Here is a 56,585-nt window from a genome sequence, read left to right on the forward strand (position 1 = left end):
CTTCCAGGCCCAGGCGCCCGGGCTGTCAGGCCTGGAGGGCTTCAGTGCGGTGAAGGGCTCGCTTGAGCAGACCCTCCAGCGCGTCCTGCTCGTCCTGCGTCAGGCCGGTGAACAGGGGTTCCTCGGCCAGGACCTTCAGCAGCCGTTCCCGCAGCCCGGCGCCCTCCGGGGTCAGGACGAGCTGCTTGGCCCGGCGGTCGGTGGGGTGGGGACGGCGCTCTGTCAGTCGCAGGCTCTCCAGCTTGTCGATCACGACGGTGGCGTTGGACGGTTCGCAGCTCATCCGCCCGGCCAGCTCGCGCATGGTCATCGGACCGGTCATCTCGCGCAGGGCCGAGGCCTGCGCGACGGTCAGACCGAGCCCGGCCACCCATTCACGCATGCGCGCGTTGCTCTGCATGTCCAGGTCGTGCACCAGCTTGCCCAGCTCCCACTGCGCTTCCGCCCGCGCCTTCGTCATAGCCATGACTCCAGACTACCTAACTGCTTCAACCCATGATAGATATGACTTGAAGCATTCAAGTCATATGCATTGGAGGGGTCTCATGAACCTCAATCTCACGGGCAAGACCGCCGTCGTCACCGGCGCCGGCCGGGGCATCGGACTGGCCACCGTCCGGACCCTGGTCGCCGAAGGCGTCCGCGTCGTGGGCGCCGCGCGCACCATCACGCCCGAGCTGAAGGAGACCGGCGCCCACACCGTGCCGGCGGACCTGAGCACCGCGGAAGGCGTCGCCGCCCTCATCGACGGCGCGCTGACCGAACTGGGCGGCATCGACCTGCTGGTGAACAACGTGGGCGGCGGGGACGAGGCCGTCCTGGGCTTCCTCGACGCCGGCGACACCCAGTGGACCCGCATGTTCGACATCAACGTGCTCGCCACCGTCCGCGCCACCCGCGCGGCCCTGCCCAGCCTCATCGAGCGCCGCGGGGCGGTCGTCAACCTCTCCTCCACCGTCGCCCGGATGCCCGCGGGCGTCCCGGCCAGCTACAGCGCCGTCAAGGCGGCGGTCTCCGCGCTCGGCAAGTCCCTGGCCGAGGAGTTCGGCCCCCAGGGCGTGCGCGTGAACACCGTCTCCCCCGGCCTGGTCCGCACCACCGTCTACGAGGACCCCGACGGCCCGGTCGCCCAGCTGGCCGCGGCAGCGGGCGTCAGCCTCGCCGACTTCGTCCAGCAGATCGCGAAGTCCCAGAACATCACCACCGGCCGCATGAGCGAGGCCGAGGAGGTCGCGGCCCTGGTCGCGTTCCTGCTGTCCGACGTGGCCGGCAACATCACCGGCGCCGACTACGTCATCGACGGCGGCACCGTCAAGACGGTCTGAACCAGCCGCCGCCCGCCGCGACGACGTGAGCCATGGGTCCGACCTCCGTGTTTACGGGGTGAAGTGCCGGGTTCCGCCGAGCAGCGCGCCGGTCGGCAGCGGCACGCCGGGGGGAACGGGGCCCGGTGCCCCACGGCCTGCTGGACAGCTCGCACCGTTGTCACACCAGTTGTCACTGAAAAGGAGTTCAACCATGAAGATGCTCACCTTCAAGGCCACGACCCACGCGGCGGAGCCTGCCCGTATCGGCGCGCCGGTCAGCGCGGCGGCCATGGAGTCCGTGATCGGCCAGCCGGGGCCGGTCGAGGTCGAGACGGTCGGCGCGGACTGGGAGGCCCCGATCACGGGGCTGCTCAACATCAGGCATCCGAAGGCCGTTGCGGCGGGAATCACCGACCACAAGGAGCCCATCAAGATCTACGCCCACGTCGTAAGGCACCCCCTGCACGGCTTCTTCCTGGTCGACACCGGTGTGTCACGGCGGCTGGTGGAGGACCCCGTGGGCGTGGGGGTTGGGATGATGCTGAGGAAATACGGGGGCATCGAGAAGATGCGCCCTCGGCAGAGCACCGCGGAGATCATCGAAGCGGAGGGAGCCCCCCTTGCCGGGGTCTTCATGACCCACCTCCACCTCGACCACGTCTCCGGCCTCCCGGACGTTCCCAAGGACGTCCCCATCTACACCGGCGCCGACGAGGCGGAGGCGTCGCTCTTCCTGAACCTGTTCGCCCAGGGCACGAACAACCACCTCCTGGCCGGACGCCCGCCGCTTCAGGAACTCCAGTTCACCAAGGACCCGGGCGGACGACTCGAAGGCGTCAACGACGTGTTCGGCGACGGCTCGTTCTTCGCGATCCTCACCCCCGGGCACACCACCGGACACGTCTCCTACCTCGCTCGCACCGCGGCGGGTCCGGTACTCATGACCGGCGACGTCAGCCACACGCGCTGGGGCTGGGACAACGCCGTCGAGCCCGGAACCTACCTGCAGGAGCGCCAGCCCAGCATCAAGAGCCTGCTCGCCCTGAAGGCGCTCAGCGAACGCCACCCGAACATGGTCGTGCGACTGGGTCACCAGGAGTAGCCGGCGCGGCCCAGGCGGCTGTGCACGCGACTTCGGATGCCGTCTCAACGCGACCGCACCGCGAACTCGCACCACACCACCTTCCCCGGCTCCCGCTCCCCCACCCCCCACTTGTCCGCGAGCAGCGTGACCAGCAGCAGGCCCCGGCCGTGTTCCGACTCCGGTGACGTGTCGCCGTAGCGGAGTTCGCCGGGGCCGCTGTCGTGGACCTCGACGCGGAGGACTCCGTCGGGGTGCAGGGTCAGGCGGAGGCGGAAGCCGCGGCCAGGGGGGACGCCGTGGAGGACGGCGTTGGTGGTCAGTTCGCTCACGCAGAGCAGTGCGTCGTCCGCGCGCGTGCCGACCTGCCAGTCGGCCAGGGCCGTGCGCGTGAAGTCGCGTGCCATGCCGACCGATCTGCGGTCCCGGCGGTAGAACGCCTCGCGGGTGTGGGGGGTTTGGGGTTCCGGGTTCATGAGGCGAGTGTCACCGTGAGTGACTACGATGGATCAGTGAGTGAGGTCGTAGTTCCGACTTCTACGACTCCACTACGAGCGGTTCGGGCGCCCAGGGGGAAAGGGACACGCATGCACGTGGCGAGGAAGCCCAAGAAGGTCGGTTCGTGGCACGCGGTCGGGGCGCTCGTCGCCCACTACCGGAAACAGGCGCGGCTCACCCAGGAGCAGTTCGCCGAACTCGCCAACCTGCACGTCGACACGGTGGGCTCCGTCGAGCAGGGGCGGCTTGCGCTGCAGCCGGACCGGGCGGAGCAGTTCGACGAACTGCTGGGCACCGGCGGGGCGTTGGCCGTGCTGGTGGCGAAGATGCCGGTGCGGGAGCGGATCGTGCAGTTCGCGCAGGGACTGGTCGACCATGAGCAGGAGGCGGTGGGAATCCTCTCGTACGAAAGCCTGGTCGTTCCGGGGCTTCTCCAGACCCGTGACTACTGCCGCGCCGTCTTCGGTTACCGGTATCCGGCCCTCGGGAGCGAGACGTCCGAGCAGTGGGTGAACGCGCGTATGGAGCGGCAGTTGGTCTGGCAGCGGGAGCGGCCGCCCGTGGGTCACTTCGTCATCGAGGAGAGCGTCCTGCGGCGGAAGGTCGGAGGTGCGGAGGCGATGCGGGAGCAGATCCGGCAGATCCTGGAGTACACCGAGCCGGTCCACATGAGCTTTCAGATCATGCCTGAGGACCGGACACCGCACGCCGGTCTCGGCGGCCCCATGGTCCTGCTGGAGACACCCGAGCATGAGCGTCTGGCATACCTGGAAGTGCAGCGGGCCAGCTTCCTCGTGGACGATCCCGACGAGGTCAGCGACTATCACCACAAGTATGGAATGCTGCGGTCACAGGCCCTCTCACCTGATGAGAGCGTGCGCCTCCTCGACGGACTGCTAGGAGACCGATGATGAGCACCGCACTTCAGTGGTTCAAGTCCAGCTACAGCAGCAGCGAGGGCGGCAACTGCGTCGAGGTCGCCACGTCCGCGACGGTCCACGTCCGCGACTCCAAGACGCCCGACGGCCCCATACTCACCGTCTCCCCCGCCACCTGGAGCGGGTTCCTCGACCGCCTCGCCCGCGGCTGAGTCCGCATCGCCGCATAAGGGGCCTTGACCTCAAGCGAGGTTGAGTTCTTACCGTCGGTCTCTCCGAGAGCACGTCGGGCGAAGACGGAGGGACCGGCCGTGGAGTACTCGCACAGCGACGCCGAACTGATCCAGCAGCCCATCGGCTACTGGAGCTGGGCCGCGTTCAAGGCCGTCGTCGACCGCACCCGCGCCGTACTCGCCGGGCTCGGTACCACCCAGCCCCAGTGGTGGGTCCTCGCGCAGGTCGCGCGCGCCGACACGGTCAGGATCCGCGCCGAGGTCTCCCACCTGCTGCGGAACTATCTCGACACGGGTCCGGAGAGCATCGAGGCCGAGATCGACGCGACCATCGCCCTGAGGTGGATCGACGAGGACGCCGAGGGCCGCCTGAGCCTCACGACCGACGGCAGGGCGTTCTACGACCGGGCCGCGGCCGTCCAGGACGAGCTGCGGGCGGAACGGCACGCCGGCATCTCCGACGAGGAGTACGTCGTCACCCTCAAGGTGCTGCAACGCTTCATCCGCAACACGGGCGGGCAGGCCTGGCACCACTAGGGCGCCGGCCAGCCGCTCGGTTCCCTTGCGCGGTACGTCGGTCCGGCCGCGGTGGCCGCTCGCCGCCGGGCAGGTCAGAAACCGCCGCCGAAGTCCCCGCTGTCGCCGCCTCCGCCGCCGAAGTCGCCGCCGCCTCCGAAGTCGCCGAAGTCCCCGGGGTCGAAGTCCGCGCCCGAGACGTCGCCGCCCTGGTAGCCGCCGGTGTCGTAGCCGCCGAAGTCGCCGTAGCCGGTGCCGTAGTCGGCCGCGTAGGCCGGGGCGGACATCCAGCCGCCCAGCGCCGTGCCGAGGAGGAGGCCGGGCAGGATGCCGCCGCCGAAGTAGCCGCCCGCCCAGGGGCCGTAGGCCGGGCCCGCGTCCCAGTAGGGGCGGCGGCCGTACTCGGTGTCGACCTCGCGGACCACCGGGTCGCGGCCGTCGGCGAGGCGGGTGGCGTCGGCCGCGCAGACCGGGACCTCGCGGGGCGCGCCGCCGGGCGGGGTCCAGGCGGCGTCCGTGACGGAGGGGCCGTGCCGGGGGTCGAAGAAGCACGGGGGCCGGCGTTCGGGAAGGGGGCGGCCCTCGCGGCGGGCGGCCAGCTGGGCCAGTGAGAACCGGCCGTCCTCCAGGGCCTGGGTGACGGCCCGGACGTCCTCCGGTCTGCGGGCGTCGGACATGGCGGACTTCGCCTGGTCGTAGGCGTTCAGCGCGCGTTCGTAGTCGGCGCGCATCGCGTCGTCGGCGCCCGGCTCGGCCGGGTGGAAGTCGAGGCGGTCCAGCTCCTCGCCGAACGCGGTGATGTCCTCGTCGACGACCACCCGGAGCCGGTCCAGGGCGGCCCGCTGCTCCTCCTCGTGGCGCCGGCGGTTGCGGCGGACCAGGGCGTACGCGCCGGCCCCGCCGGCCACGACCACGGCTCCGAGCGTGATCAGCGCCGTACTGGAGACCCCCGAACCGCCCGTGCTGCCGCCGCCCCAGCTCGCGGGGGCCCTGCCGCCCATGTTGGCCAGGGCGCGGTCGGTGAAGTCGGTCAGCTGGGCCTCGGCGGTCTCGCCCTGGACGCTGGTGACCAGGTTCTGGACGGCCGTCCGGGGCAGGACGGCGGAGTCGGCTCGGGCGTCGAAGCGGTCGCCGAGCCGGACGGCGTACAGGCCGGTGACGCCGGTGGCGGTGCGCAGGTTCGTGAAGAGGTCCTGGGTGGGGTAGCCGGCCGGCAGGACGGCGATGAACAGGGGTTTGTCGGCGTTCTTGATCTGCCGGGCCAGGGTGTCGGCGTCGGCCGTGGAGAGCTGGTCGGCGGCGGCCGGGTCGACGTACACCGGGCTCTTGCGCAGGGCGTCGGCGATCGCCGAGACGCCGGTGGCCGCGGTGGCCTGCGGGGCGCCCAGGGTCAGGGCGACCAGCGCCAGCACGGCGAGCAGCAGCCCCGGGAGGCTTCGGGTCCGTCGCACGGCCTTCATGCTTCGAAATTACCCGAAGCCCCCAGGGCGAACATTTCCTACGCTGCCCGGTACGCCTCCGTCAGCTTCTCCACCGCGGCCGCGTACCTGCCGGTCAGCAGCAGATGGTCCGCGTCGGCGAAGGGCTTCGAGACGGCCGCCGTGACCGACTGGCCGACCTTCGCCTGGACCAGCAGCCGCGCCCGGGTGACCAGGTCACGGCCGGTGGAGTCGGCGCCCCTGCGTTCGGCGGCCCGGGCCGCGGCCCCGAGCGCCTTCAGGGTGGCCGTACCGCCCTGCGGGGCCCTGGTCAGGGTCGTCAGACCCCAGCCGTAGGGGTACTGCGGGTCGTACGACGCGTCGCCCACGTTGATGGGCAGCTGCGCCTCGGACTTCGGCCAGGTGACCGGGAGCCGGCCGGTGAAGGCCTTCCGGCCGTAGAGCACGTCGGCCACGCCGTCGCCCTCGGTGCCCGGGAGCCAGGAGGCGACCAGGGCGTCGATCTCGCCGAGCCGGTCGCCGATCAGCTGCGGCCGTCCGGAGACGATCAGCACCGCGCACTTCATGGCCGCGCACACCTTGTCCACGGCGGCCTGGTCGGCGGCGGACAGCGCCAGGTCGTTGCCGTTGCCGACGTCCCCGACACCCTCGGCGTAGGGGGTCTCGCCGACGACGACCACGCCCACGTCGTACCCGCCGGTCGGCGCGGAGGCGTCCTTGGAGTAGGTGACGTCTCCCCCGGCGTTCTTCATTCCCTGGAGGATGGTGGTGCCGGTGGTGTGGGTGCCGGACTGGCCCTGCCAGGTGATGGTCCAGCCACCGGTCTGGTTGCCGAGGTCGTCGGCGTTGGACCCGGCGACGTACACCTTCTGCGACTTCTTCAGGGGCAGCACTCCGGAGGAGTTCTTCAGCAGCACCTGGGACTCGGCGGCGGCCTGACGGGCCACGGCCCGGTGCGCGGTGGACCCGATCCGTGAGGCGTTGCTCGTGTCGGCGTAGGGGTGCTCGAAGAGGCCCAGCTCGAACTTCTGGGTGAGGATGCGGGAGACCGCGTCGTCGATCCGCCGCTCGCCGACCTTGCCCGCCTTCACCTGGTCGATCAGGGTGGCGGTGAAGTCCTGGTAGCTGTAGGGGACCATCATCATGTCGACGCCCGCGTTGACCGACGTGCTGACGTGGGACGCGTAGTCGCCGGGCAGCTGGTCGATGGCGTTCCAGTCGCTGATCACGAAGCCCTTGAAGCCCATCCGGTCCTTCAGCACTCCGTTGATCATGTCGGCGCGGGCGTGCATCTTCACCGGGCCCTGGCCGTCGCCGACGATGTCGAGCGAGGAGTAGGACGGCATGACCGTGCCGATGCCCCGGTCCACGGCGGTCTGGTACGGCGCCAGGTGGATCGCCTCCAGCTGCTGCCGGGTGACCGTGGTGACGCCCTGGTCGATGGTGTACGACCCGGTCGTGGACGAGCCGTAGGCGGTGCCGCCGTCGCCGACGAAGTGCTTGGCGGTGGCGAGGACCTTGTCGTTGTCCTTGAGGTCACGTCCGTCCGCGCGTCCCTGGAGGCCCTGGATGACCGTCTCCATGGACTTCACCAGGGCCGGGTCCTCGCCGAAGGACTCGTAGGAGCGGCCCCAGCGCTCGTCGCGGGTGACGCAGAGGCAGGGGGCGAAGTCCCAGGGGACGCCGGTGGCGCGGACCTCGGAGGCCGTCACCGCGCCCGCCTGCTCGGCCAGCCGGGGGTCGCGGGTGGCGCCGATGCCGATGTTGTGCGGCATGATCGTGGCGCCGGCCAGGTTGTTGTGGCCGTGCACCGCGTCGACGCCGTAGATCAGCGGGATCTGGAACCGGGTGGCCTGCGCCCGGAGCTGGAAGGAGTCGATCATCCGCGCCCAGGCCGCGGCCGTGTTGGGCGTGGGGGTCGAGCCGCCGCCGGAGAGCAGCGAGCCGAGGTCGTAGGCGGTGACGTCACCGCCGGTGCCGACCGCGCCGCGCTCGGCCTGGGTCATCTGTCCGGCCTTCTCCTCCAGTGACATCCGGGAGAGGAGGTCGGCGACCCGCTTCCGCACGGGCAGCTTGCTGTTCAGGTACGGCAGTCCGTGGGCGTCGATGACGACCTGCGGGGTCTCGGCGGGGGCCTTGGCGCCGGTGACCGTGAGCTTCAGCGGGACGGTCTCCGCGGATTCGGCCGAACGGTCCTTCAGCGTCGGCACCTCGATGGTCCGCGCGGTCCCGGAGGCGGTGCCGGCCGGGAAGGTGAGGGTGCCGGAGAGCGCCTGGTAGTCCTTGCCCGCCTCGGCGGTGCCGCCCGTCGTCGCGTACGAGACCGTCACCGGCTCGTCGAGCGGCGCCGAGCCGGTCGTGGCGACGGTGACCTTCACCGACGCCGTGCCGCCCTCGCGCACCGGGTAGACGGCCGCGTCCGTGGTGACGGAGGCCCGCAGGGACTGGTCGGCCTTGCCGTACAGCTCCACGTCGTCCATGGCGAACCGGCCCTGGACCCCTACGGGGAGGGTGACCGCGTACCCCCACATCTGGGTCAGGCCGAGCACGTGGTCGATACCGCCGACGGGCTGGTAGTCGGTGCGGTAGACGAAGTCCGTGAAGGGGATCTCGATCTGCTTCCAGCCGGTGAAGTCGTCGGTGAAGGAGGTCGTCCAGAGCTCCGAGGCCTCGCCGTCGGCGCCGCCGTCCTTGATCTCGAAGGCGGTCTTCTTGCCGTTGTCCTGGCCGTCCCACCAGAAGCGGATGCCCTTGTGGGCGGACCAGTCGTGGGCGGGTTCGGTGGCGGCGAAGTCGTGGGTGAAGCCGCCGTAGCCGCTGATGTCGTAGGTCCCGGCGAGGACCTTGGCGCCTTCGGGGGCGTCCGCGCGGTCGGCGAACCGGAGCTGCGGCGGGTCGTCGCTGTCGCCGCCCCAGGTGAAGATGCCGTCGGCGGGCTGGGCGGCGAAGGGGACCTCACCTTCGAAGCGGTCCACGGGAGTGGGGCTCGGATCGTCCGCGGCGCGGGCCGCGGAGAGGGGCATCAGGGCTGCGAGCAGGGCGGTGGAGACGAGCAGGGCGGCTCTTGGCATGGACCTTCCCTCGACTCTCTGGTTCACTCGGGGCTCTCACAGTTCACTCATGGCTTAGATCACGACGTGAGTTAACTAACGGCTCGCACACCCGTCAAGACGTCCCGTCAGGAAGGGCGATGTGTCGATGAGAAGAACCCCCCACACCCTGCGTCTGGTGCTCGCCGGACTGCTCACCGCGGCCGGTTTCAGCGCGGTCGTACCACCGGCGCACGCGGCCGGTGAACAGGTCACCGCGTACCTCACCACCACCGACGACTCCGCCGGACGCCATGTAACGCGCGGCCTCCAGGCGCAGACGCCGTTCGCCTTCTCCGCCGGGACCGGTGGCGGCGGCGACAACATCACCGTCGACGAGAACACCCGCTACCAGACCTTCACCGGCGGCGGCGCGTCCTTCACGGACACCGCGGCCTGGCTGATGAACAGCAGCGGGGCGCTGTCCCAGGCCACCCGGGACGCGACCATGCGGAAGCTGTTCTCGCCGGCCGACGGCATCGGACTGTCGTTCCTGCGCAATCCGATGGGCGCCTCGGACCTGGCCCGGTACGGGTACACGTACGACGATGTACCCGCCGGGCAGACCGACCCGAACCTGAACGGCTTCTCCATCTCGCACGACCTCGCGGACGTCGTCCCGCTCACCAGGCAGGCGCTCCAGCTCAATCCCTCCCTGACTGTCATGGCCTCGCCGTGGACGGCGCCGGCCTGGATGAAGGACAGCGGCTCGCTCAACGGCGGCTGGCTGAAGGCGGAGGACTACGGCGCCTACGCCTCGTACTTCGTGAAGTACCTCCAGGCGTACCAGGCGCAGGGCGTCGACGTCTCCTACGTGACCCCCCAGAACGAGCCGACCTGCTGCTCCGGCTACCCGTCGATGAGCTGGAACGCCTCGGGCCTGCAGTACTTCCTCAAGAGCGAGCTGCTGCCCAGGCTCCAGGCCGCCGGGCTGTCCACCAAGGTCCTCGCCCACGACTGGAACTGGGACGTCTACGACTCCTACGCGGCCGCGTCCGTCGACGACGCCACGATCCGCAACAGCCCGAACTTCGGCGGGATCGCCTGGCACGGCTACGGCGGTGACGTCACCAAGCAGACCACCGTGCACAACCAGTACCCCACGCTGGACGCCTTCGGCACCGAGCACTCGGGCGGCACCTGGATCGCCAACCAGCAGCGCGAGGACATGAACAACATCATCGACTACACCCGCAACTGGGCAAAGTCGGTGACCAAGTGGTCGCTCGCGGTGGACCAGAACATGGGCCCGCACAACGGCGGCTGCGGCACCTGCACCGGCCTGATCACCGTGCACAACGGCGACGGCGCGAGCGGCACGGTCGACTACACCGTCGAGTACTACACGATGGGCCACCTCACCAAGTTCGTCCGGCCGGGCGCCCAGCGGATCGCCTCCACGGCGTCCGCCTCGGTGCCGAACGTGGCCTGGCGCAACCCGGACGGCTCGAAGGCCCTGATCGCCTACAACGACTCCGCAAGCGCCAGGACGATGACCATCGACTGGGGCTCGCAGCACGCCACCTACTCGCTCCCCGGCAAGACCTCGGCGACCTTCACCTGGTCCGGCACCCAGTCGGGCGGCTCCGGCCAGAGCGAGGCCTTCGTCGGGCTGGCGGGCAAGTGCCTGGACGTGGCGGGCGGTTCGAGCACCAACGGCACGGCCGTCCAGCTCTACGACTGCAACGGCTCCACCGCCCAGCAGTGGACCGTCCAGTCCGACGGCACGGTCCGCGCCCTCGGCAAGTGCCTTGACGTGACCTCGGGTTCGACGGCGGACGGGGCGAAGGTGCAGTTGTACGACTGCAATGGAACCGGTGCGCAACAGTGGTCGTACAACTCCTCCACCGGTGATGTCGTGAATACGGCGGCGAACAAGTGCCTCGACGTCACGGGCAACTCCTCGGCGAACGGGACCCGGGCGCAGATCTGGTCCTGCACGGGGGCCGCCAACCAGAAGTGGCATCTGCAGTAGGGCGGTAGGAGTGCCATGAGGCGTACGACGGGGGCGGCGGCCGTGCTGGGCACGGTCGCCGGTGCGTTGCTGCTGAGCGGGTGTGTGGCCGAGGACCTTCCGCTGGCCGCGGTGCGGGTCGGGCAGGACGGGAAGCCGCACGCACTGATCCGGCCGTGCGGTGACGACCGGATCGAGGGCCTGGGACTCACCGGCACCCGGGCCCGGGACGGCTCCGGGCGGGACCTGTCCGGCTGGTCGGTCGGCGACACACTGCGGACCGGTGACGCGAGCTTCCCGCTCTTCGACCCGCCGGCCGACTGGCACGCGCAGCACACCGGGACCCAGCACACGGTGACCGCGTACACCTATCGACTCGGCTTCATGAAGGGCGAGTTCAACTACGAGTACAGCGTCACGCTGACGTTCCGCACGGCCGATCTGGCGAAGCTGAAGCCCGGCCAGGTCTGGGCCGACGGCCGGGCGATGAGCCTCGGCGAGTTCGAGAAGCTCGCCGAGGACTCCTGCTGAACCTTGCTGGACCCCTCTGGACCCCTCTGGACCCTTCTGGATCAGGGGGTCTACTCCGCCGGTTCCACGCCCGCGCGGAGCAGACCGTAGGTGTACGCGTCCTCCAGGGCCTGCCAGGAGGCGGCGATGACGTTCTCGCCGACGCCGACCGTGGACCACTCGGTGCTGCCGTCGGTCGTGGAGATCAGCACCCGGGTGGTGGACTCGGTGCCGTGCTTGCCCTCCAGGATGCGGACCTTGTAGTCGGCCAGGTCGAACTTGGCGAGCTGCGGGTAGATCTTCTCCAGGGCGACGCGCAGGGCGCGGTCCAGGGCGTTGACCGGGCCGTTGCCCTCCGCCGTGGCGACGATGCGCTCGCTCTTGGCCCAGAGCTTGACCGTGGCCTCGTTGGCGTGGGTGCCGTCGGGGCGGTCCTCGACGATGGCCCGCCAGGACTCGACGCGGAAGTAGGTGCGCGGCCTGCCCTCGACCTCGGCCCGCAGCAGCAGCTCGAAGGAGGCGTCGGCGGCCTCGTAGGTGTAGCCCTTGAGCTCGCGCTCCTTGACCCGCTCGACGACCCGGCCGACCAGCTCGCGGTCGCCGCCGAGGTCGATGCCGAGTTCCTTGCCCTTGAGCTCGACGGAGGCGCGCCCTGCCATGTCGGAGACCAGCATCCGCATGGTGTTGCCGACCTGCTCGGGGTCGATGTGCTGGTACAGGTCCGGGTCGACCTTGATCGCGGAGGCGTGCAGGCCGGCCTTGTGGGCGAAGGCGGAGACCCCGACGTAGGGCTGGTGGGTGGAGGGCGTGAGGTTGACGACCTCGGCGATGGCGTGGGAGATGCGGGTCATCTCGCGGAGCCGGCCGTCCGGGAGCACCTTCTTGCCGTACTTCAGCTCCAGGGCGGCGACCACCGGGAACAGGTTGGCGTTGCCGACCCGCTCGCCGTAGCCGTTCGCGGTGCACTGGACGTGGGTGGCGCCCGCGTCCACGGCGGCCAGCGTGTTGGCGACCGCGCAGCCGGTGTCGTCCTGGGCGTGGATGCCGAGCCGGGCGCCGGTGTCGGCGAGCACGGTCGAGACGACGGCCTGGACCTGGGCGGGCAGCATGCCGCCGTTGGTGTCGCAGAGGATGACGACATCGGCGCCGGCCTCGGAGGCGGCGCGGACGACGGCCTTGGCGTACTCGGGATCGGCGCGGTATCCGTCGAAGAAGTGCTCGCAGTCGACGAAGACCCGGCGGCCCTGGCCCTTCAGGAAGGAGACCGTGTCCCGGACCATCTCCAGGTTCTCGTCGAGGGTGGTGCGCAGGGCCAGCTCGACATGCCGGTCGTGGGACTTGGCGACCAGCGTGATCACCGGGGCGCCGGACTCCAGCAGCGCCCTGACCTGGGGGTCCTCCGCCGCCTTGGCGTTGGCCCGGCGGGTGGCGCCGAAGGCGACCAGCTGGGCGTGCTTGAAGTCGATCTCCTGCTGGGCGCGGGCGAAGAACTCGGTGTCCCGGGGGTTGGCGCCCGGCCAGCCGCCCTCGATGAAGCCCACGCCGAAGTCGTCCAGGTGCCGGGCGATGGCCAGCTTGTCCGCGACGGTGAGGTTGATGCCCTCGCGCTGCGCGCCGTCGCGCAGCGTGGTGTCGAAGACGTGGAACGAGTCGTCCAGCTCGTTGGTTTCCGTCTCGGTCATGGTCTCAAGGCTCCTGATGTCGAATCTCGGTCGTACCGGAATGACCGGCTCCACCGTCCCTCCATGGTCCCTCGCGCCTGTCCTCCGGCTGAAGGTGGGCCGGAAAACGAAAAAACCCCTCGCGGGTGCGAGAGGTCTGCGCGCGGGTCGAGGACGACGATGGCCACCCGTACCTGGTCGTACGTGGTGGTCACTGCGGACCGGCGCGCCTGCTGCCAATAATCGTGGCGAACGAGAGCACGGAGGCAGTCTGGCACAGCCCCGCCCCCGGCTCACTCACCGTCTCAGGATGCGGTCGTCACACTGGGTGCCTCGCGGGACGCCACCCGTGCCAGATCCAGGTCCTTCGTCTCCCGCATGGTGACGTAGACCACAAGCGATACGGCGGCGCAGCCCGCCACGTACCAGGAGAAGCCGGACTCGATCCCGGCGTTCTTGAACCACAGGGCGATGTATTCGGCCGTGCCGCCGAACAGGGCGTTGGCGAGGGCGTAGGGCAGGGCCACGCCCAGGGCGCGGACGCCGGTCGGGAAGAGCTCGGCCTTCACGCAGGCGTTGATCGAGGTGTACCCGGTGACGACGACGAGGGCGAGCAGGGAGAGGCCGAGGGCGGGCCAGTATCCGTTCACGCGTTTGAGGAGGGTCAGGACCGGCACGGTGAGGACGGTGGAGCCGACGGCGAAGGTGATCAGGAGGGGGCGGCGGCCGATGCGGTCGGAGAGGGCGCCGGCGAGCGGCTGCAGGCAGGCGAAGACGGTGAGCGCGGTGAAGGAGACCAGGGTCGCGGTCTCCTTGGACAGGCCCGCGGAGTTGGAGAGGTACTTCGTCAGGTAGGTGGTGTACGTGTAGTAGGCCACCGTGCCGCCCATGGTCAGCGCGATGACCAGGAACGCCTCCCGCCGGTGCTGCCACAGCGCGCGCAGGGTGCCGCGCTCCGCCGCGTGCGAGGTGTCCTGCGCGTAGACCTCGGTCTCCAGCATGTTCCGGCGCAGGTAGAAGACGACGGCGGCGCCGAGCGCGCCGACGGCGAAGGGGATCCGCCAGCCGTAGTCGTGCAGCGCGGTGTCGGAGAGGGTGTGCTGGAGGATGATCAGCAGGCCGAGCCCGGCGAGCTGGCCCGCCGTCATCGACACGTACTGGAAGCTGGAGGCGAAGCCGCGCCGCCGGGGGTCGGAGGCCTCCGTCAGATAGGTGGCGCTGGCCGCGTACTCGCCGCCCACCGAGAGTCCCTGCAGCAGGCGGGCGACGAGCAGCACGAAGGCTCCGCCGTATCCGGCGACGTCGTAGGTCGGGGCGACCGCGATGAGGAGCGCGGACACCGACATCAGCGTGACGGTGAGGGTCAGCGCGGCCTTGCGGCCCTTCCGGTCGCCGACCCGGCCGAGCAGCCAGCCGCCCACCGGGCGCATGAAGAACCCGACGGCGAAGATGCCGGCCGTGTTCATCAGCTGCGCGGTGGGATTCCCGCTCGGGAAGAACGCCCCGGCGAAGTAGGTGGCGAAGCTCGCGTACACGAACCAGTCGAACCACTCGACCATGTTGCCTGCCGAGCCGACCCAGATCTGCTTCCAGTGTTGTCGTCCCATGGGCCGTTCCTGCCCGGCGGGCGAACGCGCGATTCCTTTACCGCAAATGCCTGACGAAGACGTCCTGTTCGTTGTTGTCGTCGCCGCGCGGGTCGAGGGTGCCGTCGTACGACGTGAAGGCGATCCGGCGGGCCGAGACTCCCCCGGGCGCCACGTGTCCCTCGGTGGCGACCAGGGCGCGGGTGCCGTGCCTCAAGTCCCGCACGTACATCGTGGGTGCGGAACACGTCCGGGCGGGTCGTTCAGCGCCCGGCGTTCCGTACGAAGATGTCGGCGACGCCGTTGGTGTCGCCGCGGACGAGGTTGGTGGCCGTCGAGACATAGGCGGCCACCCGGCCGTCGGCGTCGAGCGCGACGCTGTACGAGGTGCCGTCGGACTGGCCGGCGCCGAGGCTGACGCGGCTGATCGCGCCGGTCCTCAGGTCCTTGACGAAGATGTCGGCGACGCCGTTCGTGTCACCGGGGACGAGGTTGGTGGCGGTGGAGGTGAACGCCACCTTGCGGCCGTCGGCGCTCAGCCTCGCGTCCCAGCTGGGGCCGTCGGCCTCGGTGCCGTCGGCCGCGGTGCTGACGCGGACCGTGGCCTGCCGGGTGCGGTCGTAGACGAAGATGTCGGACTGCTTGTTGGTGTCACCCGGGACCAGGTTGTAGAGGCCGGACCCGAAGGCGACCAGGCGGCCGTTCCCGCTGATCGAGGAGTCGTCGGCGTAGTTCTTGTAGGCGTAACCCGTCGGGCGGCTGATCTGCTCGGTGGTCTGTGTGCGCCGGTCACGGACGTAGACCGTCCTGGTCTTGGAGGTGTCCACCTGGGTGGGGTCCAGGTTGAGCGGGGTGTCGAAGGTGACGTAGCGGCCGTCGGCGCTGAGGGAGGGGAAGAGGGCGTCGGCTTCGCCGTGCACCCCCGAGGTCGTGTACTGCACCAGTTCGTCGCGGCCCGTGCGGCGGTCGTGGACGATCACGTCGGCGCGGCCGTTGGTGTCGCCGGGCACGACGTCCGGGGCGTCGCTCACATAGGCGACGACCCGGCCGTCCGCGCTGATCGCGGGCATCTGGTTCGGCGCCCAGTCCGTGGGGTGGCCGGTGCTGATGCGTTCCGTGCGGTGGGTGCGGCGGTCGTAGAGGTAGATGTCGTCGACACCGTTGTCGTCGCCCTTCTTGAGCGCGGCCGAGGTCACGAAGACGACGTAGCGGCCGTCGCCGCTGAGGGCCGGGCTGCTCGCCGGGCCCTTGGCGATCCGCTCGGTGCGGCCGGTGCGCAGGTCGCGCACGAAGACGTCGGTGACGGTGTCGTGGTCGCCGCGGACCAGGTTGCCGGCGGCCGAGGCGAAGGCCACGTAGCGGCCGTCGGCGCTCAGCGCGGGGGTGGCGGAGGCGGCGTCGGCCTGCCTGCCGCCCGGACCCACGCTGACGCGGGTGGTGGAGGGATGCGGTGCCGCGACGGCGGCCGGGACCGCGGTCCCCGTGAGTGCGAGCAGCACGGCGCCGCCCAGCGCGGCGCCGCCTAAGTGCGTGCGTACGGCAGTGGACATGTCGACCCCCGTGGTCGTGTGGTCCCCCGGGTCCCCGGCCCCGTGCCGAGGGCTCTGTACCGAGGGCTCACCAGGATGCAAGCGCACCGCACAAGCGGGGTCAATCGCACTTATTGCGTACAACCCGGTCGGAAGGTCACGTGTCCGCGAGAAGATCGGATTCCAGGAACTCCCGTACGTGGCCGAGAACCTGTGCCCGGCCGGTGCCGCGCAGTCCGATCGCCACATGGATGGAGAAGCCGTCGAGGAGGGCGCGGAGGCGGGCGGCGAAGCGGTCGGGGTCGACCGGGCGGAACTCGCCCGTGGAGACGCCCTCCGCGAGGAGCGCCACCAGGTCGCGGTGCCAGGCTCCCTCGATGGCGGCCTGCCGGTCGCGGGCGGCCTCGTCGGCGTTCTGCGAGCGGTTCCAGACCTCCAGCCAGAGGGTCCAGTGCGGGTCGCGGTGGCCCTCGGGGACGTACAGGTCGACGTACGCGTCGAGCCGTTCGCGGGCGGTGCCGGGCCGGGTGAGGAGCCGGCCGCGTTCGGCGCCCAGCCGGCCCTCGCTCCATTCCAGCGTCTGGAGCAGCAGTTCGTCCTTGGAGTGGAAGTAGTAGAGGAGGTGGCCGCTGCTCATGCCGACCTCGCGGCCGAGGGCGGCCATGGTGAGCTTCTCCAGGCCGCGTCCGGCGATCATCGTCATGGCGGCGGCGAGCACGTCCTCGCGGGGCGGGGCGTTCCGGCGCGCACCGGCCATGGTCGGGCTCCTAGATCCTCGGCTGCTGCTGGGTGATGCAGTGGATGCCGCCACCGCCGGAGAAGATCGTACGGGCGTCCACCAGGGTCACCGTCCGCTCGGGGAAGAGGCGGCGGAAGATGCCCGCGGCGATCTCGTCGCGCGGGTCGTCGAAGCCGCAGAGCACGACTCCGCCGTTGCAGAGGTAGTGGTTGATGTAGGAGTAGTCGGCCCAGTGGCCGTCCGCCTCCAGGACGGTGGGGGCCGGGACCTCGACCACCTCCAGCGTGCGGCCGCGCGCGTCGGTCTGGGACCGCAGCAGGCCGATGACCTCCTGGGTCACCTCGTGGTCCGGGTGCGCGGGGTCCGGCTGGGAGTGCGCGACCACGACTCCCGGGCGGGCGAAGGCGGCGACGATGTCCACGTGTCCGAGGGTGCCGAAGCCGTGCGGGGGGTAGTCGCCGGTGAGGCCGCGGGGCAGCCAGATCGCCTTGCGGGTGCCGAGCATCCCGTGGATCTCCGCCTCGACCTCCTCCTTCGACCAGCCCGGGTTGCGCTCGGGGCCCAGCTGCACGGTCTCGGTCAGCAGCACGGTCCCCTCGCCGTCGACATGAATCGCGCCGCCCTCGTTGACCAGCTCCGAGGCGTACGTCCTCGCGCCCGCGAGGTCGGAGACGTACGCGGCGATCTTCGCGTCGTGCTCCCAGCGGGCCCAGTGCTGGGCACCCCAGCCGTTGAACGTCCAGTCCACGGCGGCGAGTTCACGCCCGTTCGTCAGGAAGGTGGGGCCGATGTCCCGCATCCAGGCGTCGTCGAGGTCCCGTTCGACGGTGTCGACGCCGGGGCCGAGCAGCGTCTGCGCGTACGCCGACTGGCCGGGGCCGCAGACGACCGTCACCGGTTCGAAGCGCAGGACGGTGCGGGCGACCGAGGCCCAGGCCATCCGGGAGGCGAGGAGGTCGTCCGGGTCGTCGAAGGTGGGGTTGGGGCCCGGCCAGGCCATCCAGGTCCGCTCGTGCGGGGTCCACTCGGCGGGCATCCGGAACCCGTCGGAGGCTGCCTTGTTCATGGGGGTCCTCACAGAAGGTGACGTTTACAGACGTTTACAGACGCTTACAGGAAGTACAGACGGCTTAGGGAGACGGAGTCGGCGGGCTGCGAGCGGATCGGCTCGCCGTCGAGGGTGACCAGGCCGGTGCGCTGGTCGACGTCGACTGCTCCGGTACGGGAGTTGAGCCGCAGGTCGGCGGGGCCGATGGAGCGGGTGTTGCGGACGGCGACCCGGCGGCGCCGGGTGGGCATCGTGTCGTGGCCCTGGTCGAGGGCCGCCTGGGCGACGAAGGCCACCGAGATCTCGGCGGGGGTCGCGCCGTGGGCCCCGAACTGCGGCCCCAGGACGAGGGGTTCGCAGGTGTCGGTGGCCGCGTTCGGGTCGCCGGTCACCCCGTACGCGGGGAAGCCGGACTTGAGGACGAGCTGCGGCTTGGCGCCGAAGTACTCGGGGCTCCACAGCACGATGTCCGCGAGCTTGCCGACCTCGATGGAGCCGACCTCGTGCGCGAGCCCGTGGGCGATCGCGGGGTTGATGGTCAGCTTGGCGATGTAGCGCAGCACGCGGTCGTTGTCGTGCCCGTCGTCGGGGACGCCCAGCTCGGCCTTCATCTTCCCGGCCATGGCGAAGGTACGGCGGACGGTCTCCCCGGCCCGGCCCATGCCCTGCGCGTCGGACGAGGTGATGCCGATCGCGCCCAGGTCGTGCAGCACGTCCTCGGCGCCCATGGTCCCGGCGCGGATGCGGTCGCGGGCCATGGCGGCGTCGCCGGGCAGGTCCGTCTTCAGGTCGTGGACGGAGACGATCATCCCGTAGTGCTCGGCGACCGCGTCCCGGCCGAAGGGCAGGGTGGGGTTGGTGGAGGAGCCGATGACGTTCGGGACGCCGGCCATCTTCAGCACGTTGGGCACATGGCCGCCGCCGCAGCCCTCGATGTGGAAGGCGTGGATGGTGCGGCCTTCCAGCACCCTGAGGGTGTCCTCCACCGAGAGGCACTCGTTCAGCCCGTCGCTGTGCAGGGCGACCTGGACGTCGTGCTCCTCGGCGACCCGCAGGGCCGTGTCCAGGGCGCGGGTGTGGGCGCCCATGTCCTCGTGCACCTTGAAGCCGGAGGCGCCCCCCTCGGCGAGCGCCTCGACCAGCGGGGCCGCGTGCGAGGACGAACCCCGCCCGAGGAAGCCGATGTTGACCGGCCAGGCGTCGAAGGCGCCGAACGCGTGCTTCAGTGCCCAGGGCGAGTTGACGCCGACGCCCCACACCGGCCCGAACTCCTGCCCGATGATCGTGGTCACACCGGAGGCCAGCGAGGCCTCCATGATCCGCGGCGACAGCAGATGGACATGGGTGTCGACGGCCCCGGCGGTGGCGATCAGCCCCTCCCCGGACACGATGGACGTCCCGGTGCCGACCACGACGTCCACCCCGTCGAGGGTGTCGGGGTTCCCGGCCCGTCCGATCGCGTGGATCCGCCCCTCGCGGATGCCGATGGACACCTTCCGGATCCCCAGCACGGCGTCGATCACGACGACGTTGCTGATCACGACGTCACAGGTCTCCCGGACGGCGGCGGCCTTGAGGTGCAGCCCGTCCCGCGCCGTCTTGCCGAATCCGGCCAGGAACTCGTCGCCGTAGCGCTGGGAGTCGTCCTCGACGCGGATCACGAGCCCCGAGTCGCCGAGCCGGATCCGGTCGCCGGCCCGGGGGCCGTGGGTGGCCGCGTACTCGTGCGGGGTGAGGCGGCGGGCCTCGGCGGGGTGGCCTCCGGGACGGCTCATCGCTCGGTCTCCTGCTCTCGAATGCCCAGGTATCCGCAGGCGGCCGCCCGGCGCAGGGCCTCCGCGCGGGCGCCGGGCGCGTCCAGCGGTCCGTCGACGAGCCCGGCGAAGCCGATGGCGACCCGGGCGCCGCCGATCGGCACCAGGCCGACCTCCAGCGACTCCCCCGGCCCGAACCGCACGGACGACCCGGCGGGCACGGCGAGCCGCAGACCGTAGGCCGCGGCGCGGTCGAAGTCGAGGCGCGGGTTGGCCTCGAAGAAGTGGAAGTGCGAGGTGACGGAGACGGGGACGGACGCGGTGTTGGTGACGGTCAGCCGTACGACCGCCGCCGGATCGGCGTGCTCGGGCCCCGGCAGCAGCGCGCCCGGACCCTCCTCGCCCAGTCCCCCGCCCCCGATCGGGTCGGTGACGACCGCGAGCCTCGACCCGTCGTCGAAGACGGCCTCGACATGCACCTCGGTGACGATGTCGGCGACGCCGGGCAGCACGTCGGCCGGGCCGAGGACGGAGCGGGCCGCCTCGATCGCCTCGGCGAGCCGCCTGCCGTCCCGGGCGGCCTCGCAGACGGTGTCCGCGATCAGCGCGGTGGCCTCCGGCACGTTGAGCCTCAGGCCCCGGGCACGGCGGGCACGGGCCAGCTCGGCGGCTCCGAAGAGCAGCAGCCGGTCACGTTCCGTGGGGGTCAGCCGCATCTCGTTCCCTTCGTTTGGAACGCCACTCTAATCAAAGACTTCCGCGAGGGAAAGCCTTGACGACCGCCACGTCATGACTCACATTGAATGCCGTTCTAAACGCAGTGTGATCCGAGGGAGCCAGCCATGCCGATAGAACAGCGCGGAGTCGACACCATCCCGGACGGGATGGGGGTACCTCCCGCGCTCGAACGCAGTTGAGAGCGTGGGGGAGCACCAGCGGCCCCAAGGACCTGGTCTCGATCCTGCTCGGCTCCAACCTCTGCCTCGGCGTGATCATCTTCGGCTGGCTGCCGCCGTCCTTCGGGCTCGGCTGGTGGTCGTCGGTGAGCGCGATCGTGGCGGGCACGCTGGTCGGCACGGTGTTCACGGCGCCGCTCGCGCTGGTCTCCCTGCGCACCGCGACCAACCTCTCCACCTCCTCCGGCGCCCAGTTCGGGGTGCGCGGACGGCTGGTCGGCTCGGTGGTGGGCCTGCTCCTCGCCCTCGGCTACACCGCGCTCACCGTCTGGATCGGCGGCGACGTGATGGTGGGCGTGCTGGGCCGGCTCTTCGGTCTCCCGGCGGACGGCGGGTCGTACGCCGTCGTCTACACGGTGCTCGCGGCGGCGACGGTGGCGGGCGCGGTCTACGGCTACCGGGTGCTGCTCGCCCTGTCCAAGGTCCTCGCCGTCGGCATGACGGCCCTGCTGCTCCTCGGCGTCCTCGCCTACGCCCCGCACTTCACCACCGCCGCGCTCCCGGAGACCGGCGGCTACCTCCTGGGCGGCTTCTGGCCGACGTGGTGCTGCCCGCACGCCACTGCCAACCGCTGCCCGATCTTGCGGATCCGGCGGCGCAACCCGGCCCGCTCATCCGCCAGGCAGCGCATCGACAGCTGGTACTGATCCTCCGAAGCCCGAGTCATCGCCCCCGCCCACCGAGACGAGGACACCGCCGTCAGCTGCCTCTTCCGCTCGGCGCGGCCGGTCTCCTTCGCCGGAACGTTCCCCATCCGCACCCGTGCGGCCAGATCCGCTCGCTGATGGCGGCCCAGGTTCTCGCCAACCAGCGTCAGGACCTGCACATCCGTCACCGTCAGATCCTTCAGCCGGTCCCGGATCCTCGCTCCGGACGGAGCAGCCACCATGAACGGGGCGGCCAGCACGCGCAGCTCACGCTTCCTCCCTCGCCTGCGCGCCACCAGCCCCCCCAGCCGTATCGAACGGACCCGCCACCACCGATCATGCGTTCCGCGCACGAGTGGCACCCTGACAAGCGGACCCGTTCACCCCATCGAGCGACACCCCGGCCGACGACCGAATCAGTATTTGCCGAACCACGCAGGGGAGGTGATACACGTCGAAGGCGGAGCCGGAGACCGGTCAGCCGAGCTGGTGCATCCAGCCGTGCTTGTCCTCGGCCGTGCCGCGCTGGATGTCGAGCAGCGCCTCGCGGAGCCGGAGGGTGACCGGGCCGGGCTCGCCGCCCGACTGCCGCCACTCGGCGTTCGTGCGCTTGACCGTGCCGACCGGGGTGATGACGGCGGCGGTGCCGCAGGCGAAGACCTCGGTGAGGGTGCCGTTCTCGGAGTCGCGCTGCCACTGCTCGATGGAGACCCGGGCCTCCTCGGACTCGTAGCCGAGGTCGCGGGCGACGGTCAGGAGGGAGTCACGGGTGACGCCCTCCAGGATCGAGCCGGTGAGGGTGGGGGTGACGATCACCGGCTTTTCATTGGATGCAGCGCCGTACACGAAGTACAGGTTCATGCCGCCGAGTTCCTCGACCCACTTGTGCTCGACCGCGTCGAGGTAGCAGACCTGGTCGCAGCCCTGGGCCGCCGCCTCGGCCTGGGCGAGCAGGGAGGCCGCGTAGTTGCCGCCGGTCTTGGCGTCGCCCATGCCGCCGGGGACGGCGCGGACGCGGTCCTCGGAGGCCCAGATGGAGACCGGCTTCACGCCACCGGGGAAGTAGGCGCCGGCCGGGGAGGCGATGACCAGGAAGAGGTACTCGTTGGCCGGCTTGACGCCCAGGCCGACCTCGGTGGCGATCATGAAGGGGCGCAGGTAGAGGGACTCCTCGCCACCGTGCGCCGGGACCCAGTCCTTGTCCTGCTGGACCAGGGCGTCACAGGCCTCGATGAAGGTCTCCACCGGCAGCTCGGGCATGGCGAGCCGACGGGCGGAACGCTGGAAGCGCTTGGCGTTCTGGTCGGGGCGGAAGGTGGCCACCGTGCCGTCGGGGCGGCGGTAGGCCTTCAGGCCCTCGAAGATCTCCTGGGCGTAGTGCAGGACGTTGGTGGCCGGGTCGAGGGGGATCGGCGCGTACGGAACGAGCTGGCCGTCGTGCCAGCCGCGGCCCTCGGTCCACTTGATCGTCACCATGTGGTCGGTGAAGTGGCGGCCGAATCCGGGGCTGGCCAGGATCGCCTCGCGCTCGGCGGTGGCGGTCGGGTGCGCGGACGGCTTGAGCTCGATCGTGGGCGTCGTCATGAGTGGTAGTCCTTCACCGGTTGTAGTGACTGGCCGCGCTCACACCCTTGTCTCGTAGGACGTCCGAGCATTCCCTCACACCGCGGCTTCGCGTTCGATTATCGCGCGGAGGCCTGGCCGGAAGGAATCGGGGTGAAAGCGGACCGGGGTAGATGGTGGCACCCGGCGGCAGGCATGGGGAAGCCGCCGGGCGCGTGTGCGACCCGGCGGCTTCGAAGTCGTGCTTCGAGTGGCTCGGGTCAGCCGGCTACTCGTACGGCGAGCGCGTCGCCGATCTCCGAGGTGGAGCGGGCGGGCTTGCCCTGGCGCTCGGTGAGGTCGGCGGTGACGGCCTCCTCGACGCGGGCGGCCTCGGCCTCGTAGCCGAGGTGGCGCAGCAGCAGGGCGACGGACAGGACCGTGGCGGTGGGGTCGGCCTTGCCCTGGCCGGCGATGTCGGGCGCGGAACCGTGGACCGGCTCGAACATGGACGGGAACTCACCGCTCGGGTTGATGTTCCCGCTCGCCGCGACGCCGATGCCGCCGGAGACGGCCGCGGCGAGGTCGGTGATGATGTCGCCGAAGAGGTTGTCGGTGACGATGACGTCGAACCGGCCGGGGTCGGTGACCAGGTAGATGGTCGCCGCGTCGACGTGGATGTAGTCCGTGGTGACCTCGGGGAACTCCGCGGCGACCTTGTTGAAGATGTTCGTCCACAGGTGCCCGGCGAAGGTCAGCACGTTGTTCTTGTGGACCAGCGTGAGCTTCTTGCGCGGACGGGCCTGGGCGCGGGCGAAGGCGTCCCGGACGACCCGCTCGACACCGAACGCCGTGTTGACGGAGACCTCGGTGGCGACCTCGTGCTCGGTGCCCTTGCGGATGGTGCCGCCGTTGCCGGTGTACGGGCCCTCGGTGCCCTCGCGGACCACGACGAAGTCGATCTGCGGCTCGCCGGCCAGCGGGGTGGCGACACCCGGCAGGAGCTTCGACGGGCGCAGGTTGACGTGGTGGTCGAAGGCGAAGCGGAGCTTGAGCAGGAAGCCGCGCTCCAGGACGCCGGAGGGGACGCTCGGGTCGCCGATCGCGCCCAGCAGGATGACGTCGTGCTTCTTCAGCGCGTCGAGGTCGGCGTCGGTGAGGGTCTCACCGGTGGCGTGGTAGCGCTGGGCGCCGAAGTCGTACTCCTGGGTCTCCAGCTTCACGTCCTCGGGGAGGACGGCGGAGAGGACCTTGAGGCCTTCGGCCACGACTTCCTGCCCGATGCCGTCACCGGGGATCACTGCGAGATCGATGCTGCGAGACATGTCGGCACCCTACTCCTCGTCCCATGGGATGACACACGCTGTCCGTCATACGGACATGGCGCGTCGTTCCGTCGCCCGGCGTTCACCCGTACGTGTGACCGGTGTTGGCCTGCGCTGGGCATCGTCCCCGGTATGGACATCCCCGACTTCGGCATTCCGCCGCGGCTCGCCGCCCGGATGAGCATGGCCGAGCAGTACGAGTACCTGCGCACGCGGCTGGTGAGCCGCCGCACGCTGGTGTCGGCGGGTGCGATGGCGGGCACCCTGGCGGGCACCTTGGCGGGCGGCAGTCTGCTGGCCGGCTGCGCGCGGACGGCGAAGTCGGCGAGCCCGGCTCCGGCGACCTCGACGGTCCGCGGCGCGGCGGTCGTGCCGTTCGGCCGCCATCTCGCCTTCGGCTCCGACCCACGGACGCGGATGCGGGTCTCCTGGCAGGTGCCGTTCGCGGTGCGGAAGCCGTTCGTGCGGATCGGGTCGCGGCCGGACGCCCTGGGCCAGAAGGTCGCGGCGGAGATCCGGCATCTGCACACGCCCGGGGTTCAGGGGGTGCGCCCGGTGGTCGAGCAGTACTACGTGCACGCGGCCCTGGACGACCTCACGCCCGGCACCACGTACTACTACGGCGTCGGCCACGAGGGCTGGGACCCGGCCGCCCCGGCCCACCGCTCGGCCATCGCCTCCTTCCGCACCGCGCCCGCGCGTCCGGAGCGGTTCGTGTTCACGGCCTTCGGCGACCAGGGCGTCAGCCAGGCCGGCCGGGCCAGTGACAGCGCGCTGCTGAAGCAGAAGCCGGCCTTCCACCTGCACGCCGGCGACATCTGCTACGCGGACGGCAACGGCGCCGGGAAGACCTCGGACGGCTACGACGCCCGGGAGTGGGACCGCTTCCTGAAGCAGAACGACCCGGTGGCCCGCTCGGTGCCGTGGATGGTGACGACCGGCAACCACGACATGGAGGCCTGGTACTCCCCCGACGGCTACGGCGGCCAGTACGCCCGCTTCGCCCTCCCGGACAACGGCTTCGACCCGCACGGCTCACCGGGCGTGTACGCGTTCACCTACGGCAACGTCGGCTTCGTGGCGCTGGACGCGAACGACGTGTCGTACGAGATCCCCGCCAACCTCGGCTACAGCGGCGGCCGGCAGACGAAGTGGCTGGAGAAGAAGCTGAAGGAGCTGCGGGCGGCGAAGGGCGTGGACTTCGTGGTCGTCTTCTTCCACCACTGCGCGTACTCGACGTCCTCGCACGCCTCCGACGGCGGGATCCGGGCGGCCTGGCTGCCGCTGTTCACCCGGTACCAGGTGGACCTGGTCATCAACGGGCACAACCACGTCTACGAACGCACGGACGCGGTGAAGGGCGGCGGGGTCGGCCGCGCGGTCCCGGTCGGCGGCTCGACCGACCCGACCCGGGACGGCATCGTCTACGTCACGGCGGGCGGCGGCGGGCGCGGCCTGTACGGGTTCCCCTCGGGGGTCAAGGACAGCTACGAGGGGCACGTCACCCGGCACGGCGCGGTGGACAGCTCCCACTGGACCAAGGGGCAGCACAGCGTGGCGGAGACGGTGGAGTGGTCCCGGGTGCGGTACACCGGCTTCTCCTTCCTCAAGGTCGAGGCGGAGGCGGGTACGGCCCCGAGGCTGAAGGTGTCGGCGCTCGCGCAGAGCGGTGCGCGGATCGATCACTTCGAGGTACGGCGCGGGCGGTGATCCGCAGGGTACGGCGCGGCTGTCCCGGCCGCGCCGTACCCCGTGCGGGTGCGGCTCCCGTATCTGGGGGGGGGCGGTTCGGCTCAGTGGCCGGTCTCGCCGCCGTTGTCGCGGCGGTCGAGGGCGCGCTGCAGCGCGGCGGCGGCGTTCTTGCGGTCGGACTCGCTCGTGCGGGACACGTGGCGGACTCGGCGGCGGACGGTCGTCTCGGCCATGGGAATCGACTCCTTCAGCACATACGTGGAGTACGGCAGGGGGGTTACGAGACGCCGGAAGGGGCGGGGAGCGGTGCCACAGGGGTTGCCTGTACGGGGCCCGGCTCACGACCGCCATTCGCTTGATCGAGCGAGACGTTCGGCTCCTACAAAAGTAAGGGAGCCGCCCGCATCTGTCTGCACAATTACTCGGACTTCCTACTATCTGAGACGGCGGGGTGGGCCATACGGCCGTGAGCAGGCCTTTCGGCGATCACATGACGTCTCCGTCGCGCCAGTCGAAGACCAGCTCGTGGGCCGGGTCGAGGACGCCCGCGCGGGCGGGGCGCACGAAGACGCAGCCCTCCTCCTCCGGCAGCCGCACGATGCCCCGGTCCGGGGAGAGGGCGCAGATCCGGCCGGGCCAGAGCCGCCAGCCCCGGGCGGTGTAGAGCCGGGCGCCGTCGTCGCTGGCGCCGAGCGCGCCGAGGTCGTACGCCCGGTCGACGATCCCCTCCAGGGCGGCCATCACCTGACCGCCCAGCCCTCTGCGGCGGGCGTCGGCCCGGACGCCGACCGCCTCCACGTACCCGACGCGCAGCCAGCGGTCGCGGTGGCGGGCGCGGCGCTGCACGACCGAGCCGTGGGCCGCGAGCCCCTCCTCGTCGTGGACGAGGGCGTGCAGGCCGCCCAGCCCGTGGTCCCAGTCGCTGTCCCCGAAGTCCCCGCCGAAGGCCCCGTGCAGGAGGTCACGGGCGGCCCGGAGCTCGGCGGGGTCGAGGTCGGCGGTGTGCGCGATACGAAGTGACATGAACCCAGTATCGGGAGCTACCAGTCGACCGGTCCGTGGCGGTCGACGAAACGGCCCGTGCCGGCGCCGGGCGGCTCGGTGGCGAGACGGACGACCGCGTCGGTGCCCTCGGTGACGGTCTGCGGACCGCTGTGCGCGTTGAGGTCGGTCGCCGTGTAACCGGGGTCGACGGCGTTGACGCGGATGTCCTTCAGGGCCTTGGCGTACTGCGTGGTGAGCATGGTCAGCGCAGACTTGGAGGCGGTGTAGAGGGGCGAGACGACGGTGGACTCGACGCGCTCCGGGTCGTGGGTGAGCGCGAACGACCCCATGCCGCTGCTGACGTTGACGATCACAGGGTCCGGCGAGCGGCGCAGCAGCGGCAGGAAGGCGGTCGTCGTGCGCAGGACGCCGAAGACGTTGACGTCGAAGACACCGAAAGCGTCGGCGGCGGTCAGCTCGGCCGGGTCGCCGTGCGGGCCGGCGACCCCGGCGTTGTTGACCAGGACGTCGATCCGGCCCTCGTGGGCGGCGACGTCGGCGGCCGCGGCCGCCACGGAGGCGTCGTCGGTGACGTCGATCCGGACGAACCGCGCGCCGAGCGCGGCGGCGGCCGCCGCGCCCTGCTCGGGGTCGCGGGCGCCGACGAGCACGGTGTGGCCGAGTGCGACGAGGCGGCGGGCGGTCTCGCGGCCGAGGCCCTTGTTGGCCCCGGTGATGAAGGTGATGGTCATGCGTCGATCGTCGGCCCGGCGCGGGCCCGCTGCCAGGGACGCCTCGACCGTAGGAACGGCGGTACCAGGATGCCGGAGGAGGCAGGATGGAGGGCATGGCGAGGAAAGAGGCGGCCGGTCTGGGCCCGACGATCCGTACCTGGCGGGAGCGGCTGTCACCGGCGGCCGTGGGGGTGCCGGCGACCGGCCGCGCCCGCCGGGCGACCGGGCTGCGCCGGGAGGAACTGGCCGAGCTGGCCGGGGTGTCGGTCGACTACGTCGTACGGCTGGAGCAGGGCCGGGCCACGGCGCCGTCCGGGCAGGTGGTCGCCGCCCTGTGCCGTGCCCTGCGGCTGACGGCCGCCGAGCGCGAGCACCTCTACCGGATGGCCGGGCTGGTCCCGCCGGACGACGGCCCGGTCCCCGACCATCTCCCGCCGGGTGTGCTCCGCGTGCTGGACCGGCTCGGCGGGGTGGCGGTCGGCGTGTTCACCGCGCACTGGCAGCTGCTGTGGTGGAACCCCGGCTGGGCCGCGCTGCTCGGCGACCCGGCGGCCACCCCGCCCGAGCTGCGCAACCTGGCCCGCGGGCGGTTCCCGGTCGGCGCCGGGGAGGCCCGCCTCTCGTCCTGGCCGGTACGGGTGGCGAACGCCGACGGCTCCGACCTCGCGATCGTGGCCGACCTGCGCCGCGCCACCGGCCGCTTCCCGCAGGACGCCCGGCTGGCCGACCTGGTGCGCGAACTGGCCGAGGGCAACGAGCGGTTCGCCCGGCTCTGGGCGCGCGGCACGGTCGCCGCCCACCGCACCGACCGCAAGACGGTCGAGCATCCGCAGGCGGGCCCGGTGGAGGTGGACTGCGACGTCCTGACGGACGGCGACTCGGAGCTGAAGATCGTGATCCTGTCGGCGAAGCCGGACACCGAGGGCGCGGCCCGGCTGCGCACGCTGCTGTAGCCGGGCGGGGCATGGGAACGGGCCGGGAAGCCTGCTCGTGGGTCAGGCTTCCCGGCCCGTGCTCGGGGGGCTGAGGATCAGCCCATGTGCGGGTACGCGTAGTCGGTCGGCGCGACCAGCGTCTCCTTGATCGCGCGGGTCAGCGTCCAGCGCAGCAGGTTCTGCGGGGCGCCGGCCTTGTCGTTGGTGCCGGAGGCACGGCCGCCGCCGAAGGGCTGCTGGCCGACGACGGCGCCGGTCGACTTGTCGTTGATGTAGAAGTTGCCGGCCGCGTAGCGCAGCTTCTCCATCGTGTACGCGGCGGCGGCGCGGTCGTTGGAGATGACCGAGCCGGTCAGCGCGTAGTCCGACACCGACTCCATCTGGGTCAGCATCGCGTCGTACTCGTCGTCCTCGTAGACGTGCACGGCGAGGAACGGGCCGAAGTACTCGGTGCGGAAGACCTCGTTCTCCGGGTCGCTGCACACGACGACCGTCGGGCGGACGAAGTAGCCGACCGAGTCGTCGTAGGAGCCGCCCGCGACGATCTCGCAGGCCGGGTCGGTCTTCGCGCGGTCGATCGCGCCCTTGTTCTTGGCGAAGGCGCGGTCGTCGATCACGGCGCCGATGAAGTTCGACAGGTCGGTGACGTCACCCATGGTCAGGTAGTCGACCTCGGCGGCGAACTCCTCGCGGAAGCCGTCGTTCCAGATGGACGCCGGGATGTAGGCGCGGGAGGTGGCGGAGCACTTCTGGCCCTGGTACTCGAAGGCACCCCGGGTGAGGGCGGTCTTGAGAACGGCCCGGTCGGCGCTCGGGTGGGCCACGAGGAAGTCCTTGCCGCCCGTCTCGCCCACCAGACGCGGGTACGAGCGGTACTTCTCGATGTTGTTGCCGACCGTCTTCCACAGGTACTGGAAGGTCTTGGTCGAGCCGGTGAAGTGGATGCCGGCGAGGTCGCGGTGCTCAAGGGCGACCTTGGACACCTCGATGCCGTCGCCGGTGACGAGGTTGATGACACCCTTGGGCAGACCGGCCTCCTCCAGCAGCCGCATCAGCAGCACGGCGGCGTGGGTCTGGGTCGGGGACGGCTTCCACACGACCACGTTGCCCATCAGCGCGGGCGCGGTCGGCAGGTTGCCGGCGATCGCGCTGAAGTTGAACGGCGTGATCGCGTAGACGAAGCCCTCAAGGGGGCGGTGGTCCATGCGGTTCCAGACGCCCGGGGAGTTGGCCGGGGGCTGCTCGGCCAGGATCTGGCGGGCGTAGTGGACGTTGAAGCGCCAGAAGTCGATCAGCTCGCAGGGCGAGTCGATCTCGGCCTGCTGGGCGGTCTTGGACTGGCCGAGCATGGTGGAGGCGGCGATGGTCTCGCGCCACGGGCCGGAGAGCAGTTCGGCGGCGCGCAGGATGATCGCCGCGCGGTCGTCGAAGGACATCGCGCGCCAGGCGGGCGCGGCGGTGAGGGCCGCGTCGATCGCGTCCTGGGCGTCCTGCTGGGTGGCGTGCCGCCCGGTGCCGATGACGGCCTTGTGGTGGTGCGGCTGCACGACCTGGAAGGACTCACCGCCGCCGAGCCGCTTCTCGCCGCCGATGGTCATCGGCAGCTCGATCGGGTTCTCGGCCAGCTCCTTGAGCTTGGCCTCCAGCCGGGCGCGCTCGGGCGAGCCGGGGGCATAGCCGTGCACCGGCTCGTTGACGGGCGTGGGGACCTGGGTCACAGCGTCCATGGGTTCCGTAACTCCTTGTACGTGAGCGGGTGTTGAGGCTTGTCTCGGCTTCTCGGGGCTTCTCGGGGCTTCTCGGGGCTCTTCGGGGCTCAGCCCTTGCTGACCATCGAGCGGAGGAAGAAGCGCAGGTTCGCCGGCTTCTCCGCGAGCCTGCGCATGAAGTAGCCGTACCAGTCGGTGCCGTACGCGGTGTAGACGCGCATCCGGTGGCCCTCGGCGGCGAGCCGCAGGTGCTCGTCGCTCCGGATGCCGTACAGCATCTGGAACTCGTACTCGTCGGGCTTGCGGCCCGCGCGCCGGGCGAGTTCCTGGGCGATCGAGATCAGGCGCGGGTCGTGGGAGCCGACCATCGGGTACCCCTCGCCCTCCATCAGAGTCCGCAGGATCCGGACGTACGCCTTGTCGATCTCGCTCTTCTGCTGGTAGGCGACCTCGGCGGGCTCCTTGTAGGCGCCCTTGACCAGGCGGACGCGGCTGCCGGCCGCGGCGAGGCGGCGGGCGTCGGCCTCGGTGCGGAAGAGGTAGGCCTGGATGACGCAGCCGGTCTGCGGGAAGTCCTTCCGCAGCTCCTCGTGGATGGCGAACATCGAGTCGAGGGTGGTGTGGTCCTCGGCGTCGAGCGTCACGGTCGTACCGATGGCGGCGGCGGCCTCGACGACCGGGCGGACGTTGGCGAGGGCCAGCTCGTGGCCGCCGTCCAGCGCCTGCCCGAACATCGACAGCTTCACCGACATCTCGACGCGCTCGCCGAGGCCGAGGTCCTTCAGCCGCCCGACGAGTGCGAGGTAGGCGTCCCGGGCGGCGGCGGCCTGCTCGGGGGTGGTGATGTCCTCGCCGACGACGTCCATCGTCAGCTCCAGGCCGCGGCCGGTGAGCTCCTCGATGATCGGGACGATGTCGGCGACCGTCTCACCGGGGATGAAGCGGTCGACGACCTGCTTCGTCACCGGGGCCGCCGAGATCAGACGACGCATCCGGTCGCTGCGCGACGCGGCGAGAATCACGGGACCCAGCACGGGGCACCTCCACAACACATGCCGTAACGGCCGCGATCCGACGATTTGGATACGGCACGGGGAACCACCGTGAAAGTTAAGGATCCCTTCGATCGTGGGCCATCGACAGCTGTCACGCATCCGTGCCACGGATCTCAGACAGATGTATGAAGGCATCCGTGAATTGCGGGAGAATGCCCGGGTGACGTCGGAATTCAAGGGTGACTACCAGGAGCTGGTCGACGAGATCTCGGAGCTCCTCGGCGTCCCGGCGACCCTGGAGAACCGGGACTTCGAACTGCTCGCCTTCGGGGCGTACGACAGTGAGGGCGACCTGGATCCGTCGGCGCTGGACCCGGTCCGCACCCGCTCGATCCTGACCCGGCGCTCCACCTCGGCGGTCCGCGCCTGGTTCGAGGGCTTCGGCATCACCCGGGCGACCGGACCGGTCCGCATCCCGCCGACCCCGGAGGCGGGGGTGTACCGGGGACGGATCTGTCTGCCGGTACGCCATCGGGGCGTCGTCCTCGGCTACGTCTGGCTGCTCGACGACGATCCGGGCCCGACGGACGCCCAGCTGGCCGCGGCCATGGGGGTGGCCGGGCGGATCGGCGCGCTGCTCGCGGACGAGGCGCAGGCGGGGGCGGGGCTGGGCCGGGAGCTGCGGGCGGTGCTCACGGCGGAGCCCGGCTGGCATCGGGACGCGGCGGTGGCCGAGCTGCGGACCGCCCTCGGCGCCCGCGCGGACGTCCCGCACACGCTGGTCTGCGTCGCCCCCTGGCCCTCCGCCGACCCGGACGACGCCCCCTCCCCGCGGACGGTCCCGCACGCCACCGCGCTGTGCACACTGCCCTGGGGCACGGCGGGCCACAGCCTGGCCGTACTGGTCCGGCTGCGCAGCACCGACGTGATCACCCCCGCCCTGACGGCCGCCGCCAGGCTGCTCAAGGACGCGGAGGAGGCCCGTTCGGCGGCGGCCCGCGGGGCCGGGGCACGGACCGCCGCCGCCGTCGCCGCGGGATTCGCGGGGGCGGCGGCCCTGGCGGCCCCGGGCCGCGCGGCGGGGGTGGGCGAGGCCCGGACCGGCCTCGCCGAACTGGGCGCGGTCTGGCAGGAGGCCGCCGCCGCGACCCGCGCCGCGCTGGCCGAGCCCCGGTTCGGGCCGGTCGCGGAGTGGGCCCACATCGGCCCCTACCGGCTGCTGACCGCGCTGGGACCGGAGGCCGCCCACGACCGCGCCGTGAGCCCCCTGCTCACCCCGGCCCACCGCGAACTCGCCCGCACCGCCGAGGCCTACCTCGACTGCGCGGGCCAGGCAGGCCGCACAGCGGCGGCCCTCGGCATCCACCGCCAGACCCTCTACTACCGCCTCTCCCGCGTCGAACAGCTCACCGGCCTCGACCTGGACGACGGCGAGGACCGCCTGCTCCTGCACATGGCGTTGAAGGGCGCCCGGCTGTAGGCCTCCGTCTCCGGGCTGTACGGCTGCCTCCAGCGGTGGGCCTACTTCCGCCCCTTCCCCTTCGCGGTCTTCTGGTAGCTGCTGACGCCGTCCTCGTAGGGGACCGCGCCGGCCTGGCGGGGAGCGGTCGGCATGGTGACGTCGTCCACGTTGCGGACCAGCTTGATCTTGCCGAACAGCTGCTCGGGGATGACGAGTTCGTCGGAGCCGTGGTAGGCCATCTCCGGCCCGCCGCCCGACGCGCCGGCGCCCTCGAACTCGACCCCGCCGTCGGACTCGTCGGCGTGGTGCCCCACTGTGACGTCGTCGGCGACATAGACGGCGACCAGGAACCGCCCCCACAGCCGGGCCTCCTTCTTGGCGGCGGCGGTGCCCGGGGCCTTCGCGCCGGGCGGGCCGACGACCGGGGCGACGTAGAAGCCGCGCCCCTTGCCGATGCCGTGGCCGGAGGCGATCCGGGACACGTCCGGGCCGTCGATGATCAGACCGCCGACGTTCTCCGCGTTGGTGCCGTGGAAGCCCACGAACCGGTAGCCGGACAGCGACGCGCTCAGCGTCCGCTGCTGTTCGGCGATGTCGCCCTCGGGCATCTCCCGCCGGAACTCGGCCGCCTCCGGCGCCCCGTACTTGTCCTTGTCCCAGTGCCCCGCGTCCCAGTCCTCGCCGGTCTCGGAGGCGGTCTCGGACTCGGCCTCGGACTCCTCCTCGCTGCTGCTGTCGGTGTTCCGCCGGGCCGGGGCGGTGCGGAAGAACCCGCCCTCCTCGTCGCTGTCGCTCTCGCTGCTGGTGCTGGCGGTCGTCGCCACCCGGGTGACGACCGCGCGCACCGCGGCCCACACGGCGGCCGCGCCGACGGCACCTCCGGCCCCCTCCAGCCGGGCCAGGACCCGGCGCAGGACGTCGGGTTCGGCGTAGTTCGCGGGCGCCGGGCGGGTCGGGTGGCTCATCAGCCACACCAGCAGATCGGAGGCGGAACGGACCGTCACCGGGCCGTCGTCGCCCTGGATGACCAGCTGCTTCCCGTCCCCGTCGGTCTGGCGCTGCACGGACGGGCCGGACGGCCCGGCGGACTGCCCGGAGCGGCGGACCATCTCCGCCACGGCGGCGTTGCCGGCGGTGCTCATCATGCCCAGCAGCCCCGGCGACGGCGACCGCTCCTGACGGACCGTCGGCCGCGCCGGCGAACGCTCCCTCCGGGCCTCTCGCGCACCGGTGTGGCCGTGAGCGTGCATGGGGTACCTTCCGCCGGGATCAGAAACGGTTCTTCTGACGTCGATAGCCGCCGGCGCCGGCGAAGGTCCAGATCCTCCGGGGCAGCGCCGGCTGCCCGATGAGGCACCCGGCCGGTCCCCGCGATCAGGCGCGGGTGGCGGCCTCGACGATCTGGCGCAGCCCCTCGGTGAGCGCGTCGCCGTCGGGCGCGGTCTTCGGGTCGAAGGTCCATGCCGAGATCAGGCCGGACATGAGGGTCATGTAGAAGCGGCCGAGGGTGTCGGCGGTCTCGTCGGAGACCTCCTCCTCCGGTACGCCCATCATCAGCGAGGTCAGCCCACGGCCGCCCTCGCGCTGGGCGCGGGCCAACTGGTCGCGCACCTCGGGCAGCTGATCCCCCATCGCCATGATCTCCACGCTGAGCCGCCACATCGTGCCGGGCTCGCGCATGGTGCCGACGATGTGCGACCACACCTCCCGGAACCGGTCGAGGGAGCCGGGCGCTCCGGTCAGCCCGGCGTCGCCGCCGTCGAAGGACAGCTCCTCCACCAGCGCGATGTAGGCCTGCGCGAGCAGCGCGTCCTTGGAGCCGTAGTGGTAGCCGATCGAGGCGAGGTTGGTCCCCGACTCCTTGACGATGTCGCGCGCCGTCGTCCGCGCGAACCCCTTCTCCAGCAGGCAGCGCTTGGCGCCTTCCAGCAGATCCTCACGGTGTCCCATGCGGGCCACCCTACCCCGGGATCCATACAGACGTCCTAGACGGATGACTTATACATTCGTTCTAGACAAGCGTTTAAGACGCCCGTACATTCCTTGGCATGACGAACCCGACGAGCACGACCACCACCCCACGTGAGACCAACTCCCTTGCGGGACGCCGTGAATGGACCGCGCTCGGCGTGCTGATGCTGCCGCTGCTCCTGGTCTCGATGGACGTCTCCGTCCTCTACTTCGCCCTCCCGGCGATCGGCGCGGACCTCCGCCCGAGCGGCACCCAGCAGCTGTGGATCCTGGACATCTACGGCTTCGTCCTGGCCGGCCTGCTGATGACGATGGGCGCGCTGGGCGACCGCGTCGGCCGCCGTCGCCTGCTGCTCTTCGGCGCCGCGGCCTTCGGCGGCGCCTCGCTGCTCGCCGCGTACGCGGACAGCGCCGGGACCCTGATCGCCGCCCGCGCGGTGCTCGGCCTCGGCGGCGCGACCCTGATGCCGTCCACGATGGCCCTGCTGCGCACGATGTTCACCGACCCCGGCCAGCGCGCGAAGGCGATCGGCCTGTGGTCCGGGGTGATGACCGGCGGGATCGCGCTCGGCTCGGTGATGAGCGGGATCCTCGTCGAGCACTTCTGGTGGGGCTCGGTCTTCCTGGTCAACCTGCCCGCGATGGCCCTGCTCCTGCTCCTCGGCCCGTTCCTGCTCCCGGAGTCCCGCGACCCCTCCCCCGGCCGCTTCGACTGGCTGAGCGTCCCGCTCTCGCTGGCCGCCGTACTCCCGGTGATCTACGGCCTGAAGGAGATCCCCTCCGAGGGCTGGCACCCGCTGTACGTCGTCTCGGTCACCGTCGGCCTGCTCTTCGCCGCCCTCTTCGTCCACCGCCAGCGCACCACCGGCTCCCCGCTGATCCCGCCGGCCCTGCTGAAGGGCCGCGGCTTCACCCCGGCGCTGGTCCTCACCCTCGTCGCCTCGCTCGCCATGATGGGCTCGGCGATCTTCACCACGCAGTACCTGCAGTCGGTCCTCGGGATGAGCCCGCTCGCGGCGGCGCTGTGGAGCCTGCTGCCCTCGGTGTTCATCGGGGTCGCCGGACCGCTCACGGCCCAGCTGGTCCAGCGGGGCGCCGACCGGGGGTACGTCGTCGCGGGCGGCTTCGCGGCCATGGCGGCCGGGTTCGCGCTGCTCGCCCTCGTCGGCACCGACTCGCTGTGGCTGGTGCTGACCGGGGCCGGCGTCCTCGCCTGCGGAATGGTCGCGATCATGTCCCAGCTGACCGACCTCGCGATGGGCGGAGCGCCGGTGGAACGGGCGGGCACGGCCTCCTCACTGCTGGAGACCGGCGCGGAGTTCGGCGGCGCGCTGGGGATGGCGGTGCTGGGGTCGATCGGTACGGCGGTCTACCGCCACGAGATGCCGGCCACGGCTCCGGCACCGGCCCGGGAGACGCTGGGCGGCGCGCTGGCCACGGCGGGCCGGCTGCCGGGGCACGCGGGAGATGCCCTGGTCCGCACCGCGCGGGAGGCGTTCACCAGCGGGATGCGGGGGGCGGCGATCGCGGGGGCGGTGCTGCTGGTGCTGGCGGCGGTGGGGGCGGGGGTGAGCCTGCGGAAGAGCGCGTAGACAGCGGAACGCCGGCCGGGCTGAGGAACTCTCAGCCCGGCCGGCGTCCGTGGATCCTGATCCAGGGGTCAGACGAGGTTGACCGCACGGGCCGAGGTGGCCCCGATCTCCTCGGCGACCTCGGCCAGCACACCGGCGTCGACCGAGTCGTCGACGGTCAGCACGGCCAGCGCCTCACCGCCGGCGACCGCGCGGGCCACCTGCATACCGGCGATGTTGATGCCCGCCTCGCCGAGGATGCGGCCGACGGTGCCGACGACGCCCGGGCGGTCCTCGTAGCGCAGCACCAGCAGGTGGTCGGCGATGGCGAGGTCGACGTCGTAGTCACCGACCGCGACGATCTTCTGGAGGTGCTTCGGACCGGCCAGCGTGCCGGAGACCGACACCTCCTCGCCGTCCGCGAGCGTGCCGCGCACGGTCACCACGTTGCGGTGTTCGCTCGCCTCGGAGCTGGTGGTGAGGCGGACCTCGACACCCCGCTCCTGCGCGAACAGCGGCGCGTTCACGTACGACACCGTCTCGTCGACGACGTCCTCGAAGACGCCCTTGAGCGCGGACAGCTCCAGCACCTTCACGTCGTGCTGGGTGATCTCGCCGTAGACCTCGACGTCGAGACGGACCGCGACCTCACCCGCGAGCGCGGTGAAGATGCGGCCGAGGCGCTCGGCGAGCGGCAGGCCCGGCTTGACGTCCTCGGCGATGACACCGCCCTGGACGTTCACGGCGTCCGGCACGAGTTCACCGGCGAGAGCCAGCCGCACCGACTTCGCGACGGCGATACCGGCCTTCTCCTGGGCCTCGTCGGTGGAGGCACCGAGGTGCGGGGTGCAGACGACCTGGTCCAGCTCGAAGAGCGGGGAGTCGGTGCACGGCTCCTTGCTGTAGACGTCGAGGCCGGCGCCGGCGACCCGGCCCTCCTTCAGCGCCGCGTACAGCGCCTCCTCGTCGACGATGCCACCGCGCGCGGCGTTGACGATGCGCACCGACGGCTTGACCTTGCGCAGCGCCTCCTCGCCGATCAGACCGACCGTCTCGGGGGTCTTCGGGAGGTGCACGGTGATGAAGTCGGCGACCTCGAGGAGCTCGTCCAGCGACAGCACCTTCACGCCCATCTGGGCGGCGCGGGCGGGCTGGATATAGGGGTCGTACGCGACGATCTTCATGCCGAAGGCGGACATGCGCTGCGCGACCAGGGCGCCGATGCGGCCGAGGCCGACGACACCGAGGGTCTTCTCGGCGAGCTCGACACCGGTGTACTTGCTGCGCTTCCACTCGCCGTTCTTCAGCGCGGCGTTGGCCTGCGGGATGTGGCGGGCGCTGGAGACGAGGAGACCGCAGGCCAGTTCGGCGGCGGTCACGATGTTGGAGGTCGGCGCGTTGACGACCATCACGCCGGCCTTGGTGGCGGCGGAGACGTCGACGTTGTCCAGGCCGACGCCGGCTCGTGCGACGACCTTCAGCTTCCTGGCCGCGGCGATGGCCTCGGCGTCGACCTTGGTGGCGGAGCGGATCAGGATCGCGTCCACGTCGGCGATGGCGGGGAGCAGCTCGGCCCGGTCTGCTCCGTTGGTGTGCCGGATCTCGAAGTCCGGGCCCAGCGCGTCCACGGTGGCGGGCGACAGCTCTTCAGCGATGAGTACGACAGGTTTCGAGCTCACGTGAGTCCTCACAGGTCCAATGCGGACGGCCGTCCCGACGGCCGCAGGCGGTGGAGGTTGGCTAGCCGCGTGGAGACGCACGACGCTGTGGGCCTGACGCGTATGTAGTACGGCAGTGTAGTGGCGCGGCAGGAGTCGTCCTGCGCCTCTGCGGAAGGATCACCCGTCCGAGATTCGACGGGGTGGACAACGGGGCCGGAGCAGTCCGCTCCGGCCCCGTCGGCTGAGGCTTACGCCTCCTCGTTCACCCAGCTCATCAGCTTGCGCAGCTGCTTGCCGGTGGTCTCCAGCAGGTGCTCGGAGTCGGCGGTCTTGTACTCGTTGTACTTCTTCAGACCGCCGTGGTACTCGGCCATCCAGTTGTTGGCGAAGGTGCCGTCCTGGATCTCCGCGAGGATCTGCTTCATCTCGGCCTTGGTGGCGTCGGTGATGATCCGCGGGCCGGTGACGTAGTCGCCCCACTCGGCGGTCTCGGAGACCGACCAGCGCATCTTCTCCAGGCCGCCCTCGTACATGAGGTCCACGATCAGCTTCAGCTCGTGCAGGCACTCGAAGTAGGCGATCTCCGGCTGGTAGCCGGCCTCGACCAGGGTCTCGAAACCGGCCTTGACCAGGGCGGAGGTACCACCGCAGAGGACGGCCTGCTCACCGAACAGGTCGGTCTCGGTCTCCTCGGTGAAGGTCGTCTTGATGACGCCGGCGCGGGTGCCGCCGATGCCCTTGGCGTACGACAGGGCGAGCGCGAAGCCGTTGCCGGTGGCGTCCTGCTCGACGGCCACGATGCAGGGAACGCCGCGGCCCTCCTCGTACTGACGGCGCACCAGGTGGCCCGGGCCCTTGGGGGCGACCATGCAGACGTCGACGCCGGCCGGGGGCTTGATGAAGCCGAAGCGGATGTTCAGGCCGTGGCCGAAGAACAGCGCGTCGCCGTCGTTCAGGTTCGGGGCGATGGACTCCTCGTAGACCTGGGCCTGGATCGGGTCCGGGACGAGGATCATGATGACGTCGGCCTCGGCGGCGGCCTCCGCCGGGGTGACCACGCGCAGGCCCTGCTCCTCGGCCTTCGCCTTGGACTTGGAGCCCTCGTGCAGACCGACACGGACGTCGACACCGGAGTCGCGCAGCGACAGCGCGTGGGCGTGGCCCTGGCTGCCGTAGCCGATGACCGCGACCTTGCGGCCCTGGATGATGGACAGGTCGGCGTCGGCGTCGTAGAACAGCTCGGCCACTTTGGGTTCTCTCCTTGGTGTGCAGATGTTGCGTCCCACCGTATGACGGTGGTCGGAAGGGAAGTCTCGGGGTCTCGGTATACGGGCGGCCGGTGAGCCGGGACGGATCGGCGGCCGCCCGTGTCAAGCCTTACGCAGAACGGTCGAGCGCGCGCAGCGACCGGTCGGTGATCGAGCGGGCGCCGCGGCCGATCGCGATGGTGCCGGACTGCACCAGCTCCTTGATGCCGAAGGGCTCCAGCATCTTGAGCATGGCGGTCAGCTTGTCGCTGCTGCCGGTGGCCTCGATGGTGACGGCCTCCGGGGAGACGTCGACGGTCTTGGCGCGGAACAGCTGGACGATCTCGACGATCTGGGAGCGCGTCTCGTTGTCGGCGCGCACCTTCACCAGAACGAGTTCCCGCTGAACGGCCGAACCCGGCTCCAGCTCGACGATCTTCAGCACCTCGACGAGCTTGTTGAGCTGCTTGGTGACCTGCTCGAGGGGCAGCGCCTCGACGCTCACCACGATCGTGATGCGGGAGATGTCGGCGTGTTCGGTGACCCCGACGGCGAGCGAGTCGATGTTGAAGCCGCGGCGGGAGAACAGCGCGGCGATCCGGGCCAGGATGCCCGGCTTGTTCTCCACCAGGACGGAGAGCGTGTGCTTGGACATGTTCTTCTGCGTCTCTCTCGCTCAGTCGTCTTCGTTGTCGCCGAAGTCGGGGCGGACGTCCCGGGCGGCCAGGATCTCGTCGTTGGAGGTGCCGGCGGCGACCATCGGCCACACCATGGCGTCCTCGTGGACGATGAAGTCGATGACGACCGGGCGGTCGTTGATGGAGTTCGCCTCTTCGATGACCTTGTCGAGGTCGTCCGGGGACTCGCAGCGGATCGCGTAGCAGCCCATGGCCTCCGACAGCTTGACGAAGTCGGGGACCCGGGTGCCGCGGGCGTCCGGGTTGACGTCGTCCGGCCCGGAGTGCAGGACGGTGTTGGAGTACCGCTGGTTGTAGAACAGGGTCTGCCACTGGCGGACCATCCCGAGGGCGCCGTTGTTGATGATGGCGACCTTGATCGGGATGTTGTTCAGGGCGCAGGTGGTCAGTTCCTGGTTGGTCATCTGGAAGCAGCCGTCGCCGTCGATCGCCCAGACGGCCTGCCCGGGCCGGCCGGCCTTGGCGCCCATGGCGGCCGGGACCGCGTAGCCCATGGTTCCGGCGCCGCCGGAGTTCAGCCAGGTGGCGGGCTTCTCGTACTGGACGTAGTGCGCGGCCCACATCTGGTGCTGGCCGACGCCCGCCGTGAAGATCGTGCCCTCCGGGGCAAGCTGCCCGATGCGCTCGATGACCTGCTGCGGGGAGAGCGAGCCGTTGTCGGGCAGGTCGTAGCCCAGCGGGTAGGTCTCGCGCCAGCGGCTCAGGTCCTTCCACCAGGCGGTGTAGTCGCCCTGGTTCCCCTCGCTGTGCTCCTTCTGGACCGCCTGGATCAGGTCGGCGATGACCTCGCGGGCGTCACCGACGATCGGCACGTCGGCGGCGCGGTTCTTGCCGATCTCCGCGGGGTCGATATCGGCGTGGACGATCTTCGCGTGCGGGGCGAAGCTGTCCAGCTTGCCGGTGACGCGGTCGTCGAAGCGGGCTCCGAGGGCGACGATCAGGTCGGCCTTCTGCAGCGCGGTGACGGCGGTGACCGCACCGTGCATGCCCGGCATTCCCACGTGCAGCGGGTGGCTGTCGGGGAACGCGCCGAGCGCCATCAGGGTGGTGGTGACGGGCGCTCCGGTGAGCTCGGCGAGGACCTTGAGCTCGGCGGTGGCGTGCGACTTGATGACACCGCCGCCGACGTAGAGGACGGGCCGCTTCGCGGAGGTGATCAGCTTGGCGGCCTCGCGGATCTGCTTGGCGTGCGGCTTGGTCACCGGGCGGTAGCCGGGCAGGTCCATGACCGGCGGCCAGGAGAAGGTGGTCTTCGCCTGGAGGATGTCCTTGGGGATGTCCACGAGGACCGGGCCTGGACGGCCGGTGGAGGCGATGTGGAACGCCTGCGCGATGATCCGCGGGATGTCCTCGGCCTTGGTGACCAGGAAGCTGTGCTTGGTGATCGGCATGGTGATGCCGACGATGTCCGCCTCCTGGAAGGCGTCCGTGCCGATCGCCGCGGAGACGACCTGGCCGGTGATCGCCACGAGCGGCACCGAGTCCATGTTCGCGTCCGCGATCGGCGTCACCAGGTTGGTGGCACCGGGTCCCGAGGTCGCCATGCAGACGCCGACCTTGCCGGTGGCCTGCGCGTAGCCGGTGGCCGCGTGTCCGGCACCCTGCTCGTGGCGGCACAGGACATGGCGCACCCGGGTGGAGTCCATCAGCGGGTCGTAGGCCGGCAGGATCGTGCCGCCGGGAATGCCGAATACCGTGTCAGCGCCGACCTCCTCAAGGGAGCGGATGAGGGACTTCGCGCCCGTGACGTGCTCGACGGGGGCGGGCTGCTGTCCTCCGGAACGGGGCCTCGGCTGCGGATGGTGGGCCGCGGCGCTCTGCTCGGTCATCGGCATTCTCTTCTCGATGCTGAGGGTTTTTGCGAGGTTCGTACGGTTTTCTGCCGCCGTACGCATGCTGTACAGGTGGTGCTGGTGCAACAAAAAACCCCTCGTGCCAAAAGGCAAGCGAGGGGAGCGCGCCGGTGTGGTCGCTGGGCTTTCCGGAGCCTTCTCCGGTGGGACCCAACTCAGCCGACGCGCTGTCCAAGTACGAGAATTCGGGTGCGCATGGGACTGACCCTCCCTCCGACGCGCACCACGTGTCAAGTGGGTGGGACGGGAGTCTCATTATGTGAGCGAAGGGCACTTCCGCCTCCGAGCACCGCGGGGACACCACTGGTGTACACCCCCGCGCCGCCGCCCGCACCACTGCCCGCGAACGCCGGCTCGGCCGGCGCGTGCGGAACCGGATAGTGGCCGGATCCGAGCGCCCGGCGCAGCCGGTACTCGTCCACCGGGCCGGAGAAGGCCATGCCCATGCCGTGGGTGCAGCCCATCGTGCGCAGCGCCGTGACCTGCTCGGGCAGGTCGACGCCCTCGGCCACCGACTGGAGGCCCAGGTCGCCGGCGATCCGCAGCAGCCCGCTGGTGATCTTGTGCAGCCGGGGCGACTCGACGACGCCCTCGACCAGGCTGCGGTCGAGCTTGAGCACGTCGACGGGGAGCTTGCGCAGGGCCGTGATCGCCGCGTAGCCGCTGCCGAAGCCGTCCAGCGCGATCCGGACACCGTGCCGGCTGAGCCCGGTCAGGCGCCGCTCCAACTCGTCCAGCGGGACCCTGGGGTCGGTGTCGGACAGCTCCAGGACCAGCGCCCCGGACGGCAGCCCGTGCCGGGTGAGCAGGGCTTCCACGGAGCCGAGCGGCGAGGACCGGTCGAGCAGCCGCCGGGCACTGGTGCGGACGGCGATCGGCACCACCAGACCGTTGGCGGCCCGCTCGGCGGCCTGTTCGACCGCCTCCTGGAGGATCCAGCGGTCCAGCTCGGCGGTCTTGTCGCTGTCCTCGGCGACCCGCAGGAACTCGGCCGGGGTGAACAGCACCCCCTGCGAGGAGCGCCAGCGCGCATGGGCGGAGACCGATTCGATCCGGCCGTTCTCCAGGCAGACCACGGGCTGGTGCAGCAGCGCGAACTCGCCGTCGTGCAGCGCGGCCCGCAGCCGGGTGGCCAGTTCCGCCTTGCGTACGACGTCCTGCTGCATCTGTGGCCGGTACAGCTCGACGCGGCCCTTCCCGGCCGACTTGGCGCGGTACATCGCCAGGTCGGCGTTGCGGAGCAACTCGCCCGCGCCGAGGCCCGGTTCGGCGAAGGCGACACCGATGGACGCGTTGACACGGACATCGTTGCCGTCAATGAGATACGGCTGGGAGAGGGTCACCCTGAGGCGGTCGGCGAGCTCCAGGATGTGCCGCTCCCGGGCACTGCGGTCACGGGTGTGGTCTCCGACGATCAGCGCCGCGAACTCGTCGCCGCCCAGCCGGGACGCGGTGTCGCCCTGGCGGACCGCGTCCTGGAGTCTGCGCGCGGCCTGGACGAGCAGTTCGTCCCCGGCCTGGTGCCCGATCGTGTCGTTGACGGCCTTGAACCCGTCCAGGTCGATGAAGAGCACCGCCGTGTTCCTCAGGGCGGGGCCCCGGTCGGAGGAGCGGCGGCCGGACAGGGCCTGCTGGACGCGCCGGGTGAACAGGGCGCGGTTGGGCAGGTCGGTGAGCGGGTCGTGCTCGGCGTTGTGCTGGAGCTGCGCCTGCAGCCGCACCCTTTCGGTCACGTCCCGGCTGTTGAAGATGAGGCCGCCGTGGTGCCGGTTGACGGTGGACTCGACATTGAGCCAGCCGCCCTCGCCGGACCGGAAACGGCACTCGATACGGGTGGTGGGTTCCTCCTGGGGGCGGGCGGCGAGAAAGCGGCGCACCTCGTGCACCACGCAGCCCAGGTCCTCCGGGTGGATGAGACTGGCCAGTTCCGAGCCCACCAGGTCGTCGGCGGGCCGTCCGTAGACCCCGGCGGCGGCCGGGGAGACGTACCGCAGGACCCCGCTGGGCGCGGCGATCATGATGACGTCGCTGGAGCCCTGCACCAGGGAGCGGAAGTGGTTCTCCTGGTGCGCCAGTTCCTGGGTGAGGGTGATGTTGTCGAGCAGCATGATGCCCTGGCGCACGACGAGCGCGAGCACCACGCAGCCGGCGGTGATCAGGACGACATGGTCGGGGCTGCGGCCGTTGAGGACGTTGTAGAGGATGCCCAGGGTGCAGACGGCGGCGGCCAGGTACGGGGTGAGCGCGGCCAGGGAGCCGGTGAGCGGGCGGCCCGCCGGGTACCGGCTGTGATCACCTCCCGGGGCGGGCGCGGGCGCCTGCCGGGGCGCCGTGGCCCGGGTGCCGGGCACGTGCTCGTGGACCACCCGGGTGTGCCCGTCGGGCTCCTGGGCGCCCTGCGGCCGGGGCGCGGCCCACGGGGCGTACGCCAGCAGCAGCGAACCGGCGAACCAGCCCGCGTCGAGCAGTTGCCCGGAGCGGTAGCTGCTGTGCAGCAGCGGCGAGGTGAACAGGGCGTCGCACATCACGGTCAGGGCGAGCGCGCCGATCGCGGTGTTCACCGCGGTGCGGTTGCCCGGCGAGCGCCGGAAGTGCAGCGCGAGCACCATGCTGACCAGGGCGATGTCCAGCAGCGGGTACGCCAGCGAGAGCGCGGTGTGCGCGACGCTGGGCCCGTCGAACCGGGCGGCCTGGGCGAGCGCGAGGCTCCACGACAGGGTGAGCAGCGAGCCGCCGATCAGCCAGGCGTCCAGGCCCAGGCAGATCCAGCCGGCCTTGCTCACCGGCCGCTTGGCCAGCACCAGCAGGCCGACGATGGCGGGCGGCGCGAAGCACAGGAAGAACAGGTCGGCGTAGCTGGGGCTGGGCACCGGTCGCTGGAGCAAGACCTCGTACCACCCCCAGACCGCGTTGCCGAGGGCCGCCATCGCCGAGGAGAGGGCGAACAGCAGCCAGGCAGGTCGAAAGCGGACCCGCGGGGAGCGGGCGTAGAAGAAGCACGACACGGCGGCGGTGCCGGCGGCCGCGGTCAGACCGAAGTCGCCCATGAACAGGGCCACTTGGTTCGAGCCCCAGTCGAGCGCGGAACCGACGGCGTATCCCGCGCAGACCAGGGCCAGGACGAGTTGGCGGACCACGCCGGTCCCACCGCCGGTGACCGGCGGCCGGGGGTGCGGCATCCCCGCCGGAGGCTGTGCCCGCAGCGCTCCGGGGAGTGTGGTCGTCACAGAGGTCGGCGCTGTCACCGGATGCTCCCGGCCCGCGCCGTTCCCGGGTCCCTCGGATCCCGGTGCGCCGGGTGAGGGTGCCGCCTGCGCCCGCTGGGCCGGCGGTGGTGGTGATGGCTGGTGTGGTGGCCGCGTCTGCGCGCAGCTGTGCGCCAGGGTCGCCGCCGGCGGCTCCGCCGCGTCGGATCGTTCGTCCATAGGCCGTGCATCGCCCGTCGCCCCCCTCACAAATCTGAAATGTCCATCCCCGGCGCCGAACGGTGCGCGGCGCAGCCCCTGTCGGGACGATACACCAGTCTCGTCACTCAGGGACATAGCTTCTCTACGCTCCGTGACGACCAGCGGCAATGCGCGCACGCACCGCGCCCGGAAGGTCGCGGACCGTACCGGAAGCGGATTACACGCGTGTTGCAGGGATTGTCAGTTGTCGGTGGATCCCGTCGTAAGGATCACGTTTCGCAACGGCTCCCGGTTCACGAAGCGGTTCAACTGCTCGACGACGACGCGCTTGGCGCGCGGCAGGAAGGCCGAGGTGGGGCCGCCGACATGAGGGCTGATCAGCACGCCGGGCGCCTGCCACAAGGGGTGTCCGGCCGGCAGCGGCTCGGGGTCGGTGACGTCCAGGGCGGCGGTGAGCCGACCGCTCTCCAGTTCGGCGAGGAGCGCCTTGGTGTCCACGACGGGACCGCGCGCGATGTTCACCAGCAGTGCGCCGTCCTTCATCCGCGCGAGGAACTCCGCGTTGACCAGGCCACGCGTGGTGTCCGTGAGGGGCGTGGAGAGGATGACGACATCGGCTTCCGGAAGCAGATTCGGCAGTTCGGTGAGCGGATGCACGGGACCGCGCGCCGAGGCGCGCCCGGAGCGCGCGACGCGCGCCACCCGCGCAACCTCGAAGGGCACGAGCCGGTCCTCGATGGCGGAACCGATCGCTCCGTAACCGACGATGAGGACGGACTTGTCGGCGAGGGCGGGGTGGAAGCCGCTCTCCCAGTGCTCCTCCCGCTGGGCCCGCACGAACCCCGGGATGCCGCGCAGCGACGCCAGCGTGAGGGTGAGCGCGAGCTCGGCGGTGCTCGCGTCGTGCACACCGCGGGCGTTGCAGAGGGGCACCCCGGGGACGATGAGGTCACGGGCCGCGATCATGTCGTCGACACCGGCGGTGAGGGTCTGGATGAGCCGGACGTTCCGCATCTCCGGCAGCGGCCGCGCCTTCACGTCCTGCCGCTTCATGTAGGGGACGACGTAGACGGCACAGTCGGCGGGGTCGCCGGGGAAGTCCTGGTCACCGTCCCAGAAGAGGTAATTGAGCCCTTCGGGCAGGTCCGTGAACTCGTCGAGCGGGATGGGGAGCCATGCGTCGTGGGTCATGGTCAGGAGGCTATGTCAGGGGTATGGCGGCGAGCGGGTTAGGTTGGGGGTCCGGAGAAGGAGGTTCACGGGCTGGTGGAGCGCAGGACGATCGGCGCGGGGGCGCTCGCGGTGGGGGCCGTCGGACTCGGGTGCATGCCGATGAGCTGGGCGTACAGTGGGTCGCGGCAGCGGGGTGACGAGTCGGTGAGGGCGGTGCACCGGGCGCTGGACCTGGGCGTGACGCTGCTCGACACGGCGGACATGTACGGGCCGTTCACGAACGAGCTGCTGCTGGGGCGGGTGCTCAAGGAGCGGCGTGCCGAGGCGTTCGTGTCGACGAAGGTGGGGCTGCTCGTCGGCGACCAGCACATCGTGGCGAACGGCCGGCCCGGCTATGTGAAGCGGGCGTGCGACGCGTCGCTGCGCCGGCTGCAGACCGATGTGATCGACCTCTACCAGTTGCATCGCGCCGACCCCGAGGTACCGGTCGAGGAGACCTGGGGCGCGATGGCGGAACTGGTGCGGGCGGGGAAGGTGCGGGCGCTGGGGTTGTGCGCCGTGGGGGCGCGTGGGGGGCGCAGGTCCGGCGCGCGGTTGCACGACGCGACCCTTCGGCAGTTGCAGCGGGTGCAGCAGGTGTTTCCGGTCAGTGCGGTGGAGGCCGAGCTGTCGGTGTGGTCGCCGGAGGCGCTGGAGGCGCTGCTGCCGTGGTGCGAGGCGCGGGGCGTGGGGTTCCTGGCGGCGATGCCGCTGGGCAACGGGTTCCTGACGGGCACGCTCACGCCGGGTGAGGGGTTCGAGCCGGACGATCTGCGGGCGCGGCATCCGCGGTTCACGGCGGAGATGATGGCGGCGAACCAGCCGATCGTGGCGGAGTTGCGGAGGGTCGCCCGCCGGCAGGGGGACGAGGTCACCGCGGCTCAGGTGGCGCTGGCGTGGGTGCTGGCGCAGGGGCGGCACGTGGTGCCGGTGCCGGGGGCGAAGCAGGGCCGGTGGGTGGCGGAGAACGCGGGCTCGGTTGAGGTGCGGCTGGCCGCGGAGGATCTGGCGGAGCTGGGGCGGCTGCCTGCCGCACAGGGGTCGTGGGACTGAGTGGGTGGTGGGGAAGTGCCGCGGTCTGTCGTCGGCCGGGTGCGGCTCCGTCGTGGCTGGCCGCGCAGTTCCCCGCGCCCCTGACGGGGCGCTGTACTAGCGTCGGCGATGAGGGGCCGTCGAAAGGACCGTGATCGTGCAACGTCGAGTTGTTCCTGCTGGGTTGGTCGCGGTCGGGGTTCTGGTGGTGGCGGGGTGTTCGTCCGGGGGTGGTGGGGAGGGGCTGCCCACGCCTTCGTGGGCCGGGAGTGGTTCTGGCGGTTCCTCTGCCTCTGCCTCTGCGTCGGGCGGTGAGTCCGCCGCCCCCGCGAAGGGGGCGGTCAAGGTGGTGCGGACGGTGGCTACGGGGCTGAAGTCGCCGTGGGGGCTCGCGTCGCTGCCGGACGGGTCCGGGCTGCTGGTGTCGGACCGGGACGACGGGACGATCAGCAGGGTGGACGTGAAGACCGGGAAGATCACCGAGCTGGGGATCGTCTCCGGGGTGTCCGCGGCCGGTGAGGGGGGTCTGCTGGGGATCGCGCTCTCCCCCGACTTCGCCTCGGACCACATGATCTACGCGTACTTCACCTCGGCCTCCGACAACCGGATCGTGCGCCTGCTCTGGGACGAGAGCAAGTCGGCCGGGGAGCAGCTGGGCGCTCCCGACACGATCTTCAAGGGGATCCCCAAGGGGTTCATCCACAATGGCGGCCGGATCGCCTTCGGCCCCGACGGCATGCTCTACGCCGGCACCGGCGAGAGCGGACAGCGCGGTCTGGCGCAGGACAGGAAGTCGCTCGGCGGGAAGATCCTGCGGCTGACCCCGGAGGGCGAGCCGGCCCCCGGCAACCCCTTCCCCGACTCCCCGGTCTACTCCTACGGCCACCGCAATGTGCAGGGCCTGGCCTGGGACGACAAGCAGCGGCTGTTCGCCTCGGAGTTCGGCCAGGACACCTGGGACGAGCTGAACGCCATCAAGCCCGGCGCCGACTACGGCTGGCCGGACGCGGAGGGGAAGTCGGACGACCCCAAGTACGTGAACCCGATCGCCCAGTGGCACACCGACGACGCCTCCCCCAGCGGCATCGCGTATGTCGACGGCGTGATCTGGATGGCGGGGCTGAAGGGACAGCGGCTGTGGCGCATCCCGCTGGACGGCACGACCGCCGCGGCCGCGCCCCAGGCCTTCCTCACGGGTGAGTACGGCCGGCTGCGCACGGTCGTGGCGGCGGGCGGCGACAAGGTGTGGCTGGTGACCAGCAACACGGACGGGCGGGGCAAACCGAAGTCGGGGGACGACCGGATCCTGGAGCTTCAGGTCCGGTAGCGGCGCCCGGCGACCCGGCGCCAGCACCCGACAGCCCGGTAGCGGCGCCCGACAACCCGGTGGCGGCGCCTCACCGCCCGGCGGCGGCGCCGCGGCCTGGCGGGAACAGTTCCAGGCGGTGCGCCACCGCCGCCGCCTCGCCCCGGCCCGAGACGCCGAGCTTGCCGAGGATGTTGGAGACGTGCACGCTCGCGGTCTTCGGGGAGATGAACAGCTCCTCGGCTATCTGCCGGTTGGTGCGGCCGGCCGAGACCAGGCGCAGCACGTCCCGCTCACGGCTGGTCAGGCCGAGGTTCTCGGCCGGGTCGAGGGCCTGGCGCGGGGTGGTGGCGGTGAGGGTGAGGCGGGCGCGCTGGGCGAGCAGGGCGACGGCGTCCGCGAGCGGACGGGCGCCCAGGTGCTCGGCGACCGCCCCGGCCAGCCGCAGGAGTTCGGTGGCGCGGTCCCGGTCGTCGTCGCCCGACGCCTCTTCGAGCAGGACCTGGGCCAGCCGGCGCCGGACCCGGGCGAGGTCGTAGGGGCGGTCCAGGCGCTCGAAGTCGGTGACCACGTCCGACCAGACCGCCGCCGTGTCGGTGCCCCGGGCGCGGTGCAGTTCGGCGCGGGTCCAGCGCTCGTACGCCTGCCAGACGGGGGCGCCGGTGGTGAGCTTGCGGACGGCCTCGGTGAGCCGGTCGAGGACCCCGGCGCGGCCCTCGGCCGCCGCGGGCAGGGCGCGGGCGTCGGCCTCGGCGGTGGCGGCGGCCAGCAGCAGGGGCCAGCCGTAGCGCTGGGTGCCGGGCGGGAACCCGGCCGTCAGGGCGCGGTCCAGCTCGGCGCGGGCGTCGAGGAACCGGCCCTCCTCGGCCGCGACGCCGATGGCGATCCGGGCCACGGGCAGCTGGGCCTGGGGCATCGGGTCGTGGCTGCCGTAGTGGGCGGCGGAGATGGCCAGTTGGCGGGCGGCCTCGGCGGCGTCGCCCCGGGCCAGGGCGATATGGGCGAGGCGCAGGGCGCCGGCGCCCCGGGGCTTGGCGCTGGCCGCGGAGCCGAGGGCGCCCGCCGCGGCTTCGGCGGCCTCGTCCCACTGGCCGAGCGCGTAGAGCGACTCGGAGAGGTTGCCCCAGATCCACACCTCGGAGTCCAGCAGGCCGTACCGGCGGGCGAAGGCGAGGCCCTCCCGCAGGATCGGGACGGACTCCCGGGAGCGGCCGACCGAGTCCAGCTCGGAGGGGAGGTTCACATAGGCGCGGCCCGCGACATGGACCACGCCCTCCCGGAGGGCGGTGTCCTTGACCCGGTGCAGCTCCGCCAGGCCCTGCTCGACGTCACCGGCGTTGACCATGAGGCTGCCGAGGGTGATGCGCGCGTTCAGCTCGATCTCGCGGGCGTCCACCATCCTGGCGTACTCCACGGCCCGTTCGGCGGCGGCGAAGGCTCCGGGGCCGGGTTCGTGGAGCATGGACCAGGCGGCCGCGTTGGCCAGCACGTCGGCGTGCACCTCCGAGGGCGGCAGGCCGCGCACCAGGTCCTGGGCGGTGCCGAGTTCCTGCCAGCCGTCGCCCCGGGCCAGGGCCTGGACCAGCCGGGAGCGCTGCACCCAGAACCAGGCGGCGCGCAGCGGATCCCCTTCTTCCTCGACGAGCCGCAGCGCCTTCTTGGTGATCTTCAGGGCGCGTTCGCGCTCTCCGCAGAAGCGGCCCGCGACCGCCGCCTCCGCCATCAGGTCGAGGTAGCGCAGCGGGGTGGTGGCGGGATCGCAGCCGCAGGGCGGATAGACGTCGGTGTAGTCGACGGGGCGCAGGGCCGCGCGGATCTCCTCGGGGGCGGTGTCCCACAGCTCCATCGCCCGCTCCAGGAGCCGCAGTTGCTCGCTGTAGGCGTGCCGGCCGCGGGCCACCACGGAGGCGTCGAGGACGGCGGGCAGGGCCTTGGCGGGGTCGTGGGCCTGGTACCAGTAGCTGGCCAGGCGGGTGACGCGGGCGTCGGCCGGCACCAGCGTCGGGTCGCTCTCCAGGGCTTCGGCGTAGCGCCGGTTGAGCCGGGAGCGTTCGCCGGGGAGCAGGTCGTCGGCGACGGCCTCGCGGACCAGGGAGTGCCGGAAGCGGTAGCCGTCGCCGGCCGGGGTGGGGTTGAGGATGTTGGCGCCGACGGCGGCCCGCAGCGCCTCGATGAGGTCGTCCTCGGCGAGCTGGGCGACGGCCTCCAGCAGCCGATACTCGACGGTGGAGCCGCCCTCGGCGACGGTCCGGGCGACCCGCTGGGCGCTCTCGGGCAGCGCCTCCACCCGGACCAGGAGGAGGTCGCGCAGGGTGTCGGTGAGTCCGGTGCAACAGCCCTCGGTGGCGGCGACGGCGAGTTCCTCGACGAAGAAGGCATTGCCGTCGGAGCGTTCGAAGATGTCGTCGACCTGGGCGGGGTCGGGTTCGGCGGCGAGGATGCCGGCGATCTGGCGGCCGACCTCCTCGCGGTTGAACCGGGCGAGTTCCAGCCGGCGGACGGTGCGCAGCCGGTCGAGTTCGGCGAGCAGCGGGCGCAGCGGGTGGCGCCGGTGGATGTCGTCGGCGCGGTAGGTGCCGAGGACCACTAGGCGGCCGGTGCGCAGGGTGCGCAGCAGGTAGGCGAGGAGGTGGCGGGTGGAGGCGTCGGCCCAGTGCAGGTCCTCCAGGGCGACGACCACCGTGCGCTCGGCGGCGACCCGTTCCAGCAGCCGTGCGGTGAGCTCGAAGAGGCGGGCCATGCCCTGTTCGTCGTGGCGGCCGGCGGTGGCCTCGCCGAGTTCGGGCAGCAGCCGGGCCAGCTCGTCCTCCTGGCCGGCGGCGGCCGTGGCCAGTTCCTCGGGCAGGGCGGCCCGCAGCGCGCGCAGGGCGGTGGAGAACGGGGCGAACGGCAGCCCGTCCGCGCCGATCTCCACACAGCCGCCCAGGGCGACGACCGCGCCCCGGCGGCAGGCGGCCGTGGCGAACTCCTCGACCAGCCGGGTCTTGCCGACCCCGGCCTCACCGCCGACCAGCAGTGCCTGCGGCTCCCCCGCCTCGGCGCGGTCGAGCGCCCTGTTCAGTGTGTCCAACTCGTCGCTGCGGCCTACGAACACGGGACTCACGGACCTGGTTTCCACAGGCCAGAGCATCGCACGCGGCCCGTCGCACAGGGCAGCGGTTTTCCACAGCGCCGGTGCGCTTGTCATACGCACCGATGTCGTACTTTCCGACTGTCGTGGCGCAAGCCGGTGACCGACCCCCGTACGGCCACCGGCTTGCGCGTCCTCGGTCTCCGGGCGGCCGGTGCCGCCCGGCCGCCCTGTCACGCGGCGCGCGGGAGCCGGCGCCGGCCGCGACGGCCGGTATGCGGTTCCGCCGGTACGGCGGCCTGTCGGGCCGCCTCCTCGCGGCGGGCGGCGCGGCGGGAGCGGACGGCCTCGCGGACGAGCCGGTCCTGCTCGGCCTGCCGGCGCAGTTCGGCGGAACGGATCTGGTGGAGTTCGAACTCGAACATGGTGTTTCCCTTGTGAGAGAGGGTGGTTGGGCTTCGCGTTCTGCGATGTCTCCACTCTCGTCTCCCAGGGGGGTGCGCCACATCGGGAGAGTTCCGCATCTTCGGGCGGCCGCCGGACCCCGGACACGCGTAAGGGGCCTTAGGCCGTCCGTAAGGTGCTTACGGACGCCCTAAGGCCCCTTCTGACCTGCGCTGTCTCAGCTGGTCGAGGGCAGGCCGAGGAGTGCGTCGGAGTACTTGAGGACCGCCAGCAGCAGTCCGATGACGCCGAGCGCGACACCGGCCCAGGCGACCGACTTGATCCACGGCGCCTGCGCCCTGCCGGGCGCGCCGAAGGCGGGCCGGACGAGCACCGCGACACCGGTGATCAGCGCGACCAGCGCGAACACGCCGGCCCACAGCGCGGTGGTCTGCCACGCGTCGCCGTACACCTCCTTGACCTGCTTGGCGACGCTCGCGGTCGACGAGGTCTGGAGCTGGCCGATGAGGGTCTCGCGGGCCGCGGCCACCGTGCCGATCCAGCCACCCGTGAGGGAGACCAGGCCGAGCACGACGGAGACGACGGCGGCGGCGCCCTGGCCGACACCAGAGGGACCCTCCGGCTCCTCGTCCAGCAGGAGCGTTTCCTCGTCGTCGGCCCCGTCGTCGGCCGTTTCGTCGGCGGCGAGTTCGTCGCCCGCCCCGGCGGACTCCGCCGCCTCGGACGCCTCGGCCGTCTCCGGCTCAGCGGCCTCCTCTGAGGCCTTGGTGACATCCACCGCCGTCTCCTCGGTAGCCGTCTCGTCGTTCTTCGCCTCGGCGCCGGTCCCGGCTCCGTCCACAGTCTTCGTTCCCATACCTCGCACCGTACGGACGCTGTCTGAGAGGTCTCTTAATGATCGTGCTCGGCGGTACGGGCGCGTACCGCGTGCCACTCGGGGGCGAGCACCGACCAGACCTCGGTGTCCGTGCGCACGCCCCGGTGGGGGTAGTTCTCCCGCATCACGCCCTCGCGGGTCATGCCCAGCCGCCGGGCCACGTTGACACTGGCCTCGTTCACCGACGACGCATGCCACTCCACACGGTGCATGCCACGCTCGTCAAACGCCCAGTCCAGAAGCACCCGCATCCCACGCGTCACCAGGCCCCGCCCGGCGGCCGCGGGCTCCAGCCAGCAGCCGGCCTCGCAGACCCCGGTGGGCGTGTCCCACACCCGGAACAGCAGCCCGCCCGCCAGCTTCCCGTCCAGCCACACCCCGTGCAGGCTGCCGCCGTCGACGGCGCGCTTCTCGGCGTAGGACCGCAGATAGGCGCGGGCCTGCTCCAGGTCCCCGATCACGTCCGGCAGCGCGATGTGCCGGCCGATGAACTCGCGCCCCCGGTCGATGTTGGCCAGCAGCTCCCCGGCGTGCCAGACCTCCAGGGGCCGCAGCTCGGCACCGTCACCCAGGGATGTCACATACATCGTCGCGCCGCTCCTTCTCCCGTTGCCCGCGCCGTCCCGCCGAGCCTCTCACGGGCCCGGACGGACAGGTCGCCTCGGCCGCGGCGGCCGCCTCAGTCGAACTGGTCCCCGAGCGCCATCACCATGGTCCCCAGGATCATCAGCCAGAGGGCCCAGCGGGTACGGCCCCGGGTCCCCAGTGCCGACGCGCCCACGCAGACGGCGGCCCCGGAGCCATAGGCAACCGGCACCAGCCCGGGCACCCCGCTCAGTCTCATCAGCGCGGCGGTGAGCCCCATCAGGGCCAGCAGCGCCCCGGTCACGGTGGCGGTCCAGCGGGCCCGACGGGCGTCCTCGTAGAGGTCCTCGTCGTCCGCGGCCTCCACCTCGGTCATCTCCGGTTCGGTGCCGGACTCGGCGTGTGCGGTCATGGCGGGCGAGCGTAGTACCCGCACCTGAGGAAAGCGGCTGCGGAGCACCTCCACAACTGCTAGCTTCCGCTGGTCAGCCTTGATCGGCCCCTCGCCGACGACTGAAGCGGGTGCATTGTTTGCCGGTTCGAACGAGCTCCTACGCATCGCCCTTCACTACGAAGATCACAAGGAGCCCGTTCAGCGATGTTCGACGCAGTCTCTCCCCCCTCGTCGAAGGACGACTCGCTCACTGACCGTCTGACCCTGCCCCGTTACCCGCTCAGCAGCACCTACGACGCCCGCTGGGCCGTCGAGAACCAGATGGGCCCGCACGCCCTGTGGCTGCTGGAATGGCTGGCCCCCGCCCTCGGCCTGGACGCCCTGCGCCCCTGCGCGCGCGTGCTCGACCTGGGCTGCGGCCGGGCGATGACCTCGATCTTCCTGGCCAGGGAGTTCCACGCCCAGGTCACCGCCGCCGACCTGTGGGTCAAGCCCGACGACAACGCCCGGCGCATCGCCGAGGCCGGGTTCGCCGACCGGGTGCAGCCCGTGCACACCGAGGCCCACGACCTGCCCTTCGCCGAGGGCGGCTTCGACGCGATCGTGAGCATCGACGCCTACCAGTACTTCGGCACCGACGATCTCTATCTGCCCACGCTCACCCGGCTGCTGAAGCCCGGCGGACGGATCGGCGTGGTCGTACCGGCGCTGAAGGAGGAGATCACCGGCAGCGAGCCGCCGGAGCATCTCAAGCCGTGGTGGGAGCCCGACTTCTGGTGCTTCCACTCCGTCGACTGGTGGCACCGCCACTGGACCCGCAGCGGGGCCGTCGAGGTCGAGGCGGCCGACTGGCAGCCGGACGGCTGGCGGGACTGGCTGCTGTGGTGCGAGGTGGTCGCCGAGGAGAGCACGGACGACTTCCACGTCCGGATGGCGACCCGGAGCGCGGAGATGCTCCGCGCCGACCAGGGGCGCACCCTCGGCTTCGTACGGGTCGTCGGCCGCCGCACGTAGCCCCCGCGCAGACAATACGGCCCCGGAGGCGCTGCCTCCGGGGCCGTACCGTGTCCTGTCCCACTGCCGCTCAGCCCTCGCTGACGCCCAGCTTCTCCAGGATCAGCTCCTTGACCCGGGCCGCGTCGGCCTGGCCGCGGGTCGCCTTCATGACCGCGCCGACCAGGGCACCGGCCGCGGCCACCTTGCCGCCGCGGATCTTGTCCGCGACGCCCGGGTTGCCGGCGATGGCCTCCTCGACGGCGGCGGTGAGCGCGCCTTCGTCGGAGACGACCTTCAGGCCGCGCTTGTCGACGACCTCGTCCGGGGTGCCCTCGCCCGCGAGGACGCCCTCGATGACCTGCCGGGCCAGCTTGTCGTTGAGGTCACCCTTCGAGACCAGCTCGGTGACCCGGGCGACCTGCGCCGGGGTGATCGCCAGCTCGTCGAGCGAGGTGCCCGACTCGTTGGCGCTGCGGGCCAGTTCGCCCATCCACCACTTGCGGGCGGAGGCCGCGTCGGCCCCGGCGTCGATGGTGGCGACGATCAGGTCCAGCGCACCGGCGTTGATGATCGCCTGCATGTCGAAGGCCGAGATGCCCCACTCGGCGAGCAGCCGGGTACGGCGGGCCAGCGGCAGCTCCGGGAGCGCCGTGCGGATCTCCTCGACCCACGCGCGCGAGGGCGCCACGGGGACCAGGTCGGGCTCCGGGAAGTACCGGTAGTCCTCGGCCTCCTCCTTCACGCGGCCCGAGGTCGTCGACCCGGTGTCCTCGTGGAAGTGCCGGGTCTCCTGGATGATCGTCCCGCCGCCGTTCAGCACGGCCGCGTGCCGCATGATCTCGAAACGGGCCGCACGCTCCACGGACCGCAGCGAGTTCACGTTCTTCGTCTCGGAGCGGGTGCCGAACTTCGCGGTGCCGTTCGGGCGCAGCGACAGGTTCACGTCGCAGCGCATCTGGCCCATCTCCATGCGGGCCTCGGAGACGCCGAGCGCCCGGATGACCTCGCGCAGCTCACGGACGTACGCCCGCGCGACCTCGGGAGCGCGCTCGCCGGCGCCCTCGATCGGCTTGGTGACGATCTCGATGAGCGGGATGCCCGCGCGGTTGTAGTCGAGGAGGGAGTGCGAGGCGCCGTGGATACGGCCCGTCGCGCCGCCCACGTGGGTGGACTTGCCGGTGTCCTCCTCCATGTGGGCGCGCTCGATCTCCACGCGGAAGGACTCGCCGTCCTCCAGCTGCACGTCGAGGTAGCCGTTGAAGGCGATCGGCTCGTCGTACTGGGAGGTCTGGAAGTTCTTCGGCATGTCCGGATAGAAGTAGTTCTTCCGGGCGAAGCGGCACCACTCGGCGATCTCGCAGTTCAGCGCGAGACCGATCTTGATCGCGGACTCGACGCCGGTCGCGTTGACGACCGGGAGCGCGCCGGGCAGGCCGAGGCAGGTCGGGCAGGTCTGCGAGTTGGGCTCGGCGCCCAGCTCGGTCGAACAGCCGCAGA

General features: G+C 71.4%; 47 protein-coding genes and 1 pseudogene (1 of these 48 cut by a window edge). 15 read left to right on the forward strand and 33 right to left on the reverse strand.

Annotated elements, in window-relative coordinates; all coding sequences use genetic code 11:
* Positions 1-25: 25 nt before the first annotated feature.
* Entirely contained in the window at positions 26-460 is a 435-nt protein-coding gene (locus ACGFZS_RS31115) for a MarR family winged helix-turn-helix transcriptional regulator (RefSeq protein ID WP_393798029.1), read from the reverse strand.
* Between the two features lie 85 nt (positions 461-545).
* Between ACGFZS_RS31115 and ACGFZS_RS31120 the strand changes: the two genes are divergently transcribed.
* Together ACGFZS_RS31120 and ACGFZS_RS31125 are read left to right on the forward strand one after the other, a co-directional pair.
* Positions 546-1,325: an oxidoreductase gene (locus ACGFZS_RS31120; protein ID WP_393797851.1), complete on the forward strand. Its 780-nt coding sequence runs from the start codon at positions 546-548 to the stop codon at positions 1,323-1,325.
* Between the two features lie 193 nt (positions 1,326-1,518).
* Positions 1,519-2,409: an MBL fold metallo-hydrolase gene (locus ACGFZS_RS31125; RefSeq protein ID WP_393797852.1), complete on the forward strand. Its 891-nt coding sequence runs from the start codon at positions 1,519-1,521 to the stop codon at positions 2,407-2,409.
* 44 nt (positions 2,410-2,453) lie between these two features.
* Here ACGFZS_RS31125 and ACGFZS_RS31130 read toward each other — a convergent pair whose 3' ends face one another.
* Positions 2,454-2,864, reverse strand: coding sequence for an ATP-binding protein (locus tag ACGFZS_RS31130; RefSeq protein WP_393797853.1), 411 nt, complete (start codon positions 2,862-2,864; stop codon positions 2,454-2,456).
* Positions 2,865-2,975: 111 nt separating this feature from the next.
* Between ACGFZS_RS31130 and ACGFZS_RS31135 the strand changes: the two genes are divergently transcribed.
* From ACGFZS_RS31135 to ACGFZS_RS31145, 3 genes are all read left to right on the forward strand, one after another.
* On the forward strand, positions 2,976-3,797 hold the full coding sequence (locus tag ACGFZS_RS31135; protein WP_393797854.1) for a helix-turn-helix domain-containing protein: 822 nt from the start codon (positions 2,976-2,978) through the stop codon (positions 3,795-3,797).
* A complete protein-coding gene (locus ACGFZS_RS31140; RefSeq protein ID WP_393797855.1) occupies positions 3,797-3,976 on the forward strand; it encodes a DUF397 domain-containing protein in 180 nt (59 codons plus the stop codon). The genes ACGFZS_RS31135 and ACGFZS_RS31140 overlap by 1 nt, the downstream gene beginning before the upstream one ends.
* A 99-nt stretch (positions 3,977-4,075) precedes the next feature.
* Positions 4,076-4,534 carry a MarR family winged helix-turn-helix transcriptional regulator gene (locus ACGFZS_RS31145; protein ID WP_393797856.1) on the forward strand — a complete coding sequence of 153 codons (459 nt, stop codon included), beginning with the start codon at positions 4,076-4,078 and terminating at the stop codon, positions 4,532-4,534.
* Positions 4,535-4,608: 74 nt separating this feature from the next.
* Here the strand turns inward: ACGFZS_RS31145 and ACGFZS_RS31150 are convergent, their stop codons facing one another.
* Together ACGFZS_RS31150 and ACGFZS_RS31155 are read right to left on the reverse strand one after the other, a co-directional pair.
* The gene (locus ACGFZS_RS31150; protein WP_393797857.1) at positions 4,609-5,973 is read right to left on the reverse strand and encodes a hypothetical protein; all 1,365 of its coding nucleotides are present in this window, start codon (positions 5,971-5,973) and stop codon (positions 4,609-4,611) included.
* Between the two features lie 38 nt (positions 5,974-6,011).
* Positions 6,012-9,023: a glycoside hydrolase family 3 N-terminal domain-containing protein gene (locus ACGFZS_RS31155; RefSeq protein ID WP_393797858.1), complete on the reverse strand. Its 3,012-nt coding sequence runs from the start codon at positions 9,021-9,023 to the stop codon at positions 6,012-6,014.
* Positions 9,024-9,150: 127 nt separating this feature from the next.
* Between ACGFZS_RS31155 and ACGFZS_RS31160 the strand changes: the two genes are divergently transcribed.
* Both ACGFZS_RS31160 and ACGFZS_RS31165 read left to right on the forward strand, forming a co-directional pair.
* The gene (locus ACGFZS_RS31160; RefSeq protein WP_393797859.1) at positions 9,151-11,016 is read left to right on the forward strand and encodes a lectin; all 1,866 of its coding nucleotides are present in this window, start codon (positions 9,151-9,153) and stop codon (positions 11,014-11,016) included.
* Positions 11,017-11,031: 15 nt separating this feature from the next.
* Positions 11,032-11,526 (forward strand): hypothetical protein, encoded by a 495-nt coding sequence (locus ACGFZS_RS31165; RefSeq protein ID WP_393797860.1) that lies wholly within the window; start codon positions 11,032-11,034, stop codon positions 11,524-11,526.
* Positions 11,527-11,576: 50 nt separating this feature from the next.
* On the opposite strand, the gene cimA is transcribed toward ACGFZS_RS31165, so the two are convergent.
* From cimA to ureA, 8 genes are all read right to left on the reverse strand, one after another.
* Complete coding sequence (gene cimA, locus ACGFZS_RS31170) at positions 11,577-13,187, reverse strand: citramalate synthase (RefSeq protein WP_393797861.1); 1,611 nt, start codon at positions 13,185-13,187, stop codon at positions 11,577-11,579.
* A gap of 284 nt (positions 13,188-13,471) precedes the next feature.
* Positions 13,472-14,773, reverse strand: a complete 1,302-nt coding sequence (locus tag ACGFZS_RS31175; RefSeq protein WP_393797862.1) for an MFS transporter — start codon at positions 14,771-14,773, stop codon at positions 13,472-13,474.
* 37 nt (positions 14,774-14,810) lie between these two features.
* On the reverse strand, positions 14,811-14,969 hold the full coding sequence (locus ACGFZS_RS31180; protein ID WP_393797863.1) for a hypothetical protein: 159 nt from the start codon (positions 14,967-14,969) through the stop codon (positions 14,811-14,813).
* Positions 14,970-15,015: 46 nt separating this feature from the next.
* Positions 15,016-16,302 (reverse strand): TolB family protein, encoded by a 1,287-nt coding sequence (locus ACGFZS_RS31185; protein WP_393797864.1) that lies wholly within the window; start codon positions 16,300-16,302, stop codon positions 15,016-15,018.
* A 136-nt stretch (positions 16,303-16,438) separates the two neighbouring features.
* Positions 16,439-17,038 carry a TetR/AcrR family transcriptional regulator gene (locus ACGFZS_RS31190; protein ID WP_393797865.1) on the reverse strand — a complete coding sequence of 200 codons (600 nt, stop codon included), beginning with the start codon at positions 17,036-17,038 and terminating at the stop codon, positions 16,439-16,441.
* A 10-nt stretch (positions 17,039-17,048) separates the two neighbouring features.
* Positions 17,049-18,086 (reverse strand): agmatine/peptidylarginine deiminase, encoded by a 1,038-nt coding sequence (locus tag ACGFZS_RS31195; RefSeq protein ID WP_393797866.1) that lies wholly within the window; start codon positions 18,084-18,086, stop codon positions 17,049-17,051.
* A gap of 44 nt (positions 18,087-18,130) precedes the next feature.
* A complete protein-coding gene (locus ACGFZS_RS31200) occupies positions 18,131-19,843 on the reverse strand; it encodes an urease subunit alpha (RefSeq protein ID WP_393797867.1) in 1,713 nt (570 codons plus the stop codon).
* Complete coding sequence (gene ureA, locus ACGFZS_RS31205; RefSeq protein ID WP_359221458.1) at positions 19,840-20,538, reverse strand: urease subunit gamma; 699 nt, start codon at positions 20,536-20,538, stop codon at positions 19,840-19,842. The genes ACGFZS_RS31200 and ureA overlap by 4 nt, the downstream gene beginning before the upstream one ends.
* Before the next feature lie 126 nt (positions 20,539-20,664).
* Here ureA and ACGFZS_RS31210 point away from each other — a divergent pair.
* A pseudogene (locus ACGFZS_RS31210) lies at positions 20,665-21,327 on the forward strand (cytosine permease); the annotation flags it as partial.
* 575 nt (positions 21,328-21,902) lie between these two features.
* Here ACGFZS_RS31210 and ACGFZS_RS31215 read toward each other — a convergent pair.
* Together ACGFZS_RS31215 and ACGFZS_RS31220 are read right to left on the reverse strand one after the other, a co-directional pair.
* Positions 21,903-23,009 carry a branched-chain amino acid aminotransferase gene (locus ACGFZS_RS31215; protein WP_393797868.1) on the reverse strand — a complete coding sequence of 369 codons (1,107 nt, stop codon included), beginning with the start codon at positions 23,007-23,009 and terminating at the stop codon, positions 21,903-21,905.
* 239 nt (positions 23,010-23,248) lie between these two features.
* The gene (locus ACGFZS_RS31220) at positions 23,249-24,292 is read right to left on the reverse strand and encodes a 3-isopropylmalate dehydrogenase (protein ID WP_393797869.1); all 1,044 of its coding nucleotides are present in this window, start codon (positions 24,290-24,292) and stop codon (positions 23,249-23,251) included.
* A gap of 132 nt (positions 24,293-24,424) precedes the next feature.
* On the opposite strand from ACGFZS_RS31220, the gene ACGFZS_RS31225 reads away from it, so the two are divergent.
* Complete coding sequence (locus ACGFZS_RS31225) at positions 24,425-26,002, forward strand: purple acid phosphatase family protein (RefSeq protein WP_393797870.1); 1,578 nt, start codon at positions 24,425-24,427, stop codon at positions 26,000-26,002.
* An 83-nt stretch (positions 26,003-26,085) separates the two neighbouring features.
* Here ACGFZS_RS31225 and ACGFZS_RS31230 read toward each other — a convergent pair whose 3' ends face one another.
* The 3 genes from ACGFZS_RS31230 to ACGFZS_RS31240 all read right to left on the reverse strand — a co-directional run bounded on the left by ACGFZS_RS31230 (position 26,086) and on the right by ACGFZS_RS31240 (position 27,720).
* Entirely contained in the window at positions 26,086-26,217 is a 132-nt protein-coding gene (locus ACGFZS_RS31230) for a hypothetical protein (protein WP_015493350.1), read from the reverse strand.
* A gap of 253 nt (positions 26,218-26,470) precedes the next feature.
* A complete protein-coding gene (locus ACGFZS_RS31235; protein ID WP_393797871.1) occupies positions 26,471-27,007 on the reverse strand; it encodes a GNAT family N-acetyltransferase in 537 nt (178 codons plus the stop codon).
* Positions 27,008-27,024: 17 nt separating this feature from the next.
* Positions 27,025-27,720, reverse strand: coding sequence for an SDR family NAD(P)-dependent oxidoreductase (locus ACGFZS_RS31240; RefSeq protein ID WP_393797872.1), 696 nt, complete (start codon positions 27,718-27,720; stop codon positions 27,025-27,027).
* Positions 27,721-27,806: 86 nt separating this feature from the next.
* Here ACGFZS_RS31240 and ACGFZS_RS31245 point away from each other — a divergent pair, with 86 nt between their 5' ends.
* Positions 27,807-28,655: a helix-turn-helix transcriptional regulator gene (locus tag ACGFZS_RS31245; RefSeq protein WP_393797873.1), complete on the forward strand. Its 849-nt coding sequence runs from the start codon at positions 27,807-27,809 to the stop codon at positions 28,653-28,655.
* A 77-nt stretch (positions 28,656-28,732) separates the two neighbouring features.
* Here ACGFZS_RS31245 and pruA read toward each other — a convergent pair whose 3' ends face one another.
* Both pruA and ACGFZS_RS31255 read right to left on the reverse strand, forming a co-directional pair.
* Positions 28,733-30,364 carry an L-glutamate gamma-semialdehyde dehydrogenase gene (gene pruA, locus ACGFZS_RS31250; protein WP_393797874.1) on the reverse strand — a complete coding sequence of 544 codons (1,632 nt, stop codon included), beginning with the start codon at positions 30,362-30,364 and terminating at the stop codon, positions 28,733-28,735.
* 89 nt (positions 30,365-30,453) lie between these two features.
* Positions 30,454-31,380, reverse strand: coding sequence for a proline dehydrogenase family protein (locus ACGFZS_RS31255; RefSeq protein WP_365691015.1), 927 nt, complete (start codon positions 31,378-31,380; stop codon positions 30,454-30,456).
* A 181-nt stretch (positions 31,381-31,561) separates the two neighbouring features.
* Between ACGFZS_RS31255 and ACGFZS_RS31260 the strand changes: the two genes are divergently transcribed.
* On the forward strand, positions 31,562-32,821 hold the full coding sequence (locus ACGFZS_RS31260) for a PucR family transcriptional regulator (RefSeq protein ID WP_393797875.1): 1,260 nt from the start codon (positions 31,562-31,564) through the stop codon (positions 32,819-32,821).
* Positions 32,822-32,862: 41 nt separating this feature from the next.
* Here ACGFZS_RS31260 and ACGFZS_RS31265 read toward each other — a convergent pair whose 3' ends face one another.
* Together ACGFZS_RS31265 and ACGFZS_RS31270 are read right to left on the reverse strand one after the other, a co-directional pair.
* Entirely contained in the window at positions 32,863-33,948 is a 1,086-nt protein-coding gene (locus ACGFZS_RS31265) for a hypothetical protein (protein ID WP_393797876.1), read from the reverse strand.
* A 229-nt stretch (positions 33,949-34,177) separates the two neighbouring features.
* On the reverse strand, positions 34,178-34,753 hold the full coding sequence (locus ACGFZS_RS31270) for a TetR/AcrR family transcriptional regulator (protein WP_365691009.1): 576 nt from the start codon (positions 34,751-34,753) through the stop codon (positions 34,178-34,180).
* Between the two features lie 98 nt (positions 34,754-34,851).
* On the opposite strand from ACGFZS_RS31270, the gene ACGFZS_RS31275 reads away from it, so the two are divergent.
* Positions 34,852-36,366 carry an MFS transporter gene (locus ACGFZS_RS31275; RefSeq protein ID WP_393797877.1) on the forward strand — a complete coding sequence of 505 codons (1,515 nt, stop codon included), beginning with the start codon at positions 34,852-34,854 and terminating at the stop codon, positions 36,364-36,366.
* A gap of 68 nt (positions 36,367-36,434) precedes the next feature.
* Here ACGFZS_RS31275 and serA read toward each other — a convergent pair whose 3' ends face one another.
* From serA to ACGFZS_RS31305, 6 genes are all read right to left on the reverse strand, one after another.
* The gene (gene serA / locus ACGFZS_RS31280; RefSeq protein ID WP_393797878.1) at positions 36,435-38,024 is read right to left on the reverse strand and encodes a phosphoglycerate dehydrogenase; all 1,590 of its coding nucleotides are present in this window, start codon (positions 38,022-38,024) and stop codon (positions 36,435-36,437) included.
* A 230-nt stretch (positions 38,025-38,254) separates the two neighbouring features.
* Entirely contained in the window at positions 38,255-39,253 is a 999-nt protein-coding gene (ilvC, locus tag ACGFZS_RS31285; RefSeq protein WP_393661246.1) for a ketol-acid reductoisomerase, read from the reverse strand.
* A 130-nt stretch (positions 39,254-39,383) separates the two neighbouring features.
* Positions 39,384-39,908 (reverse strand): acetolactate synthase small subunit, encoded by a 525-nt coding sequence (gene ilvN, locus ACGFZS_RS31290; RefSeq protein ID WP_355717132.1) that lies wholly within the window; start codon positions 39,906-39,908, stop codon positions 39,384-39,386.
* A 21-nt stretch (positions 39,909-39,929) separates the two neighbouring features.
* A complete protein-coding gene (locus ACGFZS_RS31295) occupies positions 39,930-41,780 on the reverse strand; it encodes an acetolactate synthase large subunit (RefSeq protein ID WP_393540325.1) in 1,851 nt (616 codons plus the stop codon).
* A gap of 254 nt (positions 41,781-42,034) precedes the next feature.
* Positions 42,035-45,049 carry a putative bifunctional diguanylate cyclase/phosphodiesterase gene (locus tag ACGFZS_RS31300; protein WP_393797879.1) on the reverse strand — a complete coding sequence of 1,005 codons (3,015 nt, stop codon included), beginning with the start codon at positions 45,047-45,049 and terminating at the stop codon, positions 42,035-42,037.
* Positions 45,050-45,451: 402 nt separating this feature from the next.
* Positions 45,452-46,402, reverse strand: coding sequence for a 2-hydroxyacid dehydrogenase (locus ACGFZS_RS31305; RefSeq protein ID WP_393797880.1), 951 nt, complete (start codon positions 46,400-46,402; stop codon positions 45,452-45,454).
* Between the two features lie 75 nt (positions 46,403-46,477).
* Between ACGFZS_RS31305 and ACGFZS_RS31310 the strand changes: the two genes are divergently transcribed.
* A complete protein-coding gene (locus ACGFZS_RS31310) occupies positions 46,478-47,476 on the forward strand; it encodes an aldo/keto reductase (protein WP_393797881.1) in 999 nt (332 codons plus the stop codon).
* Positions 47,477-47,606: 130 nt separating this feature from the next.
* Positions 47,607-48,782 (forward strand): PQQ-dependent sugar dehydrogenase, encoded by a 1,176-nt coding sequence (locus ACGFZS_RS31315; RefSeq protein WP_393797882.1) that lies wholly within the window; start codon positions 47,607-47,609, stop codon positions 48,780-48,782.
* Positions 48,783-48,852: 70 nt separating this feature from the next.
* On the opposite strand, the gene ACGFZS_RS31320 is transcribed toward ACGFZS_RS31315, so the two are convergent.
* The 5 genes from ACGFZS_RS31320 to ACGFZS_RS31340 form a co-directional block, all read right to left on the reverse strand.
* Entirely contained in the window at positions 48,853-51,891 is a 3,039-nt protein-coding gene (locus ACGFZS_RS31320; RefSeq protein WP_393798030.1) for an AAA family ATPase, read from the reverse strand.
* 173 nt (positions 51,892-52,064) lie between these two features.
* Positions 52,065-52,256, reverse strand: coding sequence for a hypothetical protein (locus tag ACGFZS_RS31325; RefSeq protein ID WP_355717119.1), 192 nt, complete (start codon positions 52,254-52,256; stop codon positions 52,065-52,067).
* Positions 52,257-52,453: 197 nt separating this feature from the next.
* Positions 52,454-53,092 carry a hypothetical protein gene (locus ACGFZS_RS31330; RefSeq protein ID WP_393797883.1) on the reverse strand — a complete coding sequence of 213 codons (639 nt, stop codon included), beginning with the start codon at positions 53,090-53,092 and terminating at the stop codon, positions 52,454-52,456.
* Positions 53,093-53,127: 35 nt separating this feature from the next.
* Positions 53,128-53,700: a GNAT family N-acetyltransferase gene (locus tag ACGFZS_RS31335; protein WP_393797884.1), complete on the reverse strand. Its 573-nt coding sequence runs from the start codon at positions 53,698-53,700 to the stop codon at positions 53,128-53,130.
* Between the two features lie 92 nt (positions 53,701-53,792).
* On the reverse strand, positions 53,793-54,110 hold the full coding sequence (locus ACGFZS_RS31340) for a hypothetical protein (RefSeq protein WP_393797885.1): 318 nt from the start codon (positions 54,108-54,110) through the stop codon (positions 53,793-53,795).
* 186 nt (positions 54,111-54,296) lie between these two features.
* Between ACGFZS_RS31340 and ACGFZS_RS31345 the strand changes: the two genes are divergently transcribed.
* Positions 54,297-55,106, forward strand: coding sequence for an SAM-dependent methyltransferase (locus tag ACGFZS_RS31345; RefSeq protein WP_393797886.1), 810 nt, complete (start codon positions 54,297-54,299; stop codon positions 55,104-55,106).
* Positions 55,107-55,176: 70 nt separating this feature from the next.
* On the opposite strand, the gene gatB is transcribed toward ACGFZS_RS31345, so the two are convergent.
* Positions 55,177-56,585 carry the 3' portion of an Asp-tRNA(Asn)/Glu-tRNA(Gln) amidotransferase subunit GatB gene (gatB, locus tag ACGFZS_RS31350; protein WP_393797887.1) on the reverse strand. It continues 106 nt past the right edge of the window, so 1,409 of the gene's 1,515 nt are visible here — the last part of the coding sequence; the start codon falls outside the window, past its right edge; it ends in the stop codon at positions 55,177-55,179.

The organism is Streptomyces sp. NPDC048288 (assembly GCF_043201555.1).
Classification (GTDB): domain Bacteria; phylum Actinomycetota; class Actinomycetes; order Streptomycetales; family Streptomycetaceae; genus Streptomyces.

Bases quoted from the DNA above. Each gene is read 5' to 3' on its own strand.
- ACGFZS_RS31115 (WP_393798029.1), bottom strand. From the start codon at position 460: ATGACGAAGGCGCGGGCGGAAGCGCAGTGGGAGCTGGGCAAGCTGGTG.
- ACGFZS_RS31120 (WP_393797851.1), top strand. From the start codon at position 546: ATGAACCTCAATCTCACGGGCAAGACCGCCGTCGTCACCGGCGCCGGC.
- ACGFZS_RS31125 (WP_393797852.1), top strand. From the start codon at position 1,519: ATGAAGATGCTCACCTTCAAGGCCACGACCCACGCGGCGGAGCCTGCC.
- ACGFZS_RS31130 (WP_393797853.1), bottom strand. From the start codon at position 2,864: ATGAACCCGGAACCCCAAACCCCCCACACCCGCGAGGCGTTCTACCGC.
- ACGFZS_RS31135 (WP_393797854.1), top strand. From the start codon at position 2,976: ATGCACGTGGCGAGGAAGCCCAAGAAGGTCGGTTCGTGGCACGCGGTC.
- ACGFZS_RS31140 (WP_393797855.1), top strand. From the start codon at position 3,797: ATGAGCACCGCACTTCAGTGGTTCAAGTCCAGCTACAGCAGCAGCGAG.
- ACGFZS_RS31150 (WP_393797857.1), bottom strand. From the start codon at position 5,973: ATGAAGGCCGTGCGACGGACCCGAAGCCTCCCGGGGCTGCTGCTCGCC.
- ACGFZS_RS31155 (WP_393797858.1), bottom strand. From the start codon at position 9,023: ATGCCAAGAGCCGCCCTGCTCGTCTCCACCGCCCTGCTCGCAGCCCTG.
- ACGFZS_RS31160 (WP_393797859.1), top strand. From the start codon at position 9,151: ATGAGAAGAACCCCCCACACCCTGCGTCTGGTGCTCGCCGGACTGCTC.
- ACGFZS_RS31165 (WP_393797860.1), top strand. From the start codon at position 11,032: ATGAGGCGTACGACGGGGGCGGCGGCCGTGCTGGGCACGGTCGCCGGT.
- cimA (WP_393797861.1), bottom strand. From the start codon at position 13,187: ATGACCGAGACGGAAACCAACGAGCTGGACGACTCGTTCCACGTCTTC.
- ACGFZS_RS31175 (WP_393797862.1), bottom strand. From the start codon at position 14,773: ATGGGACGACAACACTGGAAGCAGATCTGGGTCGGCTCGGCAGGCAAC.
- ACGFZS_RS31185 (WP_393797864.1), bottom strand. From the start codon at position 16,302: ATGTCCACTGCCGTACGCACGCACTTAGGCGGCGCCGCGCTGGGCGGC.
- ACGFZS_RS31190 (WP_393797865.1), bottom strand. From the start codon at position 17,038: ATGGCCGGTGCGCGCCGGAACGCCCCGCCCCGCGAGGACGTGCTCGCC.
- ACGFZS_RS31195 (WP_393797866.1), bottom strand. From the start codon at position 18,086: ATGAACAAGGCAGCCTCCGACGGGTTCCGGATGCCCGCCGAGTGGACC.
- ACGFZS_RS31200 (WP_393797867.1), bottom strand. From the start codon at position 19,843: ATGAGCCGTCCCGGAGGCCACCCCGCCGAGGCCCGCCGCCTCACCCCG.
- ureA (WP_359221458.1), bottom strand. From the start codon at position 20,538: ATGCGGCTGACCCCCACGGAACGTGACCGGCTGCTGCTCTTCGGAGCC.
- ACGFZS_RS31215 (WP_393797868.1), bottom strand. From the start codon at position 23,009: ATGACGACGCCCACGATCGAGCTCAAGCCGTCCGCGCACCCGACCGCC.
- ACGFZS_RS31220 (WP_393797869.1), bottom strand. From the start codon at position 24,292: ATGTCTCGCAGCATCGATCTCGCAGTGATCCCCGGTGACGGCATCGGG.
- ACGFZS_RS31225 (WP_393797870.1), top strand. From the start codon at position 24,425: ATGGACATCCCCGACTTCGGCATTCCGCCGCGGCTCGCCGCCCGGATG.
- ACGFZS_RS31230 (WP_015493350.1), bottom strand. From the start codon at position 26,217: ATGGCCGAGACGACCGTCCGCCGCCGAGTCCGCCACGTGTCCCGCACG.
- ACGFZS_RS31235 (WP_393797871.1), bottom strand. From the start codon at position 27,007: ATGTCACTTCGTATCGCGCACACCGCCGACCTCGACCCCGCCGAGCTC.
- ACGFZS_RS31240 (WP_393797872.1), bottom strand. From the start codon at position 27,720: ATGACCATCACCTTCATCACCGGGGCCAACAAGGGCCTCGGCCGCGAG.
- ACGFZS_RS31245 (WP_393797873.1), top strand. From the start codon at position 27,807: ATGGAGGGCATGGCGAGGAAAGAGGCGGCCGGTCTGGGCCCGACGATC.
- pruA (WP_393797874.1), bottom strand. From the start codon at position 30,364: ATGGACGCTGTGACCCAGGTCCCCACGCCCGTCAACGAGCCGGTGCAC.
- ACGFZS_RS31265 (WP_393797876.1), bottom strand. From the start codon at position 33,948: ATGATGAGCACCGCCGGCAACGCCGCCGTGGCGGAGATGGTCCGCCGC.
- ACGFZS_RS31270 (WP_365691009.1), bottom strand. From the start codon at position 34,753: ATGGGACACCGTGAGGATCTGCTGGAAGGCGCCAAGCGCTGCCTGCTG.
- ACGFZS_RS31275 (WP_393797877.1), top strand. From the start codon at position 34,852: ATGACGAACCCGACGAGCACGACCACCACCCCACGTGAGACCAACTCC.
- ilvN (WP_355717132.1), bottom strand. From the start codon at position 39,908: ATGTCCAAGCACACGCTCTCCGTCCTGGTGGAGAACAAGCCGGGCATC.
- ACGFZS_RS31295 (WP_393540325.1), bottom strand. From the start codon at position 41,780: ATGACCGAGCAGAGCGCCGCGGCCCACCATCCGCAGCCGAGGCCCCGT.
- ACGFZS_RS31305 (WP_393797880.1), bottom strand. From the start codon at position 46,402: ATGACCCACGACGCATGGCTCCCCATCCCGCTCGACGAGTTCACGGAC.
- ACGFZS_RS31320 (WP_393798030.1), bottom strand. From the start codon at position 51,891: ATGCTCTGGCCTGTGGAAACCAGGTCCGTGAGTCCCGTGTTCGTAGGC.
- ACGFZS_RS31325 (WP_355717119.1), bottom strand. From the start codon at position 52,256: ATGTTCGAGTTCGAACTCCACCAGATCCGTTCCGCCGAACTGCGCCGG.
- ACGFZS_RS31330 (WP_393797883.1), bottom strand. From the start codon at position 53,092: ATGGGAACGAAGACTGTGGACGGAGCCGGGACCGGCGCCGAGGCGAAG.
- ACGFZS_RS31335 (WP_393797884.1), bottom strand. From the start codon at position 53,700: ATGTATGTGACATCCCTGGGTGACGGTGCCGAGCTGCGGCCCCTGGAG.
- ACGFZS_RS31340 (WP_393797885.1), bottom strand. From the start codon at position 54,110: ATGACCGCACACGCCGAGTCCGGCACCGAACCGGAGATGACCGAGGTG.
- ACGFZS_RS31345 (WP_393797886.1), top strand. From the start codon at position 54,297: ATGTTCGACGCAGTCTCTCCCCCCTCGTCGAAGGACGACTCGCTCACT.